Origin of the sequence: Nonomuraea terrae, from assembly GCF_004348995.1 — a bacterium.
In the GTDB taxonomy this organism is placed as follows: Bacteria; Actinomycetota; Actinomycetes; order Streptosporangiales; family Streptosporangiaceae; genus Nonomuraea; species Nonomuraea terrae.
Genome location: NZ_SMKQ01000049.1, coordinates 1 through 47,805 on the forward strand (window position 1 = coordinate 1; position 47,805 = coordinate 47,805).

At 71.6% G+C, this 47,805-nt stretch carries 48 protein-coding genes and 3 tRNA genes; 27 read left to right on the plus strand and 24 right to left on the minus strand.

The features are described 5' to 3' along the window. Positions 1–101: 101 nt before the first annotated feature. Positions 102–1,157 carry an AraC family transcriptional regulator gene (locus tag E1286_RS18155; RefSeq protein WP_223190078.1) on the minus strand — a complete coding sequence of 352 codons (1,056 nt, stop codon included), beginning with the start codon at positions 1,155–1,157 and terminating at the stop codon, positions 102–104. A gap of 41 nt (positions 1,158–1,198) precedes the next feature. On the opposite strand from E1286_RS18155, the gene E1286_RS18160 reads away from it, so the two are divergent. Continuing rightward, entirely contained in the window at positions 1,199–1,978 is a 780-nt protein-coding gene (locus E1286_RS18160; RefSeq protein WP_132614013.1) for a phytanoyl-CoA dioxygenase family protein, read from the plus strand. A gap of 73 nt (positions 1,979–2,051) precedes the next feature. Here the strand turns inward: E1286_RS18160 and dusB are convergent, their stop codons facing one another. Continuing rightward, the gene (gene dusB / locus E1286_RS18165; protein WP_246074951.1) at positions 2,052–3,161 is read right to left on the minus strand and encodes a tRNA dihydrouridine synthase DusB; all 1,110 of its coding nucleotides are present in this window, start codon (positions 3,159–3,161) and stop codon (positions 2,052–2,054) included. An 82-nt stretch (positions 3,162–3,243) separates the two neighbouring features. Between dusB and E1286_RS18170 the strand changes: the two genes are divergently transcribed. From E1286_RS18170 to E1286_RS18195, 6 genes are all read left to right on the plus strand, one after another. Next, positions 3,244–3,879, plus strand: a complete 636-nt coding sequence (locus E1286_RS18170; RefSeq protein WP_132614015.1) for an ACT domain-containing protein — start codon at positions 3,244–3,246, stop codon at positions 3,877–3,879. Positions 3,880–3,954: 75 nt separating this feature from the next. Further along, positions 3,955–4,026 (plus strand) — tRNA-Gly (locus E1286_RS18175). 18 nt (positions 4,027–4,044) lie between these two features. Further along, positions 4,045–4,118: transfer RNA gene (locus E1286_RS18180), tRNA-Cys, on the plus strand. Between the two features lies 1 nt (position 4,119). After that, a tRNA-Val gene (locus tag E1286_RS18185) sits at positions 4,120–4,194 on the plus strand. Positions 4,195–4,324: 130 nt separating this feature from the next. Next, positions 4,325–5,164, plus strand: a complete 840-nt coding sequence (locus E1286_RS18190; protein ID WP_223190080.1) for an NACHT N-terminal helical domain 7-containing protein — start codon at positions 4,325–4,327, stop codon at positions 5,162–5,164. Between the two features lie 194 nt (positions 5,165–5,358). After that, positions 5,359–8,727: a tetratricopeptide repeat protein gene (locus tag E1286_RS18195; protein WP_132614019.1), complete on the plus strand. Its 3,369-nt coding sequence runs from the start codon at positions 5,359–5,361 to the stop codon at positions 8,725–8,727. On the opposite strand, the gene E1286_RS18200 is transcribed toward E1286_RS18195, so the two are convergent. Genes E1286_RS18200 through E1286_RS18210 form a run of 3 tightly spaced genes read right to left on the minus strand, consistent with a single transcriptional unit; the run spans position 8,721 to position 11,802 of the window. Beyond that, entirely contained in the window at positions 8,721–9,554 is an 834-nt protein-coding gene (locus E1286_RS18200) for a carbohydrate ABC transporter permease (protein WP_132614021.1), read from the minus strand. The two genes, E1286_RS18195 and E1286_RS18200, sit on opposite strands and share 7 nt — an antisense overlap. Continuing rightward, a complete protein-coding gene (locus E1286_RS18205; protein WP_223190082.1) occupies positions 9,551–10,471 on the minus strand; it encodes a carbohydrate ABC transporter permease in 921 nt (306 codons plus the stop codon). The genes E1286_RS18200 and E1286_RS18205 overlap by 4 nt, the downstream gene beginning before the upstream one ends. Then, positions 10,471–11,802 carry an extracellular solute-binding protein gene (locus E1286_RS18210; RefSeq protein ID WP_132614025.1) on the minus strand — a complete coding sequence of 444 codons (1,332 nt, stop codon included), beginning with the start codon at positions 11,800–11,802 and terminating at the stop codon, positions 10,471–10,473. The genes E1286_RS18205 and E1286_RS18210 overlap by 1 nt, the downstream gene beginning before the upstream one ends. A gap of 292 nt (positions 11,803–12,094) precedes the next feature. On the opposite strand from E1286_RS18210, the gene arfA reads away from it, so the two are divergent. Beyond that, on the plus strand, positions 12,095–13,585 hold the full coding sequence (gene arfA, locus E1286_RS18215) for an arabinosylfuranosidase ArfA (RefSeq protein ID WP_132614027.1): 1,491 nt from the start codon (positions 12,095–12,097) through the stop codon (positions 13,583–13,585). A gap of 12 nt (positions 13,586–13,597) precedes the next feature. On the opposite strand, the gene E1286_RS18220 is transcribed toward arfA, so the two are convergent. Next, positions 13,598–14,608 (minus strand): LacI family DNA-binding transcriptional regulator, encoded by a 1,011-nt coding sequence (locus tag E1286_RS18220; RefSeq protein WP_425464760.1) that lies wholly within the window; start codon positions 14,606–14,608, stop codon positions 13,598–13,600. Positions 14,609–14,666: 58 nt separating this feature from the next. Beyond that, positions 14,667–15,362, minus strand: a complete 696-nt coding sequence (locus E1286_RS18225; RefSeq protein WP_132614029.1) for a DUF6348 family protein — start codon at positions 15,360–15,362, stop codon at positions 14,667–14,669. Between the two features lie 47 nt (positions 15,363–15,409). On the opposite strand from E1286_RS18225, the gene E1286_RS18230 reads away from it, so the two are divergent. The 4 genes from E1286_RS18230 (at position 15,410) to E1286_RS18245 (ending at position 19,061) form a co-directional block, all read left to right on the plus strand. After that, complete coding sequence (locus tag E1286_RS18230) at positions 15,410–15,634, plus strand: hypothetical protein (RefSeq protein ID WP_132614031.1); 225 nt, start codon at positions 15,410–15,412, stop codon at positions 15,632–15,634. Positions 15,635–15,726: 92 nt separating this feature from the next. Next, on the plus strand, positions 15,727–16,905 hold the full coding sequence (locus tag E1286_RS18235; protein WP_132614033.1) for a glycosyltransferase family 4 protein: 1,179 nt from the start codon (positions 15,727–15,729) through the stop codon (positions 16,903–16,905). 144 nt (positions 16,906–17,049) lie between these two features. Continuing rightward, on the plus strand, positions 17,050–17,943 hold the full coding sequence (locus tag E1286_RS18240; RefSeq protein ID WP_132614035.1) for a D-alanyl-D-alanine carboxypeptidase family protein: 894 nt from the start codon (positions 17,050–17,052) through the stop codon (positions 17,941–17,943). A 35-nt stretch (positions 17,944–17,978) separates the two neighbouring features. Then, positions 17,979–19,061 (plus strand): WD40/YVTN/BNR-like repeat-containing protein, encoded by a 1,083-nt coding sequence (locus tag E1286_RS18245; RefSeq protein WP_132614037.1) that lies wholly within the window; start codon positions 17,979–17,981, stop codon positions 19,059–19,061. A gap of 15 nt (positions 19,062–19,076) precedes the next feature. On the opposite strand, the gene E1286_RS18250 is transcribed toward E1286_RS18245, so the two are convergent. Then, positions 19,077–19,706, minus strand: coding sequence for an alpha-ketoglutarate-dependent dioxygenase AlkB (locus E1286_RS18250; RefSeq protein WP_132614039.1), 630 nt, complete (start codon positions 19,704–19,706; stop codon positions 19,077–19,079). Between the two features lie 22 nt (positions 19,707–19,728). Further along, complete coding sequence (locus tag E1286_RS18255) at positions 19,729–20,265, minus strand: TIGR03086 family metal-binding protein (RefSeq protein WP_132614041.1); 537 nt, start codon at positions 20,263–20,265, stop codon at positions 19,729–19,731. A gap of 181 nt (positions 20,266–20,446) precedes the next feature. On the opposite strand from E1286_RS18255, the gene E1286_RS18260 reads away from it, so the two are divergent. Both E1286_RS18260 and E1286_RS18265 read left to right on the plus strand, forming a co-directional pair. After that, on the plus strand, positions 20,447–21,715 hold the full coding sequence (locus E1286_RS18260) for an MFS transporter (protein ID WP_132614043.1): 1,269 nt from the start codon (positions 20,447–20,449) through the stop codon (positions 21,713–21,715). 140 nt (positions 21,716–21,855) lie between these two features. Then, a complete protein-coding gene (locus E1286_RS18265; protein WP_246074952.1) occupies positions 21,856–22,392 on the plus strand; it encodes a CGNR zinc finger domain-containing protein in 537 nt (178 codons plus the stop codon). 61 nt (positions 22,393–22,453) lie between these two features. Here the strand turns inward: E1286_RS18265 and E1286_RS18270 are convergent, their stop codons facing one another. The 6 genes from E1286_RS18270 to E1286_RS18295 all read right to left on the minus strand — a co-directional run bounded on the left by E1286_RS18270 (position 22,454) and on the right by E1286_RS18295 (position 25,666). Then, entirely contained in the window at positions 22,454–22,828 is a 375-nt protein-coding gene (locus tag E1286_RS18270) for an OsmC family protein (RefSeq protein ID WP_132614045.1), read from the minus strand. Between the two features lie 98 nt (positions 22,829–22,926). Continuing rightward, entirely contained in the window at positions 22,927–23,397 is a 471-nt protein-coding gene (locus E1286_RS18275; RefSeq protein WP_132614047.1) for an SRPBCC domain-containing protein, read from the minus strand. Positions 23,398–23,409: 12 nt separating this feature from the next. Next, positions 23,410–23,754, minus strand: coding sequence for an ArsR/SmtB family transcription factor (locus tag E1286_RS18280; RefSeq protein ID WP_132614049.1), 345 nt, complete (start codon positions 23,752–23,754; stop codon positions 23,410–23,412). 39 nt (positions 23,755–23,793) lie between these two features. After that, entirely contained in the window at positions 23,794–24,546 is a 753-nt protein-coding gene (locus E1286_RS18285) for an SDR family NAD(P)-dependent oxidoreductase (RefSeq protein WP_132614051.1), read from the minus strand. Positions 24,547–24,625: 79 nt separating this feature from the next. After that, a complete protein-coding gene (locus E1286_RS18290; RefSeq protein WP_132614053.1) occupies positions 24,626–24,985 on the minus strand; it encodes a DUF2203 domain-containing protein in 360 nt (119 codons plus the stop codon). A 9-nt stretch (positions 24,986–24,994) separates the two neighbouring features. Continuing rightward, positions 24,995–25,666: a GntR family transcriptional regulator gene (locus E1286_RS18295; protein ID WP_246074953.1), complete on the minus strand. Its 672-nt coding sequence runs from the start codon at positions 25,664–25,666 to the stop codon at positions 24,995–24,997. Positions 25,667–25,769: 103 nt separating this feature from the next. Here E1286_RS18295 and E1286_RS18300 point away from each other — a divergent pair, with 103 nt between their 5' ends. The 3 genes from E1286_RS18300 to E1286_RS18310 all read left to right on the plus strand — a co-directional run bounded on the left by E1286_RS18300 (position 25,770) and on the right by E1286_RS18310 (position 28,640). After that, complete coding sequence (locus E1286_RS18300; RefSeq protein WP_165969791.1) at positions 25,770–27,104, plus strand: MFS transporter; 1,335 nt, start codon at positions 25,770–25,772, stop codon at positions 27,102–27,104. A gap of 236 nt (positions 27,105–27,340) precedes the next feature. Then, a complete protein-coding gene (locus tag E1286_RS18305; RefSeq protein WP_246074954.1) occupies positions 27,341–28,048 on the plus strand; it encodes a sirohydrochlorin chelatase in 708 nt (235 codons plus the stop codon). A 43-nt stretch (positions 28,049–28,091) separates the two neighbouring features. Next, a complete protein-coding gene (locus tag E1286_RS18310) occupies positions 28,092–28,640 on the plus strand; it encodes a GNAT family N-acetyltransferase (RefSeq protein ID WP_132614055.1) in 549 nt (182 codons plus the stop codon). Here the strand turns inward: E1286_RS18310 and E1286_RS18315 are convergent. Continuing rightward, on the minus strand, positions 28,637–29,149 hold the full coding sequence (locus tag E1286_RS18315; protein ID WP_132614057.1) for a hypothetical protein: 513 nt from the start codon (positions 29,147–29,149) through the stop codon (positions 28,637–28,639). The two genes, E1286_RS18310 and E1286_RS18315, sit on opposite strands and share 4 nt — an antisense overlap. A 127-nt stretch (positions 29,150–29,276) precedes the next feature. On the opposite strand from E1286_RS18315, the gene E1286_RS18320 reads away from it, so the two are divergent. The 3 genes from E1286_RS18320 (at position 29,277) to E1286_RS18330 (ending at position 30,646) form a co-directional block, all read left to right on the plus strand. Continuing rightward, entirely contained in the window at positions 29,277–29,744 is a 468-nt protein-coding gene (locus E1286_RS18320) for a hypothetical protein (protein ID WP_132614059.1), read from the plus strand. 75 nt (positions 29,745–29,819) lie between these two features. After that, the gene (locus tag E1286_RS18325; protein WP_132614061.1) at positions 29,820–30,074 is read left to right on the plus strand and encodes a hypothetical protein; all 255 of its coding nucleotides are present in this window, start codon (positions 29,820–29,822) and stop codon (positions 30,072–30,074) included. Positions 30,075–30,241: 167 nt separating this feature from the next. Further along, positions 30,242–30,646, plus strand: a complete 405-nt coding sequence (locus tag E1286_RS18330; protein ID WP_132614063.1) for a nitroreductase family deazaflavin-dependent oxidoreductase — start codon at positions 30,242–30,244, stop codon at positions 30,644–30,646. Between the two features lie 43 nt (positions 30,647–30,689). Here E1286_RS18330 and glgA read toward each other — a convergent pair whose 3' ends face one another. Next, entirely contained in the window at positions 30,690–31,862 is a 1,173-nt protein-coding gene (gene glgA, locus E1286_RS18335) for a glycogen synthase (protein WP_132614065.1), read from the minus strand. Between the two features lie 150 nt (positions 31,863–32,012). Between glgA and glgC the strand changes: the two genes are divergently transcribed. Beyond that, on the plus strand, positions 32,013–33,248 hold the full coding sequence (gene glgC / locus E1286_RS18340) for a glucose-1-phosphate adenylyltransferase (RefSeq protein ID WP_132614067.1): 1,236 nt from the start codon (positions 32,013–32,015) through the stop codon (positions 33,246–33,248). A gap of 115 nt (positions 33,249–33,363) precedes the next feature. Here the strand turns inward: glgC and E1286_RS18345 are convergent, their stop codons facing one another. Continuing rightward, a complete protein-coding gene (locus tag E1286_RS18345) occupies positions 33,364–33,723 on the minus strand; it encodes a hypothetical protein (protein ID WP_132614069.1) in 360 nt (119 codons plus the stop codon). A 362-nt stretch (positions 33,724–34,085) separates the two neighbouring features. On the opposite strand from E1286_RS18345, the gene E1286_RS18350 reads away from it, so the two are divergent. Next, complete coding sequence (locus tag E1286_RS18350; protein ID WP_132614071.1) at positions 34,086–35,564, plus strand: Nramp family divalent metal transporter; 1,479 nt, start codon at positions 34,086–34,088, stop codon at positions 35,562–35,564. A gap of 4 nt (positions 35,565–35,568) precedes the next feature. Here E1286_RS18350 and E1286_RS18355 read toward each other — a convergent pair whose 3' ends face one another. From E1286_RS18355 to E1286_RS18365, 3 genes are all read right to left on the minus strand, one after another. Beyond that, positions 35,569–37,692, minus strand: coding sequence for an alpha/beta hydrolase-fold protein (locus E1286_RS18355; protein ID WP_132614073.1), 2,124 nt, complete (start codon positions 37,690–37,692; stop codon positions 35,569–35,571). A gap of 201 nt (positions 37,693–37,893) precedes the next feature. Continuing rightward, the gene (locus tag E1286_RS18360; protein WP_132614075.1) at positions 37,894–38,847 is read right to left on the minus strand and encodes a sporulation protein; all 954 of its coding nucleotides are present in this window, start codon (positions 38,845–38,847) and stop codon (positions 37,894–37,896) included. A 135-nt stretch (positions 38,848–38,982) separates the two neighbouring features. Then, positions 38,983–39,420, minus strand: a complete 438-nt coding sequence (locus E1286_RS18365) for a nuclear transport factor 2 family protein (RefSeq protein WP_132614077.1) — start codon at positions 39,418–39,420, stop codon at positions 38,983–38,985. Positions 39,421–39,499: 79 nt separating this feature from the next. Here E1286_RS18365 and E1286_RS18370 point away from each other — a divergent pair, with 79 nt between their 5' ends. Continuing rightward, a complete protein-coding gene (locus tag E1286_RS18370; protein ID WP_132614079.1) occupies positions 39,500–40,123 on the plus strand; it encodes a TetR family transcriptional regulator in 624 nt (207 codons plus the stop codon). Here E1286_RS18370 and E1286_RS18375 read toward each other — a convergent pair. Together E1286_RS18375 and E1286_RS18380 are read right to left on the minus strand one after the other, a co-directional pair. Continuing rightward, complete coding sequence (locus E1286_RS18375) at positions 40,104–41,483, minus strand: GH39 family glycosyl hydrolase (RefSeq protein WP_223190084.1); 1,380 nt, start codon at positions 41,481–41,483, stop codon at positions 40,104–40,106. The two genes, E1286_RS18370 and E1286_RS18375, sit on opposite strands and share 20 nt — an antisense overlap. Positions 41,484–41,599: 116 nt before the next feature. Further along, complete coding sequence (locus tag E1286_RS18380) at positions 41,600–42,754, minus strand: SGNH/GDSL hydrolase family protein (RefSeq protein ID WP_246074956.1); 1,155 nt, start codon at positions 42,752–42,754, stop codon at positions 41,600–41,602. 119 nt (positions 42,755–42,873) lie between these two features. On the opposite strand from E1286_RS18380, the gene E1286_RS49230 reads away from it, so the two are divergent. The 3 genes from E1286_RS49230 (at position 42,874) to E1286_RS18390 (ending at position 46,413) form a co-directional block, all read left to right on the plus strand. Further along, the gene (locus tag E1286_RS49230; RefSeq protein WP_223190086.1) at positions 42,874–43,275 is read left to right on the plus strand and encodes a hypothetical protein; all 402 of its coding nucleotides are present in this window, start codon (positions 42,874–42,876) and stop codon (positions 43,273–43,275) included. Beyond that, positions 43,272–44,189: a phosphotransferase gene (locus tag E1286_RS18385; RefSeq protein ID WP_223190088.1), complete on the plus strand. Its 918-nt coding sequence runs from the start codon at positions 43,272–43,274 to the stop codon at positions 44,187–44,189. Before E1286_RS49230 ends, E1286_RS18385 begins: the two co-directional genes overlap by 4 nt. A gap of 112 nt (positions 44,190–44,301) precedes the next feature. Next, positions 44,302–46,413, plus strand: a complete 2,112-nt coding sequence (locus tag E1286_RS18390) for a SpoIIE family protein phosphatase (protein WP_246074957.1) — start codon at positions 44,302–44,304, stop codon at positions 46,411–46,413. On the opposite strand, the gene E1286_RS18395 is transcribed toward E1286_RS18390, so the two are convergent. Next, positions 46,414–46,764 (minus strand): hypothetical protein, encoded by a 351-nt coding sequence (locus E1286_RS18395; protein WP_132614085.1) that lies wholly within the window; start codon positions 46,762–46,764, stop codon positions 46,414–46,416. A 127-nt stretch (positions 46,765–46,891) separates the two neighbouring features. On the opposite strand from E1286_RS18395, the gene E1286_RS18400 reads away from it, so the two are divergent. Next, positions 46,892–47,805 (plus strand): serine/threonine-protein kinase (locus E1286_RS18400; protein WP_223190090.1); only part of this gene is annotated, 914 nt, incomplete at its 3' end.

Consider the following 47,805-nt stretch of genomic DNA (forward strand, 5'->3'; position numbering starts at 1 on the left):
CCCTGGAACACCCATCGAGTGAAGCCTCTGGGCGAAAGTCACGGCACCGGGCATACGTCATCTCCGGCCATCCGGCGACGGCCCCGAGACGGGCACGCTGGTCACCGGCCGACAGGCCCGGACCGGACGCGGGCGCGGTACTCGCGGGGCGGCACGCCGTACTCCCGCCTGAAGGCGCGGCTGAAGTGGAACGGGCTGACGAAGCCGCAGGCGGCGGCTACCTGGCCGACGTCCATGTCGGTGATCTCCAGCAGGCTCGCCGCATGGCGGACGCGGGCCTGGCGTACGGCGTGCATGGGGGTCCGGCCGGTCTCCTCGGCGAAGAGGTGGGCGAACCGGGAGGGCGAGAGGGCGACCGCGCGGGCGAGGGAGGCGACCGAGTGCGGCGCGGCCGGGTCGGCGGCGATGAGGGCGAGCACGCGGCGGATCCGTTCATCCCCCTCCTCGGGCGTGCCGGTGCGGGGCCGCGCCGAGGCCGTGGCCAGCACCACCACCTCCTCCACGGCCCCGAGCACCAGCTCGCGTGCGGCCCCGCCGCCGACCACGACCGGCACCCGTCCCCCACCCGCGTACGGCGCGCCACCCGAAGCCACCGCGCCGGCCGAGTCCAGGGAGCCCCGCGGGACCGACAAGCCGCCCGGCTCCCACGCGTCGGCCGGCTCTCGCTGGACGGGGACGCCCTCGGAGGAGTTGGGCCGCACGGACCGTGTGCCGGGCAGTGCACCGGGCGGGACGGAGGGCGTGGCCGGGGTCCAGTGGGCGTCGTGGTGGGCGCGGACGAAGGCCGCGGCGATCCGTTCGCGTACCGCCCGTGGTACACCGCTCACCAGGTGACAGCCGCCCTCGCGAGCGTACGGCGCGAGCCAGGCCGTCCAGCTCGCCCGGGGCTGGAAGTGCACCCACCAGAACCGCCACCGCCGCGCCCCCGGCGCCACCCGGTAGTGCTGGGCCGCCCCCGACGCCAGCACCGCCAGATCACCCGGCCCCACCTCGAACGACGTCCCACCCTGCGTGATCCGCCCGGCCCCGGCCTCGGTCCACATCAGCAGCCAGCTGGGCGACCCGTACGACCGGCGCGTGGCATAGCCGGCCGGCTTGTCGTAGTGGCCGAGAATCATCACCTCGGCAGCAGGAACAGACAGGTCCTCAGCGGTCACAGGCATACCGTCGCACGGACCGGCTGCCTAGCGTGAGAGTCATGAGGCTCGACGACTTCCACGATCAGGGGTACGCGCTGGTGCCCGGTCTGCTCAACCCCGGGGAGGTGGCCGGGCTGCGCGACACGTTCATGGCGATCCACGCTGCAGGCCCGATCCCCGGCCACTTCACGCCGCAGCCGCAGGAACCCGGCCGGCCATACGACGTGCTGCGCGAGTATCCGCGCATCATGCACCCCCACCAGGTCAGCGACGTGGCCCTGCGCCACCTGCTGGACGCCCGGATCGCCGCGATCCTGCGCGACCTGCTGGGCGAGGAGCCGATAGCAGCCCAGAGCATGTTCTACTTCAAGCCGCCTGGCGCCAGGGGCCAGGCGCTGCACCAGGACAACTTCTACCTCCGCGTCGAGCCGGGCACGTGTGTGGCCGCCTGGGTGGCTCTCGACCGGGTCGACCGCGCCAACGGCGGACTGGAGGTCGTGCCCGGCACCCACCTGATGGACCTGTTCTGCCCCGAGGAGGCCGACCAGGACGCCTCGTTCACCCGCGAGTACGTGCCGCCGCCGCCCGGTCTCGACCGCGTCCCCGTGGACATGGACCCCGGCGACGTGCTGTTCTTCAACGGCAGCCTGGTGCACGGCTCCGAGCCGAACACCACGGCCGACCGCTTCCGCCGCAGCTTCATCTGCCACTACGCGGGCCGCTCGGCCGAGCGCATCGCGGAGTACTACCCGACCCTCACGATGACCGGCGAGCCCGTACGGCTGGAGCCGGCGATCGGCGGCGGACCCTGCGGCACGGAGATCACCGGCCCGCACTAGGTGGCCGGCCGGCGACGCCGAGCCCGCTCCTACCACGGCAAAACCGAATCAGCCCGTACCGCGACGAAGTCGGTCAGCCGCCGGAGACGTCCGACTCCGCGTCCTGGGGCACCCCGCAGTCCCACGGGTCGTCCAGCCACCCGTCGGGCAGGTGCACCTTGGCGCGTTCGCCCGACTTGCCGCGCGGGGTGTCGGTGTTCGGCGGCCACGGCTCGTCGCGCTCCAGCTTGTCCAGGCCCGCCCGCAGCCCGTCGAGCGAGTCGGCCGTGGCCAGCTCACGCCGCAGCTCGCTCCCGACCGTGAACCCCTTCAAGTACCACCCGACGTGCTTGCGGAAGTCGGAGATGGCCGACTTCTCCGCGTCGAAGCACCCGGTCAGCCCCTCGGCGTGCCGGAACATCACGGCGGCGACCTCGCCGAGCGTCGGCCGGGCCCGCTCGGAGCTGCCGTTGAACGCGTTCTCCAGGTCGCGGAACAACCACGGCCGCCCCAGGCACCCGCGCCCGACCACGACCCCGTCGCACCCGGTCTGCCGCACCATCCGGAGGGCGTCGTCGGCGCACCAGATGTCGCCGTTGCCCAGCACCGGGATCTCCTGCACGGTCTCCTTCAGCCGGGCGATGGCCTCCCAGTCGGCGACGCCGCCGTAGTGCTGCCGCGCCGTGCGCGCGTGCAGCGCGACGGCGGCGACGCCCTCCTCTGCCGCGATCCGCCCGGCGTCGAGGTAGGTCAGGTGGTCGTCGTCGATGCCCTTGCGCATCTTGATCGTCACGGGCAGCGGCCCCGCGTTCGCCACCGCCGCCCGCAGGATGCGCCGCAGCAGATTCCGCTTGTACGGCAGCGCCGAGCCGCCCCCGCGGCGCGTCACCTTGGGCACGGGGCAGCCGAAGTTGAGGTCGATGTGGTCGGCGAGGTCCTCCTCGACGATCATCCGGACCGCGCGGCCCACGACGTCGGGGTCGACGCCGTACAGCTGGATGCTCCGGGGCCGCTCGGACTCGGCGAACCGGATCATCCGCATCGTCTTGACGTTGCGCTCGACGAGTGCCCGTGTAGTGATCATCTCGCAGACGAACAACCCCGCGCCCTGCTCCCGGCACAGCACCCGGAACGGCGCGTTCGTGATGCCCGCCATGGGCGCGAGCACCACGGGCGGCCATACCTCGATCGGCCCAATCTTCACACGCTCAGTTGTAGCGCAGGTCAGCCGGGAACTGGTATTTCGCGGATAGGCTGGGAAGCGGCATCTTCACAGGAGGGGATGGATGCTTCTTCGCGTTCGCGTGGCACTGCCCGACAGGCCGGGATCGCTGGCGCAGGTCACCAAGGTCCTGGGGGCGGCGGGAGCCGACATCACCCAGGTGACCGTCCTCGACCGGGGCGACGGCAGGGCGATGGACGACATCACGGTCTTCTGCCCGGAGAGCACCCCGCGCGAGGCCCTCGTCAAGAGCCTGCAGAGCGTCGACGAGGTCACGATCGAAGGCATCTGGACCACCCGCGAGGCCCCCGGCACCTACCCGGAGCTGGAGATACTCAAATACATCACCACGGCCGGCGACCGGGCGCTGACCACGCTGGTCGACTCGCTGCCGGTCCTGTTCAGCGCCGACTGGGCCGCCACCACCGCGGGCTCCCGCCTCGTGTACGCCAGCTGGCGCGCGCCGCGGGAGATCTCCGTCCCCGACGAGGTGCCGTCCCGCCCGGTCGCGACGACGCTCGACGACGGCCTCCACCTGATCCACGCGCCGCTGCCGCCGCTGGCCCTGTCGCTGTTCCTGGCCCGTTCGGAGGGCCCGGCGTTCCACCGCATCGAGGTCCACCGCCTCACCCGCATCCTCGAGATCTTCCTGAGCCTCCCGGCGACCGAGCGCAGCGTGGCCCGTCAGCTGCGCAAGTAGGCGTCTCGTCACCCTCGCGTGGCCGTGCGGTAAGCATCTGGTCGAAAAACCCGCTAGAGTGGGGCACGCAACAGCGCGGAAGTGGCTCAGGGGTAGAGCATCACCTTGCCAAGGTGAGGGTCGCGGGTTCGAATCCCGTCTTCCGCTCGGAGTGGGAAATGACTCGGTGGCGTGGCCGAGAGGCGAGGCAGCGGCCTGCAAAGCCGTCCACACGGGTTCAAATCCCGTCGCCACCTCCAAGGACGATTAGCTCAGCGGGAGAGCGCTTCCCTGACACGGAAGAGGTCACTGGTTCAATCCCAGTATCGTCCACCACTCGAAAGCCCCAGCCCCACGGCTGGGGCTTCGTGTTGTCCCCGTGGATCGTGGCCGCCGGCGACCCGGCGTGCAGCAGATTGCGGAACCCCTCGCACCTCTGTTACGCAGATGACCGAGACCATCCGGCATGCGGGAGCCCGATGTGCGTAAGGCGATCAGCTACTCCGACGCGGTCCGCCTCCTGGGCGGCGAAAGCAAGGTCACCAAGCTGCTGACCGGTGCGGTGCTGGAAGCCACGCCCGTCGGGGGTGTGTTGTCGCTGTTCGATCTGAAGGACGAAGCCGTCCGGTTGGCGAACGACTCCGTCAACCGCCTGCACGACCAGCTGTCCGGCCTCGGCCGCCATGACCGGACCACCCGCTTGGAGGCGGCGCACGCCGTCATCGTGATCGCCGCGTTCTTCCAGGCCCTGGACGACGTGCCCCTGCCATGGAAGCCCCAGGAACTGCGCCTCACCAGGGACGAGCAGATGGGCCTGGCGGGCGCGACGCACCAGGGCGGCGACTTCGTGGCCAAGCTGCTCGACGCACAGCCCGCCGGCCTGCGCGCGCACCGTTCGCTGAAGGACACGCTCGACTCGCTCGGCGACTACTACGGTGACCTCGCCGAGGCGCTGGCCAAGTTCGCCACCGGGCTCGCGGTACACGACCGTTACAACACCACCGAATGGGAGCGGGCCACGGCCGCGCTGACCGGAACCCTGCCCGGTCTGGCCGTCCGCGCGTACGAGGAGCTGTACCGGCAACTCGCCCTCGACATCCCCGAGTTCAGGCTGTGGCTGGACACGATCGAAAGCGTGTCCGTGGCCACCGGCCTGGCGGACCTGGAGCGGGTGCTCGCCGACGTGGCCGCCAGGACCGGGCCGCCTCAGCACGCCGCGGCCCTGATGCTGCGCAACCGTAAGATCCTGGAACGCCCGATCGCCGAGACGGGGGACGCCCCTGCCGGCATGCGGCTGCCTCGCTGAGGGACGCGTACGTCAATCCGGGTTTCCGCGTCGCGGAGGTCACCGGCTCTTCGAACGTCAGCGCCGAGTCGTGGTGGGAGGACGTCGAGCCCCGCTCCGACATCGTCACCTTTCTGAGCCGCTACCTCACCTCGCCGGAGGCCCACACCACGCCTCTCGTCCTGCTCGGCCAGCCGGGTGCCGGGAAGTCCGTGTTGACCAAGATCCTCGCCGGCCGGCTGTTCGCCGGAAACTTCCTCCCGGTACGCGTTCCACTGCGGGAGGTACCCGCCGACGGCACCCTCCGCGAGCAGATCGAAGCCGCGATCCACCAGGCCACCGGAGAGCGCCTGAGCTGGCCTGAGCTGGTGCGTACGGCCGGCGGCGCCCTTCCGGTGATCATGCTCGACGGCCTGGACGAGCTGCTGCAGGCGACCGGCGTCCATCGCTCCGACTACCTGCGGCAGATCGTCGAGTTCCAGCAGGGCGAGACCGACCTGGGCCGCTCCGCCGCGGTCCTCGTCACGACGCGGACCGCGGTCGCCGACAGGATGCGCTTCCCCGAGGGGTGCCTCGCCGTCCGTCTCGAACCGTTCGACGACGAGCAGGTCGCCCAGTGGCTGGAGGTGTGGAACCGTGCCAACCAGGCGTACTTCGCCGAGTGCGGCCGCCGGCCGTTCTCTCCCGAGGCCGCCCTGCGCCACCCCGGCCTCGCCGCCCAGCCGCTGCTGCTCCTCATGCTCGCGCTGTACGACGCCGCCGCCAACGCGCTCCAGCACGGCGACGAGGGCCTCAGCCACGCCGACCTGTACGAACGTCTCCTGCTGCTGTTCGCCGAGCGGGAGGTACGCAAGCACGTGCCCGGCCTGGACGAGGAGAGGCTGAGCCAGGAGATCGAGATCGAGCTCTACCGGCTCGCGGTGGCGGCGTTCGGCATGTTCAGCAGGGGCCGCCAGCGCATCTCCGCGGCCGAGCTCAACGACGACCTCGCGAACCTCACGGTGACGCCGGCGGCGCAGACGAGCAGTTTCCAGAGCCCGCTGTCCGGCGCCGACCGGGTGATCGGCCGGTTCTTCTTCGTACACCGCTCCGACGCCGTGCAGGACGGCGTGACGCTGCAGACGTACGAGTTCCTGCATGCGACGTTCGGCGAGTATCTGGTGGCGCGGCTCCTGCGTGACGAGCTCGGCCGGGTGGTGGGCCGCTGGACGGCGGCTTCGGCGGGTCCCTACTTCGCCCGCCCGGGGATCGAGGACGGCCTGCTCTACGCGCTGCTGTCCTTCGCGCTGCTCACCGAACGCACCGCCATCCTCGACTTCCTCGCCGAGCTGATCTCCTCCCTCGACACCGCGCAGGTGAAGGACCTGCTGATCAGGCTGTTGCAGGGAGCGGAGTCCCGTACGGACCAGAGCTATTCCGGCTATCTGAGCGGCCAGTCCACGTTCATCACGCGGCACGCGTACTACACCGCGAACCTCGTGATCCTGGCCGCCCTCGCCGGAGGGGGCGTGCTCGGCAGCGAGCTGTTCCCCGGTGGCGGGCATCCCCGGATCCCGTGGCGGTCTCTCACCGCCCTGTGGGAGTCACGGATCAGCGGGGACGCGCTGGCCGGCCTGACCGACAAGGTCCAGGCGGACCGGATCTGGAACGACGGCAACGCACCCGATCTGAGGATCCACCTGACGGACGCGGCCGCGCCCACGCGGGTCGGCGGCTTCGACTTCGCGTGGCTGAGCACCCACCAGGACCGGCAGTGGCACCTGGGCGAGAGGTCGCTGCGGGTCGCGCACTTCCTCTGCGGCCCCACGACGGACGCCCTCGCCCATGCCGCCGAACCGGCGATCGACACGTTCGAGGAGTCCTTCGACGCCTGGTCGTACTTGACCGGCACGGATCGCTCCCGGCTGTCGCCAGGGCGGATCATGCTGGAGATCCTCATGGACCGCTACACGGCTCAGGAGGATCCGACGGGCCTGTACGAGCGGGCGTTCAGGATGCTGGGACCGGCGAACGACCTCATCCCCATGGCCACGCGGCTGCGCTGTCTTTCCGCCGTGCTGGATCTGATCGACACCGATGTCGCCGGTGCCGATCGGACCCGGCCGGTTCCCGAGTGGACGCCGGTTCTCGCGAACAGCCTGCGCGAACTCCACGACGACCTCGCCGAGGACGGGCACGACGCGCATGCCCGCACCGCCGTCGAGAAGGCGGTGTCCCTCTACCGGAGAGTGAACGGGGCCGATCCGGCGGCCTGCCGTCCGGAACTGGCCGAGGCCTTGCTGGCCCTGTCACGCGAGTACGTGGACCAGGGAGAACAGCGGAGTGCGCTGCGTACCGTCGAGGAGGCCGTCATCCTCCACCAGACCTTGGCGGCCGGCGACGCCACGGCGCTGCCGCGGCTGGCGGAGGCACTCCACGCGCTCGCCACTCGCCATCTGGCGGTGAAGAACCGCGCCGAGGCGGTGCGCGCCGCCCGCGAGGCCGTCGCCGTGGCCAGAGGCTTGACGCGCGCCGATCCCGTCACCCGGCAACGGGTTCTGGCGATCTGCCTCAAGACCCTGGCCGAAGCCCTGAACCACCAGGAAGAGGCGATCGCAGCCGAACAGGAATCCGTCGACCTGTACAGAGGGCTGGCGGCGGACGACGCGGACGGGTGGCGGCCGTCCCTCAAGGACGCGCTCGACAACCTGTCGTACAGCCTGTCGTATCGGGGCGAGCTCCAAGGGGCGCTGGCCGCGAGCCAGGAGTCGTTGTCCATCGTCCGGGCGCTGGAACAGCAGGACACGGACCGATGGCGGCGTGACCTGATCTGGTCACTGGACAATGTCGCCTTCGACCTCAGCAGGCTAGGGCTCCATGAGGAGGCCGAGGTCGCGTCTCAGGAAGCCATCGCACGGTGCCGCAAGGATCCGGACATCCCCACGAACCGTTTGGGCGACTGCGTGGCCACCTTGGCAGAGATCCGCTACCTGGCCGGGCAGCCGGAGCGGGCCCTGCCCGCCGCCGAGGAGAGCGTCGCCCTCCACCGTGCGCTGTATGATGCCCAGCCCGCACAGTGGCGCACCCAGCTGGCCAGGGCGCTCAACGCCCTGTGCAACGTCCTCGTCGGGCTACGCGACCTCGACCGGGCGATGGCGGCCGCCGGCGAATCCATCGACCTGCTGCGCGCGGAGAACGGAGATCACTCCGGCAGGAACCTCACGCAGGCGCTGCTCTCGCTCATGGAGACGCTCGTGGTTCAGGGGCGGCACGAGGAGGCGAGCGCGGTGGCCGAGGAGGCACTCGCCTGTTGCGAGGACCTGCGGACCCGCACGGAGGCGATCGTCTCATGGTGGGAAGTGGACGCGCTGATCACGGCGGGCCGCCTCGTCGCGACGGAGGGCCGGCCCCGGGACGCCGTACGCCTCCTGGTCAAGGCGATCGAGTACGCCGAGGACCGCGAGACGCTCGTGATCGCCGCGTGCGACGCCCTGCGGCCGGCGTGGCTGCGCCGGCCGGAGCCGGTGGAGGCGGCGTACCGGGAGGCGACGGGTGGCGGGCTTCCGGATCGCGTCACTGCTGGAGGCCCGCCCGCCGATCACTGACCGGCGAGGCCCGTGTGGGCGACGCCGCGGATGATCTGCCGCTGGAAGAGCACGAACACCACCAGCAGCGGTAGGCCGGCCAGCACCACCGAGGCCATGATCTGCGCGTAACGCAGGCCGAAGGTGCCCTGCACGACGTTGGCCAGGCCCACCGGCAGGGTCATCGTGTTCGGGTCGGTGGAGACGAGGAACGGCCACAGGAAGTTGTTCCACGTGCTGATGAACGTGAAGATCGACACCGCCCCCAGCACCGGCCGCGACAGCGGCAGCACGATCTGGAAGAACACCCGCCAGCGGCCGGCGCCGTCCACGAACGCCGCCTGCTCCAGCTCGGCAGGCACGTCCTGGAAGAACTTGAACAGGATGTAGACGATCAGCGGCGCGGCCACCTGCGGCAGGATGATCGCCCACCAGGTGTCCACCAGGCCGAACGACACCATCTCGGCGAACAGCGGCGCGATCAGCACCTGCGGCGGCACCATGATCCCGGCCAGGACGAGCCCGAGCAGCACCCGCTGGCCCTTGAACTGCGTGCGCGCGAACCCGTACGCGGCCATCGCCGAGAACAGCACGGTCATGAACGTCACCACGAGAGCCGTGACGGTCGAGTTGATCGCCCACTTGACGATGCCACCGGTGCCGAGGACCAGCGCGTACGCGTCGAAGGTGATCTCGCTGCCGATCCACTCCAGCGGGAGCTTCGTGGTCTCCGACTCGGGCTTGAGCGACGTCGCCACCGCCCAGGCGAGCGGCGCCAGCCACAGGACCGCCAGTGCCAGCGTCACCACGAGCAGGACGAGCTGGCTGAAGCTGAACCGCTTGGTCACGACGCGACCTCCTCGCGCTTGCGGAACAGCCGGAGCTGCGCCAGGGAGACGATGACGATGATGACGAACAGGATGTACGACACGGCCGAGGCGTAGCCGACGCGGTAGCCGGTGAAGCCGACGTCGTAGGCGTACTCGATGATCGGGCGGGTGGCGTCCTCGGGGCCGCCGCCGGTCATCAGGTAGATCTGGTCGAAGACCTTCAGCGAGGCGACGAGCTGCAGCACCACGATGAGCGCGGTGGTGCGGCGCAGCAGCGGCAGGGTGATCGAGCGGAGTTTGTCCCAGGCGGTGGCGCCGTCGATGGCGGCGGCCTCGTACAGGTGCTGGGGGATGGACTGCAGGGCGGCGAGGTAGAGCAGGAAGTTGAAGCCGACCGTCCACCAGACCGTGGTCAGCACCACCGACCACATGGCCACCGAGGGATCGCCGAGCCACAGGACGTCGGTGCCGAGCGTGCCGTTCAGCAGGCCGAAGTCGGGCGGGTAGATCATCTGCAGCCACAGCAGCGACACCACGGCCGACGGCAGCAGGAACGGCCCGAAGAACGACAGCCGCCACAGCCACTGCATGAAGCGCAGGTTGTGCACCAGCAGCGCGAACACCAGGCCGAGGAAGACCAGCGGGATGGTGCTCAGCACGGTGAAGACCAGCGTGTTCCACAACGAGCGCCACATGCGCGGGTCGGAGAAGGCTTCCGCGTAGTTGTCGAACCCCACGAAACGGTCGTTGCCGCCGGCGATGTTGACGCTGGAGAAGCTCATCTGCAGGCCGAGCAGGGTCGGCCAGATCAGGAAGAGCGCGTAGACGATGAGGAAGGGGGCCACGAACAGCAGCCCGTGCTGGGTCCAGCCGCGCCGCACCTTGGCCTTGGCGACGGGGGCGGCGGTCGCGGGGGCCGCGACGGTGGTGGTCATCATCGCTCCTCGTCGGGGAAGGGGTTCGGGGCCGACAGCAGCCGGGTCAGCGACGCCTTGGCGGCGGCCAGTCCCTCTTCCGGCGTGCGCTCGCCGGAGATCACCGGGGAGAACGCCTCGCCGAACTCGATCCACATGCGCGAGGCCGACCCGGCGAACCACACTTGCGGGTCGAGCGCGACCTCGGTGATGACCGTGCGGTACTCCGACTGCGGCTGCAGCGCCAGGTACTCCGGCCGCTCCAGCGCCGGCAGGTACGCGGGCACGTGCCCGGCCACGGCCCAGTCGGCGCTGTTCTTCACGATGTGGGCGATGAACCGGTAGGTGGCCCGCTCCACCTCGGGGTCACGGTCGCGCTGGTGCGGCAGCACGAACGCGTGGCAGTCGGCCTGCGCCTGGTGGCCGCCGAAGACGCTGGGGAAGCGCGTCATGCTGAACGGCGTTCCGCGTTCCTTCAGGCCGGCGATCTCCCAGTCGCCGTTCCACAGGAAGGCCGCCTGGCCGTTGGTGAAGTTGGCGACGGAGGCGCCGTAGTCGGTGCGCCAGTCGCACAGCCCCTCCTGCCCGAGCCGGGCCATGAGCCGCAGCGCCTCCAGCGCCTTGGCGTCGTCGATGGTGATCCGGGTGCCGTCCTCCGACAGCAGGGTGCCGCCGCTCTGCGGGTAGAGCGACCACCACACGCGCCAGGGGCCGACGGTGCCGAGGCCGAGCGCGTCGAAGGCGAGCGGCGGGCGGCCGCCCATGACCTTCTTGGCCTCGGTGAGCATGGCGATCAGTTCGTCGACGCCGGTCGTGGGGCGCAGCTTGCCGTCCGCCCCCAGCAGCCCGGCCCTGCCGCAGATGTCGGTGTTGTAGTACTGCACCATCGGGTGGGCGTCGAACGGGATCGCGTACAGGACGCCGTCGATGTGGGCGCGCTCCCAGATGGGCGGGCTGAAGTCGGCGCCCCGCAGCCCGGCCTCCTCCATGAGCGTGACGTCGATCGGGTCGAGGATCTGGCCGGCGCCGATCCCGGCGAGCCGGGCCAGGTGGAAGGTGGCCAGGTCGGGCGAGCGCCCGCCGGAGCCGGCCATCGCGATCTTCGTGTAGTACGGCTCGCCCCAGGCGAGCACGTTCTCCTCGACGAAGACGTCGGGGTTGTCGCGGGCGAACGCTCCGACCATCTCCTTCATGACGAGGCCGTCGCTCGCACCGAGGAAATGCCAGTACTGGACGTGGGTCCTTGAGGAGCCGAGACCGACGGGGAGGGCGCAGCCCGTGGCAGCGGCGCCGAGCAGAGCGAGGCTGCCGCCGAGGAGATGCCGGCGGGATATGTCGGGGGGACCGTGCACGGGGGCCTCTTCCTTTACCGAGCTATCGCTTGGTCATTTCTCGCTAACGTCAGAGGGATCTCAGGGCAGGTGTGAATGGGGCCTGTCGCTGCGGCGCGACGGCCGACATGGCGAACGTCCGGGTCACGGACGCGCCGCTCGGAGGCCCGGTGTTTCGCCGGGGTTACCCGAGTGTTAGCGGTAACACCCGCCCTGTCAAGAGTCCGTGGTTCCGCGAGCGCACACCCCTTGACCGGTCCGGGTGATAACGCTAACAATCTGGTTCACGCCCCCGCAGACCAGGAGTCGCCTCGTGCACCAGGCCAAGCTCACGCTCGATCCCGCGTTCACGATCGCACCGGTACGCCGGCGGACCTTCGGCACGTTCGTCGAGCACCTCGGACGATGCGTCTACACCGGCATCTACGAGCCGGGCCACCCGGCGGCCGACGAGGACGGCTTCCGCCGTGACGTGCTCGACCTCACCAGGGAGCTCGGCGTGTCCGTCGTCCGCTACCCGGGCGGCAACTTCGTCTCCGGCTACCGGTGGGAGGACGGCATCGGCCCGGTCTCCCAGCGGCCCCGCCGGCTCGACCTCGCCTGGCACAGCACCGAGACGAACGAGGTCGGCGTCGACGAGTTCGTCCGCTGGTGCCGCAAGGCCGGCGTCGAGCCCATGATGGCCGTCAATCTCGGCACGCGCGGCATCGCCGAGGCCCTCGACCTGCTCGAATACTGCAACCACCCGTCCGGCACCGCGCTGTCCGACCTGCGCGTCGCGGGCGGCTCGAAGGAGCCGCACGGCATCCGCATGTGGTGCCTGGGCAACGAGCTGGACGGCCCCTGGCAGACCGGCCACAAGACCGCCCACGAGTACGGCCGGCTGGCCGCCGAGACCGCTCGCGCCATGCGCACGATCGACCCCGCGCTGGAGCTGGTCGCCTGCGGCAGCTCCGGCTCCGGCATGCCGACCTTCGGCGCGTGGGAGGCCACGGTGCTGGAGGAGACGTACGACGTGGTCGACTACATCTCCTGCCACGCCTACTACCAGGAGCACGACGGCGACCTCGGCAGCTTCCTGGCCTGCTCGACCGACATGGAGTACTTCATCCGTTCCGTCGTGGCCACCGCCGACTCCGTCGGGGCCCGGCTGAAGTCGCGCAAGCGGATCGACGTCTCCTTCGACGAGTGGAACATCTGGTACCAGACGCGCAACCGCGACGCCGAGCCGCTGACGGACTGGCCGGTCGCGCCGCGGCTGCTGGAGGACCAGTACCACCTGGCCGACGCGGTGGCGTTCGGCGGCCTGCTGATCACGCTGCTGCGCAACAGCGACCGGGTGACCGCCGCGTGCCTGGCCCAGCTGGTGAACGTGATCGCGCCGATCATGACGGAGCCGGGCGGGCGGGTGTGGCGGCAGAGCACGTTCCACCCGTTCGCGCAGGCGTCCCGGCACGCGTCCGGCGACGTGCTGCGGGTCGAGCCGGTCACGCCGTCGTACGAGACGAAGGCGTACGGCGAGGTGCCGGTGATGGACGCGGTGGCCACGCACGGCGAGGACGGCACGACGGTGTTCGCGGTGAACCGCTCGGCGGACCGGCCGGTGTCGCTGGAGATCGACGCGCGGGCGCTCGGCGGCGTGCGCGTGGTCGAGGCCACCACACTGACCGACCCGGACGTCTACGCCCGCAACACCGCCGACGAGCCCGACCGGATCACGCCGCGGGCGAACCCCGACGTCGAGGCCGACCCGCTGCGCGTCCTGCTGCCCCCGGTCTCCTGGAACGTGATCAGACTCGCGTGACGGTGCCGCTGGTCAGGCCCGCCTGATGGTGCTCTCGCGGACGACGAGCTCCGGCTGGACCAGGACGCGGGCCTGCGGCCCGGCGCCCGCCATCCGGTCCAGCAGCAGCCGGAAGGCGTGCCGGCCGACCTCGCGGAAGTCCTGCCGGACGGTGGTGAGCGGCGGCCAGAAGTAGGCGGACTCGGGGATGTCGTCGAACCCGGCCACGCTGACGTCCTCGGGCACCCGCCGACCGGCCTCGCGCAGCGCGCGCAGCACGCCGAGTGCCATCTGGTCGTTGGCCGCGAACACGGCGGTGACCCCGGCGTCCTCGGCCAGGCGGCGGCCCAGCTCGTAGCCCGAGCGCGAGCTCCAGTCGCCGCGCAGCACCTCGGGCACCGGCCGGCCGGCGGACTCCAGGACGTCGCGCCAGCCGTCGATGCGGCCGTTGGCGTCGAGCCAGTCGGCCGGTCCCGCGACGTGCAGGACGCTCTCGTGGCCGAGGTCGAGCAGGTGGCGGGTGACGAGGGCGGCGCCCGCGCGCTGGTCGACCTTGGCCACCGGCACCGGGATGTCGTCGCCGGCGTCGACGGCGACGACCGGCATCTCGGACGGCAGGTGGCGCAGCCCGTCGGCGGCCGATTCGTGCGGGGCGACGATGATCACACCGTCGACCGACTGGGTGCGCAGCCGCCCCACGCCCTCCTCCATCGAACGGCGGGTGAGCGAGCCGAGGCTGACGATGCTGACGTTGTAGCCCGCCTGCCGGGCGGCCTGCTCGATGCAGTAGAGCATGGTCGCCGGGCCGTAGAGCGTGGTGTCGATGCTGACCACGCCGAGCACGCCGGAGCGGCCGGTGACGAGCTGGCGGGCGGCCTGGTTGGGCCGGTAGTCGAGCTCGCGCACGGCGGCCAGCACCCGGGCCCTTGTCTCGGCGCGTACGAGGTCGGGCGCGTTGAGCACCCGGGAGACGGTCATGGTGGAGACGCCGGCGCGGGCGGCGACGTCCATGAGCACCGCAGGCCGACTGGCTTTCGGTTTCACCGCGAGCTCACCCCCTCAGCGGAAACGCTAACAGGAGCTGGGACCAACCGCTCGGGCATTAACCGCCGTCGCCCGGGTGGACCAGGAGGACGAACGTGCGGGCGTAGGAGACGCCCGCGGCGGGGCGTGGCCAGTCGAGGGCGGCCAGCGCGCGGGCGGCGGCCTCGTGGCAGGCGCCGCCGACCCGGACCTCGGCCGTCTCGGCGCCCTCCCCGCCGCCGAAGAACACCTTGACGCCGATCAGGTGCTCGCGGTCGAACGCGCCCTGCAGCGCCGGGGCGAGACGCGGCAGCAGCACGTGCTGGACGGCCCAGCGCTGCACCGCGTCGTGGTGGTCGCCGGTGCCCCAGCCGGTGATGCCGCCGTGGATCGCGTGCCATCCAGGGAGGCCGTCGGGGTCGCCGGGAGCGAAGTGGGCGGCGTGCGTGCCGTCCTGGACGAGGAGTTCGAGCAGCGCGCTGCCGGTGGTGTCCAGCCATGAGCGGACGGCCCGGCCGACGGCCTCCTCGACGGTGGCGCCGTACCCGGAGGTGCAGTCGCTGATCGTGGTCTCGGCGGGGCGTTCGGCGTTGAGCACGAAGTCGAGGTCGAGGTGGGCCGGGTGGCCGGTGTGGTCGGCGCCGAGCAGCACCGCGAGCGTGCCCGGTCCCTTGGCCATGCCGTCGCGGACCTCCCAGGGCTTGCCCATGGCCGCGCTGAGGCGTTCGGCGACCATGCCGAGCACCACGTCGTCCGCGAGCCGCTGACCGTCCATGCTCCCACTCCTTGATCGGGTCCCGCCGTCGGCCAGACTATCCGACCTTGATCATCGCGACGGCGATCCTGGAGGGCGACGCCCGGGAGCGCCGGGTGACCCGCCTCGGCATGAACGAGCAGCGGAAGGTGACCAACGCGCTGGTCCACGCCGCCGTCTTCCTCATGTCGCCGGTGGGCTCCGGCTCGACCGCGCCGCGTCACGTGAAGGCCGTCGAGTGGTCCGGCCTGACCGTACGGTACGAGGGGCTCAGCGCCGAGCCGGAGCGGTGACCCGCGAGAGCTGCTGGTCTCTCGGCCTGGAGGGGGAGCCGCGGATGCTCCGGTACGGTGAGCAGTCCGTCCCGCGCCTGGGGGTACCTCACGTGAAGATCCGTTACATGCTGCTGCACGCGTACGGGACGGGCGGCACGATCCGCACCGTGATCGACCAGGCCAACGCGATGGCCGCCGCCGGGCACGACGTCGAGCTGGTCAGCGTGGTGCGGCGGCGCGACGCGCCCCAGTTCGCGCCCGACCCCGGCGTCACGCTGACCACGCTGGTGGACGAGCGCGGCGGCCGGCGGCCCGACTCCGTCGCCCGCCGGGTGTGGCGCAGGATGCGCGGGAAGGTCGTGCCGAAGGGCGAGTTCGCGGCCGGCTACTTCACCGAGCGGGTGGAGCGGGCCACGATGCGCTACGTCTCGGGGCTGCGCGACGGCATCCTGGTGACCACCCGGCCGGCGCTGAACCTGATCTCCGCCCGGCGTGCGCCGGCGTCGGTGATCCGGGTCGCCCAGGAGCACATGAACCTGTCGGCCTACCCGGTGACCATCCGCAGGGAGATCGCCCGTCACTACGGCAGGTTCGACGCGGTCACGGTGCTGACGCGCGGCAACCGGGCGGAGTACGAGCGGTTGCTGCCCGGCACGCCGATCGTGCACATTCCGAACGCCGTCCCGAGGACCCGCGGAACGCGCTCACAGCAGGTGAACCCCGTGGTCGTCGCGGCCGGGCGGCTGGTGCCGCAGAAGGGGTTCGACCTGCTCATCAAGGCGTTCGCGCAGGTGGTGGCCGAGCATCCGGAGTGGCGGCTGCGTGTCTTCGGCACCGGCCCGCGCCGGGGCGAGTTGGCCGGGCTGGTCCAGCGGCACGGGCTCGGGCGGAACGTGTCGCTGCCCGGCCGCACCCGGCGGCTGGAGCAGGAGATGGCCGGGGCGTCGGTGTACGCGCTGAGCTCGCGCTTCGAGGGGCTGCCGATGGTGATGATCGAGGCGATGGCGCACGCGCTGCCCGTGGTGGCGTTCGACTGTCCGACGGGGCCCGGTGACGTGCTGACCGACGGCGTGGACGGGGTGCTCGTGCCGCCCGGGGACGTGGACGGGCTGGCGGCGGCGCTCAACCGGGTCATCGCGGACCGGGAGCTGCGGATGCGCCTGGGGGCGGCGGCGGCCGAGACGGCGAAGCTCTACGCCGCGGAACGGGTGATGCCGCTGTGGGAGCAGTTGTTTATCGATATGTCACGTGATCGTCGTGTTTGGCGTGACTTGTGGCACTCAGGGTGATTACTAACCAGATTTGCGCATATTTCGCTAAAAGATTTACCTTTTTCTGTTTTGCCTGGTCTGTCAGGGTTTTTGGGGTGGCGAGTCAGGATATTTCGGACATTTCGCCAACATCTCCCCAAGATGCGCGGCACTCTGAACCGCATGCGTAACCGGAAAGCTTTCACGACAGCCGCGGCAGGCGCCCTTGCTCTGGTCACGGGGCTCACGGGACCCGCGTATGCACAGGCGACCACCGCCACCACCTTTGCCGCCGCTCCCCTGTCGGCGACCGACTCCCCCGCCGTGTACGGCAAGGCCGCGTACCTGATGGACGCCGCGTCGGGCGACGTGTTGTTCGAGAAGGCCGGCACCGAGCGGATGCCGATCGCGAGCCTGACCAAGACCATGACGGCGTACGTCGTGCTGAAGACCGCCAAGCCGACCGACGTGGTGCGGATCGAGCGGGAGGACGTGAAGTACGCCGTGGACGGCGGCGGCACCACCGCGAACCTGCGCCCCGGCGACCGCATCACGGTCGGCCAGCTCCTGTACGGCCTCCTGCTCCCCTCCGGCGCCGACGCCGCCCACGCCCTCGCCCGCACGTACGGCCCCGGCGTGCCCGGGTTCGTGGCCAAGATGAACGCCACGGCCCGCGAACTCGGCATGAACGACACCCAGTACGTCAACGCCGACGGCCTGCCCATGCCGGGCAGCGACGGCTACTCCACCGCCAGGGACCAGGCGGTGCTGGCCGCCAAGGCGCTGCAGGTGCCGCTGATCAAGGAGGTCGCCGGCACCCGGTTCCACCGCCTGCCGGCCGGTGACGGGCACCGTTCGTACAGCTGGCGCAACACCAACCGGCTGCTCGGCACGTCCGGCGCGGTGGGGCTGAAGACGGGCTTCACCAGGGCGGCGGGCTACTGCCTGGCGTTCGCGGGCGAGTCGCGCGGGCGGCTGCTGGTCGGCGTGCTGCTCGACGAGTCGGTCTCCAGCCGGCGCTTCTCGACGGCCGAGAACCTGCTGTCGTGGGGTGCTTCCGTCCGCCAGGACCTCTAGCGCCCGTGTGATCGTTCGGACTATTTTGTCCTGACATGAGGCTTCGCATCGCGTGGGGCGCGCTGTCAGCGGCGCTCGTCCTCGCCGCTCCGCTGCCCGCACATGCCGGGCCGCAGCCCAAGCTCGGCTGGGAGGCCCAGCACACCGGGGCGAGCGCGCGCCTGCGCGGCCTCGCCCCCGTCAGCCGGGACGTCGTGTGGGCCTCCGGCTCCGGAGGCACCGTCCTGCGCACCGAGGACGGCGGATGGAACTGGCAGGACGTCTCCCCGCCCGGCGCGTCCGCCCTGGACTTCCGCGACATCGAGGCGTTCGACGCGGACAACGCCGTCGCGTTGTCCATCGGCGCGGGCCCCGACTCGCGCGTCTACCGGACGGACGACGGCGGGCGCAGCTGGGCGGAGGTGTTCAGGAACGACGAGCCGCAGGCGTTCTACGACTGCGTGGCGTTCTTCGACCGGCGGCACGGGCTGGCGATGAGCGACCCTGTGGACGGCAGGTTCCGCATCCTGGCCACCGACGACGCGGGCTGGACGTGGCGGGTGCTGCCCGCCACCGGGATGCCGCCGGCACTGCAGGGCGAGGCCGGGTTCGCGGCCGGCGGGCAGTGTCTGGCGACGGCCGGCGGGCGGGACGCGTGGCTGGCCACCGGAGGGGCGGAGCGCTCGCGGGTGTTCCACTCCTCCGACCGGGGCCGTACGTGGACGGTGTCCGACACGCCGATCCCGGCCGACGACCCGGCGCGCGGCGTCTTCGGGCTCGCCTTCCGCGACCCGCGCCGCGGCCTCGCGGTCGGCGGCGACTTCCGCGCCGACCAGCCTTCGCCCACAGCGGCGGCGGTGACCGGGGACGGCGGAGCCACCTGGCAGCCGGCCGACGCGCCTCCCGCCGCGTACCGCTCGGGCGTCGCCTGGCTGCCCCACCTGCCTTCGGCCGCCGTCGCCGTCGGGCCCTCGGGAAGCGACGTGACCTACACGGGCGGGCGGAGCTGGCAGACGTTCGACACCGGGTCGTACGACACGGTGTCGTGCGCGCGCGACGGATCCTGCTGGGCCTCCGGCGAACAGGGCCGACTCGCCCGCCTCACCATCACCCCGACCGCAGCCGTCCCCCGCGCCTGACCGTCGGCGCGCGCGTCAGCGCACGCCGCGTGGGCGGAACTGGATGCTGATCCGGGGGCCGGACGGGCGGGTCGTCTTCGGGACGGCGTGCTCCCACGTGCGCTGGCAGCTGCCGCCCATCACGATGAGGTCGCCGTGGCCGAGGTCGCGCCGGATCGAGGGGCCGCCGCCGCGCGGCCGGAGCAGCAGCGGGCGGGGGCTGCCGACCGAGATGATCGCGACCATGGTGTCCTCGGCGCTGCCCCGCCCGATGGTGTCGCCGTGCCAGGCCACGCTGTCGCGGCCGTCGCGGTAGAAACAGAGCCCGGCCGTACGGAACGGCTCGCCCAGCTCCTGGCCGTAGTGGGTGTCGAGCGCCCGCCTGGCGTCGTCGAGCACCGGATCGGGCAGGGTCTCGCCCTCGTCGTAGAACTTCAGCAGCCGGGGCACGTCGACGACCCTGTCGTACATCCGCCGCCGCTCGGCCCGCCACGGCACGGTCTCGGCCAGCCGTTCGAACAGGATGTCGGCGCCCGTCAGCCAGCCCGGCCGCAGGTCGATCCAGGCGCCCCGGCCGAGGTGGGTGCGCCGGACGGTGCCGCCGAGCGGCCCGAGCCGTGACTCCTCGTCAGGATCGAGCAAAGATGCTTGGAACGCGGCTGTCATGATGCAGAGTGTACGCCTGTCTTCAAACATTCATTCGAGTGCGTCTCCTCAGGAGACGGAACGCCCCAGGTGCGGCCAGCCGGTCGGCGTGGGTCGCGCCGGGCGGCGGCTCCTGCTCCGGGGCGAACGAGCCGCCCGGCGTACGCGGCAGGTCATCGTAGAGAGTGCGCAGCGCGGGCTCCATGGCCTCGGCCAGCTGAGGGGCCAGGTCGGTGGACGCGCCGATCGCCCCGGCCAGGTCCCAGCCGTGCACGAGCGTCTCGACGACGACCTGCTCGACGAGCCGCCACCCCGGGGCGGGCCCGTACCGCTCCTCCAGCATCCCGGGCCGCCGGAACTCGGCGAGCGTCGCCGCGGCGGCCGCCTGGAACGCGCCCACGTGGTCGGAGCCGAGGTGGTCGGCGTCGTGGTCGGTGCGTGGAGCGCCCCTGGCCAGGCCAGCCCACATGAGGGTCTCGTAGGTCAGGTGGTCGAGCAGGGCGCGGACGTTCCAGCCGGCGCACGGGGCGGGGTCGTCCAGCCGGGCAGGGGTGACGCTCCGGACGAGCGCGCCGGCGATCCCGCTCCCCGATGCTCAGCAGCGGTTCATCGTCGTGCACCGGCTCAGTCTCCGGTCTCCGGTCTCCCATGGTGGGAGAGTCAACCCGCCGCGGGCCGGCGGAGGCGTCGTCTTCCACTCACGGGCGCCATGGTCTGCCGCCTCCCACTCGTGTAACGTCTTTCTCGTGTTACGCCGTTACATGACAGGCGCAGTGGCCGCCCGCACCGGGGACGAGATGTCGGGACCGGCGCTGCTCGTCACGGGGCTGGCCATCACGGGGTCGCCCCTGCTCGCGTCGTGGCTGCTGTCCGGGCTGACCGTGTCGGCCGCCGTCGGAGGGCCGCTTCTCGGTGTCCTGATCGACCGATCGCGCCGTCCGGGCCGGCTGCTGGCGTACTGCCTGGCCGGGTACGCGGCGGGTCTCCTGCTGTTGCTGGTCGGGTTCGGCCGGGTGCCGGACGCGGCCCTCATCGCCCTGGCGGTCGCCACCGGCCTGCTGGGCCCGGCGCTCACGGGCGGCTGGACGGCGCAACTCCCCCTGGTCGCCGGACCGGAGCGGCTCGGCCGGGCCACGGCCCTGGACTCCATGAGCTACAACGCGGCCGGCCTGGCCGGACCCGCCCTGGTGGGGGTGGTCGCCGCGGTGGGCGGCAACGCGGCGGTCCTCCCGATGTGCGCCGTTTTCCTGCTCGCCGCATCACCCGTCGCCTGGACCCTCCCTTTCCGCGCGCAGAGCGCCGAAGGCATGACCCGTAACCCCGTGCGGGACGTCGCGCCGGATGACCGAGGAGCCGGTCACGAGGAGCTCCGCGACGGTGAAGGCGCGGTGCGGGGGCTTGTGCGGGAAGTGCGGGAGGGGTTCACGGTCATCGTCAGGAACGGTGCGCTTCGACGGGCGACGGTCGGGTCCATGGTGTCGTGTGCCGGGCTGCCCATGCTGGTCGTCGCAGCGCCGGTGCTGGGGATCAGGCTCGCCGGGGAAAGCGGTTACGGCACGCTGCTGCTGGCCGTGGCCTCGGCGTGCGGGCTTGCGGTCAACGCCGTACTGGCCGCTCACCAGCGGCGGGTGCGGTGCTGGGACGTGGTGCAGGCGGGCGGGACTGCGGTGCTCGGCGTCGGGATGGCGCTGGCGGCGGTGGCGGACACGTTCTGGATCGCCGTGGTCGCCGCCGCCGTCGTGGGCGCCGGCGAGGGGCCCCAGCTGACGGCGTTGTTCGCCGTACGCCACCGTGAGGCGCCCGCCCGGCTGCGCGGCCAGGTGTTCACCACGGGTGCCAGCCTCAAGATCACCTCGTTCGCGCTCGGCGCGGCGCTGGCCGGGCCGCTGGCGGCGTACTCGACGGGAGCCGCCCTTGCCGCCGGCGCGGCCCTGCAGGCTGCGGCCGTCGCCGCACTCCTCTCCCGACGCACGTCCTCCCCGCACGGTGACCGCCCGAACGAGAAGGAAGCACCACAGCGCAGACCATGAGGGATCGGCCGCTGGACAGATGCAGGACGTGTGGCACAGCCTGGGCAGCCCGGGCCCCCGTCGCCACGGAGGTTGCCGGAGTGATGCGGGGAATGAAGGGGTGACCGGCGGGACCCGGCGTCCCGGCATACGCTTCTTGCGTGAAGGTTCACTCGACCAAGGCGATGGCCGAACGAGCCGTCGACCTGTGCGTAGCGTTGCTGCACGAGGAGCCGTCGATCGAGTCGGTGACGCGCATCCTGCGCGAGCACGGCGAGAGCGGAGACTTCGGTCTGGGCGAGGACGACGTGACGCAGATGCGCGAGGCGGCGGCCCGCCTGCGCGAGGTGCTGGCCGCACCCGACGCCGACCAGGCGGCGGCGCTGCTGAACGAGCTGCTCGCCAGAGCCGCTCGCGCGCCCCGGCTGACCAGCCACGGGGGCACGACCACCTGGCATCTGCACGTCGACAGCCGCGACGAAGCGCCGTGGGCGGAGTGGTTCCTCGCCTCGTCGGCGATGGCACTGGCGGTGCTGCTGGCCGACTACCAGCGGGTGCCCGGCGGGCTGTGCGCGTCGGCCGGCTGCCGCCGGCCGTACATGGACTTCGGGGGCGGCAGTCCGCGCCGCTACTGCAGCGCCCGCTGCGCCACCCGTGAACGCGTCGCCGCCCACCGCTCCCGCACCACCACCCACTGAGGGCCCGGGACCACACCCGCCGTCAACCGCCTCCGGCTCCAGGATCCGGCCAGGTGAGCTGTCAGGCAGGCTCGAACTCCAGTGCCCTGCCCAACGTCCGGCGCACCGGAGACTGCCTCACCCGTTCGGCCACCGCTTGGTACTGGGCCTCTTCCACCGGCGGCTCCAGTACGAGCTCGTAACGGAAGCGCGTGACCGCCTCCTGGCGGTCCAACGTCACCACGACGCTCACCCCGGTGTCGGTCAGTCCCATGTCCACCAGCGCCATCCGGGCCGAGATGGTCATGCACGTGGCCAGTGCTGCCTCCAGCAGTTCGTGAGGTCGCGGACCCGACGAGCCACCCACCCCGTTCTTGACGGTGTCCGCCGACCCCGTGTTCCGCCCCGCGCGGAACCTGACCTGATACGGCGTTGTCAGCGCCCGTGCTTCCACCATGGCCGGTTCCTCCCGATCGGTCGACTCGTAGAACCTACCTGACCTGTCCAGAAAATGAGAAGGCAGTCTGATTATTCGGACGTCACCCTCGAACGGCCTCAGAGTTCGGCGAGGAGGGTGGCCAGGCGGTTCATGGAGTCTCGGCCGCCCCTTGCCCCGTTCGCGCGGACGATGGCGTCGCGGGCCTCCACCGACTGGTGCACCGACTGGGCGACGTACCGGGTGGCGCCGTCCACCGGGGTCAGGGTGACCGTTTCCAGGGCGACGTCCCCGGGCGTGCCCTCGTACTCCCACGTGCGCACGAACCGCTCCGGCGGCACGACGGCGTGGTAGACGCCGCCGAAGGCGTACTCCCGGCCGCCGGCGTCGATGTTGACGAAGCGCCAGCGACCGCCGGGCCGGACCTCCATGAGGTCGACGCGGGTGGCCAGGAAGGTCGGGCCCCACCAGCGCGGGATCAGCTGCGGGTCGGTGACCACCCGGAACACGACGTCGGGCGGCGCCTCGAAGAGGCGGATCATGATGATGTCCTGCCGCCCCGGTTCGATGACGAACTCGGTCTCAGCCATGCTCGTGCCTGCTCATGCCTGCTCCTGTCCTTCCTCGTGCTGAACGCGCCGGATCTCCCGCTCCAGGCGGTCGAAGCGGTCACTCCAGTGCGCGCAGTAGCGGTCGATCCACGCGGAGGCCGTCTCCAGCGGGGCGGTCTCCAGACGGCAGGGACGCCACTGCGCGTCGCGGCCCCGGGTGATCAGCCCCGCGCGTTCCAGCACCTTGAGGTGTTTGGAGACCGCCTGGAGGCTCATGTCGAACGGCTCGGCCAGCTCGTTGACCGTCGCCTCGCCCTCGGCCAGCCGCGCGAGGATGGCCCGCCGCGTCGGGTCGGCCAGAGCGGCGAAGGTGCGGCTGAGCTCGTCGTCGGACATCCGGGAGATCTTCCTGTCGGGGTACGCGCGATCACTTCATCAGTGATCCACGATCGCACCGCAGGAGATGTTGACCGTCGCCGAGGTCATGCTCCTGGCCAGGTCGGAGGCGGCGAACGCGGCGACGTCGCCCACGTCCTGGAGTGTGGCGGCGCGCTTGAGGAGGGCCGACTCGGCGATCGAGGCCGCGATCGCCTCCTTGACCGGCTCGGTGGCGGGGATGCTCTCGGGCACACCGCCGGTCACCAGGGTGACGACGCGCACGCCGTACGGGCCGGCCTCGCACGCCCACTGGCGGCGCATGCTCTCCATGGCGTCCAGCGCGACCTTGAACCCGCCGAGGCCGGGCACCGTCTGCGGCCCGCCCCCGCCGAACAGCAGGATCACGCCCGAACGGCGCGGGATCATGTGCCGTACGGCCGCCTTGGTGGTGAGGAACTGCGTGCGCGTGGCGAGCTCGATCGGCCGCAGGAACTCGGCGAGCGAGATCTCGGTGAGCGGCTTCTGCACGTCCTGGACGCCGATCACGTTGAAGGAGACGTCGATGCCCCCCGCCCGCGACGCCACCGCGCCGGTGAACGCGTTGACCGCTGTCTCGTCGAGCGCGTCCACCACTGCGGCCTCGGCCGTGCCGCCGGCCGCGCGGATGTCGTGGGCGACCTCGTCGAGCGTCTTCTGGGTGCGGCCGGCGAGGAAGACCCGGGCGCCCTCGCGGGCGAACGCGCGGGCCGCCGCGCCGCCGATCGCGCCGCCGGCGCCGTACACGACCGCGACCTTGTTCTCGAGGAGCATCGTATTCAACCTCTCGGTTTATCAACAGATAAGTTGAATACACCACAGCGCGGCTCCCGCGTCAAGGAGCGTCAGAGCGTCAGAGCGGGCGGCGGCCGGCGAACCCGAGCTCGCTGCGGTGGTACCAGCCGAGCTCCCGCTCCCCCTCGATCCAGCACAGCCGTACGGACACCCCATCGAGCACGGACGGGAAGTCGACGAGCACCGGCGCGATGCCCTTCACTTCGATGCCCTGCTCGCTCCACCCGCCGAGGATCTCCTCGATGCGGGCCTGCAGCCCCTTGATCTCGGCCAGCCCGCCCAGCTCGGACCGCACGCCGGAACGCCGTGCGAACTCGAGCTCGGCCAGGTCGGCGCGGGCGGCGATCAGCTCGCGGGCGTCCTCGATGACGGCGGGCAGCAGCGCACGAGCCTCGTCCACGGTGAAGATCCGGTCCATGCGCTCACGTTAGCGGCTGGGGTCGTAGGCCTGGACGAGCAGGCGTTCGGCATGGTCGAGGTAGTCGTCGAGATAGGCGACGGCCTTCCCCGGCTCCTCCGCCTCGATCAGGGCGAGCAGGGTGCGGTTGCGGTCGACGAACGGCTCGTGGAAGGCCCGCGGATTCTCCATGACGTGGAAGACGAGCCGCAGCTCGGCCAGGAGCTGGCGCATGACCTCGTCGAGCCTGCGGCTGTCGTTGAGCGAGACGAGCGCCTGGTGGTAGCGGATGTTGGCGGTGCCGACGCCCTGCCAGTCGTCCTCGGCGGCGGCGCGTTCGGCGTCGCGCACGGCCTCCTTGATCAGGGTCAGCGCCTCCTCGGACGGGGCGCGCCGCACGGCCGCCCCTTCGAGCACGCGACGCACCTGGTAGAGGTCGCGGACGTCCTCGACGGAGGGGAGCCGGACGAAGACGCCCCGGTTGAGCCGGTGATCGAGCAGCCGCTCGTGGCCGAGCAGCCGGAACGCCTCGCGCAGCGTGTTGCGGGAGACGCCGAGCGCCTCGGAGATGGACTCCTCCGACAGGCGCTGGCCGGGCGGGAAGAAGCCCTCGCTGATGCGGTCGCGCAGGATGTCGGCCACCCGTTCCGCCGTGCTGCTGCGTCCCAGGCGGGGGCGGTCCTGAGAGAGATCAGCAACCACGTTATCCACAATTGGCAGACAATCATGGAGCAAACCTCTTGTCGAATTGTTCAACGATCCTTACGTTGATAACCATCCCCCCTTCGATCCAAGGAGCAATCGGATGGCAGGCTCCACGCAACAGACCCGGCGGGTGATCCTCGCCAGCCTGATCGGCACGTCGCTGGAGTGGTACGACTTCTTCCTCTACACCACCGCCGCGACCCTGGTCTTCCCCCAGCTCTTCTTCCCCTCGCTCGACCCGTTCACCGGCACGCTCGCCTCGCTCACCACCAACGCCGTGGCGTTCGTCGCCCGGCCGCTCGGCGGCATCGTGTTCGGCCACTTCGGCGACCGGGTGGGCCGCAAGACCGTGCTGGTGGTGACGCTGCTGGTCATGGGCGTCTCGACGTTCCTCATCGGCGTCCTGCCCGGCTACGCGAGCATCGGCGTCGTGGCGCCGATCCTGCTGGCGCTGTTCAGGTTCGTGCAGGGCCTGGGGCTGGGCGGCGAGTGGGGCGGCGCGGTGATCATGTCGCTGGAGCACGGCGACAGCCGCCGCCGCGGCTTCAACGCGAGCTGGCCGCAGGTCGGCGTGCCCGCGGGGTATGTGCTGGCCACGGGCCTGCTGACGATCCTGTCGTTCACGCTGTCGGACGCGGCGTTCCTGTCGTGGGGCTGGCGGGTGCCGTTCCTGCTGTCGGGCGTCCTGGTCCTCGTGGGCCTGTGGGTACGCCTGAAGGTCTCGGAGTCGCCGTTGTTCGCCGAGGTCGAGCAGAAGGGCGCCAAGGCCAAGATGCCGCTGGTCGAGGTGCTGCGCACGCACCCGCGCGCCCTGCTGTCGGCCTTCACCGCGCGGATCGGGGTGGACGTGGCGTTCTACACGTTCACCTCGTACATCATCGTGTACATCACCCAGCAGCTGGAGCTGCCGCGGTCGTACGCGCTGAACGCCGTGCTCATCGGGTCGGCGCTGCAGCTCGTGCTGATCCCGATCGCCGGCGCGATGTCCGACCGGTACGGCCGGCGCCCGGTCTACCTCGCCGGCGTGATCGCGGCGGCGGTGTGGGTGTTCGCGTTCTTCCCGCTGCTGGACACCAGATCGTTCCCGCTCATCGCGCTGGCCGCGGTCGTGGCGCTGATCACCCACGCCGCGATGTACGGGCCGCAGGCGGCGTTCATCGCCGAGCTGTTCAGCACGCGGCTGCGCTACAGCGGGGCCTCCATGGGCTACCAGGTCGCCGGCATCGTGGGCGGCGCGCTGGCGCCGATCATCGCGCTCCAGCTCTTCGAGGCGTTCCGGTCCACGGTGGCGGTGTCGATCTACGTGGTCGCCTCGCTGGCCGTCACCGCCGTGGGCCTGGCCATCGCCCCGGAGACCCGCGACCTCGACCTCGCCACCGCCTCGGCCGACGACCCCAAGACGTCGCTGCCCGGCCAGGTGGGCCCCTTCGCGTGAACGCCTGAGACGCCGCGAAAGGCGCGGGCGGCGGCTGCCACCGCCGCCCGCCTTGTAGCGATAAGTCCGCGCTTATCCGCATTGCGCGGTGATCTCAGTCACACCCGTACCGTTGTAACGCAATCGCCACCGATTCACAGAACAACCGTCGCCTAATAGGCATAAACTGCCCGCCTGTGAGCCTGCCTGTACGAGAACGTTCCCGCCGGCCGGGCGGTGGCCGTCACCGCCGCCCCGTGCCCACGTCCTTGCCGCCAGACGCGCCCGTGCTCGTGCTCGCCACCCCGGGCGACACCGCCGGGGTCGCCGAGGAGATCGCGTCCGTCGTGCGCGTCGACAACCCGCAGATCGAGGTGCGCCTGACGAGCGTGGCCGGCCTGGCGGACTCCCTGCCCTCCGGCCGCGAGGCCATCGTCGTGCCGCTGCTCACCTGGGACGACCCCGTCGTCCTGGCGGAGATCGGCAAGACCGTCGCCGCCCGCGGCGAGGGCGTCGTCGTGACCGAGGCGCTCGGGCCCCACCCCCTGCTGGCCGAGGCCCTGCACATCAGGCTGGCCGAGCGCGGCCTGGCCCGCGCCGACCGCGTACGCCTGCTGAACGTCTCCAGCCCCGTCGACGCCGTCATCCTCGCGACCGTGGGCGGAGAGCGCGCGGTGCACGCCGTTCAGGCGACCGCCGTGCTGCTGGCCTCCAGACTCACGCTGCCCGTGGTGGCCGCCTCGCTCGACAGCGAGCCCGGCGTGGCCGTCGCGGCCGAGCGGCTGCGCGCCGCCGGCGCCGACCGGCTGGCCGTCTCCCCTTGCCTGATCGGCTACGAGGCGCCGCGCGATCTCGTCGAGCGGGCCGCCGCGTCGATCAACGCCGGGCACGCGGAACCGCTCGGCTCGCACAGCGCCGTCGCCGAACTCGTCGCCCGCGCTTACGGAAGTCAACTCGCCACTTGACCCAGGCTTGTTGAGATCACGGGACTCGCGTTACCGTCGGCGCATGCGTCCCGTGGTGCACAACGGCGAGCGGCTCGGCCTTCGTGACGTCACGGAGGCCGACGTGCCCGCGCTCCACGCCGTCTACGGCGATCCCACCGCCACCCAGCATCTGCCCTTCCCGCCGCGCAGCCTGGACGAGGTCGCCCAGCTGGTGGAGGAGGCCACCGAGGCGGCCGCGGCCGAGCCGCACCTGCTGTACGTGCTGGCCGTCGTCGACCGCGGGCGCCGCGACGTCATCGGGGTGGCCCGCCTGCGCGTCGAGGCCGACAACCCGCACAGCGCGGAGATCGGGTTCGGGCTCCATCCTCACCAGTGGGGCCGCGGCATCGGCACCGACCTCGTCCGCCTGCTGCTGTCGTTCGGGTTCAAACAGCTCGGGCTGCACCGCGTCTGGGCTGCCCGCTCCCCCGCCAACCTGCCGGCCCAGCTCGCGATGCTGACCGCCGGCATGGTCGAGGAGGGCCGCATCCGCCACCACCTGCGCACTCCGGACGGCTGGCGCGACTCGATCGTCCACTCGGCCCTCGAGGACGAGTGGAGCGACCGCTAAGGGCGCCATCCGTCGAGCACGCGTGCGGCCACCCGCGCCCTGGCGCCCGTGCCGTCCACGGTGTAGTCAGCGACCTGCGCCACGTCCAGGATGGCCGACAATTCCCCCGCCCTCGCGAGGTGCCAGTCAAGCCCGCCGGGATCGTCGGCGTGCCGCGCCGCCAGCCGCCGGCGTACTTCCGGGAGCGCCACGCGGACGCGGCAGACCGTGAGCGGCACCGCGAGGGCCTCCTCGTGGCGCAGGCGCTCGTCGCGGCTCTCGATCACGCCGGCCAGCACGAGCCGTTCCGCGCCCGCCGCCAGGAAGTTGACCGCCACCGCACGCAGGTTGCGCAGGGTCAGGGCGCCGTGGAAGGGGTCGTCTGGAGGCGCCGGCCAGGCACGGCGCAGCCAGTCGAGGTCGATGACGGCGTTCGGCACGCCCGCGCCGGCGAGCAGGTCTCCGGCGGCGTCGGCCGCGGACGTCTTCCCCACGCCGACGGTTCCGGTGATCAGGAGGGCGGACGGCATTCACGGGATGCTACCCGGAGCCCCTGCCGCGCGGGCGAATCAGGACGCAACGGAGCAGGTCAGCGGCCGAGGCGGCGATTGTCGGTCGGGCACCCTACGATGAGCCTCCTCACGGAGGGATACTCACATGCTCGACTCGCTCATCGTGCCCTTGTTCGTCACCACGGACCTGCCGCCCGAGGCGGAGCTGGCCGAGTTCGGGGAGCTGCTCGCCGGGACGACGCGCGTGCTCGGTGACGAGCTCGGTGACAAGGGCGCCGGCTATGCCGCGTTCCTGGCGGGCCGGGTGTTCTGGCTCGACCGTCCTGTGCTGCCGAAGCAGCGTCCGGCGGCGCGCGTCGAGCTGCGCTTCGCCGGCATGCTCGGCCATCTCGCCGCCTCCGGCCCCGGCCACACCGCGCGCGAGGTGGTCGCCGACGCGCGCCGGGCGATCGGGCGGGCCGTGACCGCGCGCTACGGCGACGTCGGCGTCCCTCCGGCCGTGTTCGCGATCCGCGACCAGGACGTCCGCGAGCGCACGCCCGACTCCGCCCTCTACGTCGACACGGCCGGCGCCGCCGCCGAGCTGGTGAGCGCGGCCAGGTCCTACCTCTAGCCGCCCCCTAGCCAGCGGGGCGTGCCCGTGCCATGGTCGTACGGCGATCTGTCGAACGGCTTTGGAGGTTCCCGCATGGCGGTGCTCGGCGCGATCTGTTTCGGGCTGGTGGTCGGCTGGATCACGTACGGAGCACTGCGGCGGCGGCAGTCCTCTCCGGGCCTGAGCGACCTGGCGGCGGTGCTCGCGGCGGTGGGCGGCGGCCTGGTGACGACGCTGCTGGGCGAGCCGGTGGTGTTCGGCGGTTACGCCGTGGGCCTGGCCGTCGGCTTCTTCGGCTACCTCGTGCTCATCACGCTCATGCCCGACTCGAAGTGGACGGCCGGCTGACCTGCCCTCTCACCGGCCGCCTCAGTGGTACGGCTCGGCCGCCGGCGAGGTGGAGCCGGTGCCGTGTCTTCACGACGGGCCTGGAGTGCGTCCTCGACGGCCTGGGCTCCCCACCGGGCAGGCGAGGCCGTCGTTCATGACCCCGTCGTAGGGGCATGATGGGTGACATGCTCTACGGCAAGGAACATGTCCAGCGATATCAGGAAACCGATGGCGCAGAGGGACACGAGTGGAACAACACCGTAACCCTCCTTCTGACCACAAAAGGCCGTAAATCCGGTAAGTCGTACACGACGCCGCTGATCTACCAGCGCTTCGGTGACGACTACCTCGTCGTGGCCTCCAAGGGGGGCGACCCCGACCACCCGGGGTGGTACAAGAACCTGGTGGTTAATCCCGACGTCGAGGTGCAGGTCAAGGGCGACCGGTTCAAAGCCCGGGCCCGCACGGCGGGCGAGGCGGAGAAGCCCGAGATGTGGCGGGTCATGACCGCCACCTGGCCCGCCTACGACGAGTACCAGAAGAAGACGCAGCGGCCGATCCCTGTGGTCGTCCTCGAACGCGCCGAATGACGCCGTCCGCCCCACCGGAAGACACCCGGCGAGGGCGGACCGGCTAAAGGCGCAGGCTCGCGTACAGGTCGGCCGTGCGGCGGGCGACGCGCTCCCAGGAGAAGTGCTCGACGGCCCGCGCCCGTCCCGCCTCGCCCATCGCCCGCGCCCTGGCCGGGTCGCCCAGCAGGGCGTTGACGCGCTCGGCCAGGTCCGCGGCGAAGCGACCGGGATCGTGCGGCGTGCCGTCGGGCCCCTGGTCGATGGGCACCAGCAGGCCGGTCTCGCCGTCGGCCACCACCTCGGGGATGCCGCCGGTCGCCGTGGCCACCACGGCCGTCTCGCAGGCCATCGCCTCCAGGTTGACGATCCCCATCGGCTCGTAGACCGACGGGCAGACGAACACCGCGGCGTGCGTCAGGAGCTGGATGACCTCGGGCTTGGGCAGCATCTCCCGGATCCAGAACACCCCGTCGCGGCCGAGACCGCGCACCAGCTCGGTCACCTCCGCGGCGATCTCGGGGGTGTCGGGCGCGCCCGCGCAGAGCACGAGTTGGGCGCCCGGGTCGATGGAGCGGGCCGCGTGCAGCAGGTGGACCAGGCCCTTCTGCCGGGTGATGCGGCCGACGAAGACGACGTACGGCCTGCGGGGGTCGACGCCGTGCTTCTCCAGCACGTGGGTGGCCGGGTCGGGGGCGTACTCGGCGGTGTCGATGCCGTTGTGGATCACGCTGACCCGCTCGGGCGCGATCTCCGGGTAGGCGGCCAGGACGTCGCGCCGCATGCCCTCCGACACCGCGATCACCGCGTCGGCGGCGAGCAGGGCGGTGCGCTCGGCCCACGACGAGATCGCGTAACCGCCGCCGAGCTGCTCGGCCTTCCACGGGCGCAGCGGCTCCAGGCTGTGCGTGGTGATCACGTGCGGGACGCCGTGAAGGAGCTTGGCGACGTGGCCGGCGAAGTTCGCGTACCAGGTGTGGGAGTGGACGACGTCGGCACCCTCGCAGGCGGCGGCCATCTCCAGGTCGACGCCGAGCACCTGCAGCGCGGCGTTGGCGCCCGCCAGGCCGTCCTGCACCCGGTAGGCCGAGACGCCCGGCTCTGCGCGCTCGGCCCCGAAGCAGCGCACCCGTACGTCGGCCAGCTTCCGCAGCTCCCTGGCGAGGTACTCCATGTGGACGCCGGCCCCGCCGTACACCTCGGGCGGATACTCCCTGCTGAGCAGATCAACGCGCATGACACGACCTTATGGCGGGGCCGTGCGGTGGACCACCATCGACCCGGGTGTCGCCCGCCAACCCCTTGTACGCACAAAACCGGACACGCAGGGAGGTGACGGTGCAGGGTTTCGTCGATAGAACGGCCATTTGGGGGTAGCGTCCAGGGCATGAGGTCCCGGAGGGTGCTTGCGGTCGTGCTGGCAGGTGGAGAGGGTAAGAGGCTCATGCCGCTCACGGCGGATCGGGCCAAACCGGCGGTGCCGTTCGGGGGGATGTATCGGCTCGTCGACTTCGTGCTGTCCAATCTCGCGAACGGCGGGTTCCTGAAGATCGTCGTGCTGACGCAGTACAAGAACCACAGCCTCGACCGGCACGTCTCGCGGACCTGGCGGCTGTCGGCGATGCTCGGCAACTACGTCACCCCCGTGCCCGCGCAGCAGCGGCTCGGGCCGCGCTGGTTCTCCGGTTCCGCGGACGCCCTGTTCCAGAACCTGAACCTGATCTACGACGAGATGCCCGAGCACGTGATCGTGTTCGGGGCCGACCACATCTACCGGATGGATCCGCGGCAGATGGTCGAGCAGCACGAGGAGTCGGGCGCCGACGTGACGGTGGCGGCGATCCGGCAGCCGCTGTCGCTGGCCGACCAGTTCGGCGTGATCGAGACCGACCCGCAGGGCCGCCGGATCGTGGCGTTCAGGGAGAAGCCGAAGGACGCGGTCGGGCTCGCCGACTCTCCCGACGAGGTGTTCGCCTCGATGGGCAACTACGTGTTCAAGACGCAGTCGATGATCGACGCCCTGCGTGAGGACGCGCTCGACCCGACCAGCAAGCACGACCTGGGCGGCAACATCATCCCGATGCTGGTCAAGTCGGGCGGCGCCGACGTCTACGACTTCGCCCACAACATCGTGCCCGGCTCCAGCGACCGCGACCGCGGCTACTGGCGTGATGTCGGAACGCTGGACGCCTACTACGAGGCCCACATGGACCTCATCTCGGCGCACCCCGTGTTCAACCTCTACAACGACAAGTGGCCGATCTTCACCGGCCACGACCCGCTGCCGCCCGCCAAGTTCGTGCACAACGACGGCGACCGGGTGGGGCGGGCGATCGACTCGCTGGTCTCCCCCGGCGTGATCGTCTCCGGCGGCACGGCGATCAGGTCGATCCTGTCGCCCAGGGTCGTCCTCCACTCCCACTCGCTGGTGGAGGACTCCGTGCTGATGGAGAACGTCAAGGTGGGCCGGGGCGCGGTCATCCGCAAGGCGATCATCGACAAGAACGTCGTGATCCCCGACGGGGCCCGGATCGGCTTCGACCTCGAATACGACCGCACCCGCTTCGCGCTGACGCGCGGTGGCGTCGTGGTCATCGGCAAGAACGAGATCGTCGACCGGTAGGCGCGCCGACCGGCAGGCAGGCCCCCAGGCATGAAAAGGGTCCCGGGGCCTCGCGTGGAGGCCCCGGGACCGGTGCGGCCGGCGTGCTACGGGCGGCCGAGTCTATGGAGAGCCGTTACTGGGCCAGCCAGTCCCAGGCCATGCGGTAGGCGCCGGGCGCCTCCCACTCGCCGTGCTCGTCCTCGTGGTGCATGTCCTCGTGGCGCATGTCGTCGTGGCGCATGTCGTCGTGGTGCATGTCGTCGTGGTGCATGTCGTCGTGGTGCCGGGCGTGGCTCGGGAACATGTCCTCGAGCTTGCAGGCCTTGGCGTCGCGCTTGCCCGCGGAGACGCCGTGGCGGTCGATGCGCAGAGTGTGGGTGACGTCGGACAGGTTCAGCTCGCAGGCGCGGTCGGCGTGGGCCGGAGCGGCCATGACGACCAGCGAGGCTGCGCCGGCGAACACACAGCTCGCCGCTATGCGGGTGACTTTCATGATCTCCCCCAGTAAGGACGTTCTGACAACGCTTCATCACTCTAAGTAGTGGATGTGCGAAGTTCCGGCACGCCACGCCTGGCGCGCCCCGATCAGAGCCATAGCCGTCGGTTATGACCCCAGGTCTTGGACTGTGTACGCCGCCGCCCCCGCATCATCGTCGCCATGGACGCCGACCCCCGTCCCTCCGCCCTGCAGGCGACCAGGTGATCAGCGGGACGCTGCCGGTCGTCTCGGTCGACCTCACGATCGGCGACGACCGCATCGTCCGAGCCGACCTCCGGTACGCCTGATCCCGGCGCGCAATTGGGCCTTGTAGCGGCCCCCCTCCGGGATCACGCTGATGGTCAGGAGGCAGTGACATGTCGCACCCACTCGGAGTCAGCCGTCCGGATCTCGAAGTCACCGACCTGCCCACGCCTGAGGAGGTCTTCAAGGTCTCCAAGATCGGCCCCAAGGAGCTTTTCAAACACGCGGTGGGCCCCAGTCTGATCGCCCTCGGTATCTCGATCGGCAGCGGAGAATGGCTGCTCGGCCCGCTCAGCGTGGGCCAGTACGGGTTCGTCGGCGTCGGCTGGGTCATCCTGGTTTCGGCGCTGCTGCAGACGTTCTACAACGTCGAGTGCTCCAGGTACGTCATCGCGACCGGTGAGACGCCAGTGGTGGGCTGGGGGCGGGTGCCGCCCGGGTGGCCGCTCTGGGTGCCGCTGTCCGTCCTCATCGTGATCTTCGCGTTCATCGCCGGGGGCTGGGCCGCCTCAGCGGGACAGGGCGTGTACGCGCTGGTCCACGGCGTGCCGCCGGCCGCCGACGCCGCCGAGCCGCGCTGGTGGGCGGTCGGCCTGCTGGTGCTGGTGTTCGTCATCACCGCGAGTGCCCGGCGCATCAGCCGCGCGCTGGAGCTCGCCAACTGGGTGATGGTCAGCACGATCCTGCTCGCGTTGCTGGTCACCTGCCTGCTGGTGGTGCCGTTCAGCCAGTGGTGGGAGGGCATCCGCGGATTCGTCACCCCTGCGGCGCCGCCGGAAGGGATCACGGCGACGCAGCTCGGCGGGCTGGCCGGCTTCACCGCGCTCGCGTCCGGCCTGAACTGGTACGTCATGGGCCACTACCGCGACAAGGGCTACGGCATGGGCCACCGCGTCGGCTACATCTCCGGCCTGCGCGGCGACCGGACCACGGTCCTGGCCAGCGGCGTCACCTTCCCGGACGACGAGCGTAACCGCGGCCTGTGGCGACGCTGGTACCGGCTGCTGATGGTCGACATGTGGGGCGTGTTCTTCGTCGGCGCCATCCTCGGCATGCTGCTGCCCACGATCCTCATGTCGCACGCCGTCCAGATGGTCGGCGAGCAACCGACCAGGGCGAACGTGCCGACGTTCGTGGCGAGCGCGCTCGGCGCGGAGTACGGCCCCGTGGTGTTCTACATCGGGCTGGTGCTGGGAGTGCTGGTGCTGTTCTCGACGCAGCTCGGCATCTTCGAGGCGATGGTGCGGGTGACGACCGACGCGGCCAACGCCACGAGCCCGCGCCTGCGCCGGCTGATCGCGGGCGACCCACGGCGCTTCTACTACCCGTTCATGATCGTGCTGCTGGTGATCATCTCGATCATCATCTTCCAGTCGCTGCCGGTGGGCCTGGTCGAGTGGTCGGCGAACATGTCCAACCTCGGGGCGCTGATCTATCCGTTCATGCTCATGTACCTGAACAGCAAGCTGCCGCGTCCCGCCCGGCCCAGGCCCTGGCACTACGTCATCCTCGTCCTCAATTTCCTGTTCTTCGGGTTCTTCTTCGTCAACTTCATCGCGGACTTCATCGGCGACCCGCTGGTGACGTTCTAGAAGGTCAGCCGGGCAGGCCGGTGGCGGGGTCCACGGTGGCCAGGAAGACATCGCCGTTGCCGGGAGCGTCCCCGACGGCGCCGTAGGTCAGGCCCGTGACGGCCACCTGGCCGGACGGCGTGGCCATGGCGTACAGGTTGGCCTCGGCGAACGGGTCGACGGCGTCGTCCCTGGCGGTGCCGAACTGGGCGGCGGCGAGTTGCCCGCCCCGGGCGTCCAGGCGCAGGGTGAGCACGTCGGCGCCGCCCGCCTGGACCCCGGCAAGGCCCCGCGTGTAGCCCACGACCTCGACCTCGCCGCCCGGCAGCGCGGCCACGGCGGCGCCCTCGTCGGCGGACGGGGTGGCGAGCGTGTGCGTCCAGCGCTGCTTGCCCCGGCCGGTGTAGGCGACGGTGAGCGCGTCGCCGTCCGAGGCGCCGGTCGCGACGGCGAGGCCGGTGGTGGTGACGGCGACCGCGGTGAACCGGTCGTCGCCGGCGCCGCCCGCCGTGGCGGCCCACGTCCTGGCACCGTCGGCGGTGTACGCGGCGATCCAGGCGTCCAGGCCGCCCAGCGGGGTCGTGCCGGGCATGGCCGCGGTGGCGCTGCCGGTCACGTGGAGGGCGGAGCCGGAGACGGCCACGCCGTACGCCTTGTCCTCGCCGGGGCCGCCGTACTGGCGGACCCAGGACAGCTCGCCGGCCGGCGTGAGCCGGGCGAGGATCGCGTCCTTGTCGCCCTGGTTCGGGCCGTCCAGCGCGCCTCTGGTGTAGCCCGTCACGTACGCGCCACCGTCAGGGGCGGCCGTCAGGCCGTACAGGCGGTCGGCGGCGTCCGGGGCGCCGAACTGGGTGATCCACCGGATGTCGCCCGCCGCGTCGAGCCGGGCCACGAACGCGTCGTCGGCCGCGTTGCCCGCGTGTTTCCCGTCGAGGTCGCCCTTGGTGTAGCCGGCCGCCAGCACGCCGCCGTCGGGCAGCGCCGCGACGCCGTACAGCCGTTCGTCGGCCTCCGTGCCGAACTGCCTGGTCCAGCCGCCGGCACGGGTGACCACGGCGTCGAGTCGGCCCTGGTGCTCCTGGCCGTTCACGGGGCCGCCGGCCGCGTACCCGATGGTGAGGGAGCCGTCGGCGTGGGCCGCGACGCCGCCCGCCCAGTCGGTGCCCTCCGTGCCGTGCAACGGAGCGGGCAGCCCGGCCGGCGGGGTGACGCTCAACCCGGGGCCGAGGTCGGCCATGGCCTGCTCGAAGGCGGGCGTCCACACCGTCCAGTCGTGGCCGCCGTCGAGGACGCGCAGTTGCGCGGAGATCGCGGGCGAGCGGCGGGCGGCGTTGTACAGGGCGGCGGACTCGAAGTCGAGGTCGTGGCGGGCGTCGGCCGGGTCGCGGTTGGCGTACTCGTCGTCGCCGACCGCCACGAACAGCCGCACCGGCAGGTCGGGGTCGAGCTCGGGCAGCAGCGCCGGATAGTTGAGATCGCGGTAGACCCCGTCCGCGAACGTGTCCTCGCCGTCGCCGAACGCACCGTGGTCGCGGGCCGAGGAGTCGGACGGTGGCAGCGGCGTGTAGACGGCGGGGCTGAGCACCGCGGCGGCGCCGAAGAGGTCCTGGTGCGCGAGCGCGAACCGCAGCGCCCCCGCGCCGCCCATCGAGTACCCGCCGACCAGCCTGGCCTGCCTGATGGGCGCCGTCCGGTACGTCGCGTCCACGTGCGCCACCAGGTCGCGGGTCAGCGCCGTCTCGACCGGGCGTCCCGGCGAGCCGTCGCCGGTGTAGCGGGAGTCGACGTACCAGCTGCCGCGCTCGCTCCAGGGAGCGTCCGGCATGACGGCGATGACGGGCGGGATGCGCTTGGCGGCGATCATGTCGTCGAGCACCGTCTTGACCCGCGTCCAGGCCTGCATGGTGTCGCCGCGGCCGTGCAGCAGGTAGAGCACGGGGTGGCGGTCGGCGCCCCGCTCGTAGCCGGCCGGCACGTAGACGTTGTAGGCGATCTCCTCCCCCAGCGCGGGCGACGGCGCGGAGCCGGTGGTGATCGTGCCCTCCGCCCGCACCTCCGTCTCGGCGGGCCCGGTGAGCGGCCCGCTCAGCAGGGACAGTGACACCAGCACGGCCGGCGCGCCGACGGCGATCCATCGAGGTAAGGGCATCTGCCACTCCTGTAAACGTTTACCGTACGCGCCTTACGCGCCTGTTGTTCCGGCAGAGTTTGTGGGGGTTCGCGGGGTGGTGTCAACCCGTGCGCATCCGGCCTTCGGCAGAGGTCACGCGGGGGCGGCGTCACGCCGCCGCCCGGGAGCGGCGCCCGGCCGCGCGCCGCAGCGTCGCGGCCGGGCGGAATCAGCGGTGGCTCACCACTCGCCGCCGTCCTCCTCGTCTCCCTCGAAGATCTCCTCGACGATCTCGCCCGCCACGAGCCCTCCGACCACGCCCGCGGCGACACCGGCGGCCATCGCCCCCATGCCGGCGCCGTGGTGCCCCCCGTGGTGGCCGCCGTGGTGCCCCCCGTGCCCGCTGTAGTGGGCGCCCGGGTGGGAGTACTGGGACAGGTTGTCGAGCCAGCGGCCGAGCTCGGCGGACCAGTCGGTGCGCAGGGCGTCGTCGTGGCTGACCTGGAAGCGGCCGATGGCGTCGCTGGAGGAGTAGCGGCCGGTGCGCTTGTCGGCCTCCAGGACCACCGTGAGCCCGTTCGGGTCGGCCACGAAGGTGACCTCGACCTCGCCCACCTGGCCGGCGTACCGGCCGGTCGGGTGGAACTCGATCTCCTGGTAGAACGGCAGCGACTGGTCGACGCCGTAGAGCCGGCCCGCCTCGAGGTCGGCCGACCTGAAGCCGAACCCGAGCGCGAGGAGCGCCTCCAGGATGCGCAGCTGCGACGGCAGCGGCTGCACCGCGACCATGTCGAGGTCGCCCTTGTCGACGGCCTTGGCGATGGCCAGCTCGGTGCGGACGCCCACCGCCATGCCGCGCAGCGGCTGCCCGCCGATCTCGCTGATCGGAGCCTCCCACGGCACGGGGATGCGGAAGGTGAGGACGCGCTCCTCGCCCTTGCGCAGCGTGAAGGGGCCGGAGACCTGGGCACGGGAGAACTCGCTGACTCCGGCGTGCTCGCCGTCGCCGTGCTCGACCTCCACCCGGGCTACGAGGCCGAGCGTGACGTGCTCGATCTCGGCGTCGAAGTCGCCGCCCTTGAGGCGCACCTCTCCTTCCAGCGTGCCGCCCGGCTGGGTCCGCGGCGTGGACAGCACGGTGTCCACCGAGGGCGCGCCGACACCGAACGCGCCCAGCATCCGTTTGAAGACCACGGCTCTGTTCTCCCTGTCGAAGATCGATGGTGTGACGACCGCCTCAACGATCAGCTCCTGAGCGGAGTTCCGGCGTGAGGCGCCGATCCAGCTTGGCAGTCGCGGGCGCCGGTCGTCCCGCTCATCGCCAGGTGTTCACCCGGACTCGGACGGCGCGAAGGTCGCGCTGAACGTGACCGGGTTGCCGTACTCGGCCCCGTCGACCGTGCGGCCGCCGCGCCACTCGAAGCTGTAGACGTACACGTTGCGGTACGGCCGGCCGTCGGCGGTGGTGAAGTCGCCGTCGGCGCGGACGAACGACGTGCGCCCGCCGTCCGCCACGCTGATCCGGACGTTCGCGAACCGGATCCTGCCCGTGATCGTGAACGCGTTGCGGGCATAGCCGAGCACCTCCTCCCGGCCGGTGAAGCGGGCGGCGTCCTCCGTCCTGCCGGAGAACGACAGCGGCAGCGTCAGCGTGCTGTCGTCGGCGAGCAGCGCCGAGACTACGGCGAGGTCCTTGCGCTCGAACGCGCCGATCAACGCCCGCGTGCGCCGCTCCGTCTCGGCGACGCCGTTCAGCAGGGTTTCCATGAGCCATCCTTAGATGCTGGATATCAAATGAGATCCAGTATCAATCAGTGGCGACGGGAAACTCAATACACTCGGGGGCATGGATCGGCGCGAGGCACCCGAGGGCTCACTCCGCGAACGCAAGCAGCGGCTCGCCCGAGAGGCGATCACCGAAGCGGCGCTCGCGCTGTTCGACGAGCGCGGGTTCGAGAAGGTGACGGTCACCGACATCGCCGAGCGGGCCCAGATCGGCCGGGCGACGTTCTTCCGCTACTTCGGCGACAAGCAGGAGGTCGTCTTCGCCGACGGCGGCGCGTTCGACGAGGTGCTGGCCGAGGCGGGCGGGCCGCGGGCGGACGACCCGATCGGCGACTCGCTGCCGGCCGCGCTGGCGTTCAGCCGGGCGGTCGCGGTGTCCTACATCACGCGGGTGACCGCCGACGCCGCGGCCTACAACCGGCACGAACGCCTCGTGGAGAGCCACCCGGAGCTGCGGGCGCGCAGCCTGATCAAGCAACGCGGGCACGCCGAGGTGCTACGACGGCTGCTGGAGAGCAAGGGGGCCGGTAGCGAGATCGCCGCCCTGGCCGCGGAGGTGGCGCTCGCCGCCTTTCACGCGGCCAGGACGATCACGGGTGACCGGCCGGAAGAGCTGCCGGCGGCCGTCGAGGCGGCCTTCGACCGGCTGGCGGGCATCGACGGGATCAGCGGCCGCTCCACCTGATCTCGTACGGCTGCAGGGCGAACTCCTGGCCGTCCACGGTGGTCGTGACGGCGCCGTCGGTGGTGTTGACCAGCAGCAGCTGCTCCGGCTGCGCCAGCACCCGCACCTTCGGGTCGGAGGACGTCACCGGGTCGAGGCGCGCCCCGGCGGGGAACCACTTCGTGAACTCGGCGACCAGCCGCCCGGTCGGCATCTCGGCCCCCGTCCGCGGGTCCCACAGGCAGCCCTGGCAGGGGCCGTCCTTGGACTGCGGGTTCCAGTAGAGCGCGGTGGCGGCGCCGCTGCGGGCGAACTCCATCATCGAGGCGGCCTGCACGGCCAGGCGCTTGGGTTCGGCCCACTCGGTGCCGTCCTCGGGCTGGAAGTACCACTCCGACCACCAGATCGGCAGGTCGCCGGTCTTCTTGCGCAACCACTCGGTGACGTCGGCGAACTTGCTCAGCGCGCCGAACTCGTCCGGCTCCAGCTCGTGGGCGTCGGTGGGCGAGGCGCCGTCGACGACGATGAAGTCGGCGCCCTTCTTGTGCTCGTACCAGTAGTCGAAGGCGTCGAGGACGTTCTGGTTGACGACCCCCCAGTCGCCGCGCAGCTCCGTGTTCCCGTCGCGGTTGCTGTCGAACCCGAGGTACGGGCCGCCGACCTGGGCGTCCGGCCGGACCTGCTTCACCGCGTCGTACACCTTGTTGTACATCTCGGTGTAGCCCTTGTAGTCGGCCGGCTTGGCGTGGTCGGGCCAGAAGCCCTTGAACTCGTTCCACACCATGAAGTACTTGACGTCGCCGTAGCGCTTGGCGACCTCCGCCGCCAGCCGGGCGAAGTCGTCGAAGTGCTTCGGGTAGGGCGCGTCCTCCAGGTGCTCGTCCCAGGCGGAGTCCTCCGTGGGGCCCTGGGGGCCGCCCTTCATCCAGTCGGGTGCGCAGCACAGCGTGATGACCGGCGTGGCGCCCGACTGCTTCATGAGGTTGAGCCGGCTGTCGAGGTCCTCCCAGTAGAACCGCCCCGGGTACGGCTCGGGGTTGAGCGCGCCGAAGCCCATGATGTGCTGGTTCTGCAGCATCGGCGTACGGGCCAGCGAGCCCGCCACGGCCTGCTCGAACTCAGGGGTGACGTTGTTGGCGCTGACGCCCGTGTGGGTGAACCCCCAGCGCGGCCACCCGGCCTCCACCTTGGGTGGCGCGGCCATCGGGCTTCCCTGCTCCCCCCGCGCCGTGGAGGTCTCCTGCGGCGGTGGAGCCTGCCGCGCGGCCTGCTCGGCGGGGCCGCAGCTCGCCACGGTCAGCGCCGTGACGGTGATCCCCGCCACTGTGGCGGTCAGCCGGCCGAGCCGCCGCCACATCGATCCCCCGATCCTCGATGACACCCGATTCTCCCCCTTGTTGTGTCGACGCCGCACCGTAGCGTTCCATGGGTAAACGAACGCGGGCACATCGGCGGCCTGGTTTCACAGCCAATCGTTATCGTTGTGCGCGTCGCCGCCTATCGGAACAGCTCCAGCGGGACGGCCTCGGCCAGTGCCCGATAGCCCGCCGGGCTCAGGTGCAGGTGATCGCCCTCGTCGTAGGCGGGCAGCAGCCGCCGCGGGTCCGCCGGGTCGCGTACGGCGCGGTCGAAGTCGATCACGGCGTCGAACCGGCCGGCGGTGCGGATCCAGTCGTTGACCTGCTGCCGGGCGGCCTCGCGGCAGCCCTCGGGGTCGTCGTAGTCGTGGCCGCCGAAGGGGGTGAGGGTGGCGCCGTACACGAGCAGGTCACGGGCCTGGGCGCGGACGACGATCTGCTCGTAGGCGGCGACGAGGTCGGCGGCGACCCGCGACCGGGCGTCCGGCTCCGCAGTGCCGAGATCGTTGACGCCCTCGAAGACCACGAGCCGGCGCACGCCGCTCTGCGCGAGCACGTCGCGGTCGAGCCGGGCGAGCGCGCTGGGGCCGAGGCCGTCGGCGAGCACCCGGTTGCCGCCTATGCCCTGGTTGGCGACGGCGACGCCGGGCGGGAGCCGGTCGAAGAGCTGGTCCGGCCAGCGGTCGTTGCCGTTCGTCGTGGACCCTCTGCCGTCGGTCAGGGAGTCGCCCAGCACGGCGATCGCGGCCGTGCCGGGCCCGGCCGCCACCTCGACGCCGCTGAGCAGGTACCAGTGGTCGACGGCGGTCGCGCCGGGTAAGCCGGCGGCCTCGACCAGGTCGCCGGCGGCCAGGTACGAGGTGGTCCTGGAGCCGGGGTGCGAGGTGAGGTCGCACGAGGCCGTCCCCTCGGCGAGGTGGACGCTCACGGTCAGCACCGAGCCCGGGGCCACCTCGAAGTCCAGCGGATCGCACACGACGTGCGCCCCCTTGGGCACGACCGCCGACCCCCGCCCGGAGAACGTCACCGGCCGCGAGGTCTCCGGCAGGATCCCGCTCACGCCCGCCGCCCCGCCCCGCGGCAGCGCCACGGCCGCGCGGGTGACGGGCAGCGGCGCGCCGCCGAACGCGTTCGACAGCCGCAGCCTGATCCTGGGCCCGCCGGCCGTGATCCGCAGGGTCTGGCGCAGTGTGGCGCCGGCCAGGACCCGGCCCTGCCCGGCGTACGGCGGGGGCGGCATGTTTCCGGGTTCGGTGAGCTGAGGAGCCGCGGTCCAGGTGGTGACCCAACCCATGGATCCTCCCAACATCGCAGATCACCGGCACCGTATCGGATGAATCACTACAAACCGCCATCGGGCGGGGCTTTTACCGGTCGTACGTCTGCCGGTTTCTCGCGCCTGAGGCCGCAATCATGGGATCTCCGGAAGACGCCGCCAGGGAGTCGATGCTGCGGGCGGCGACCAGGCTCTTCTCCGCAGTCAGCCGGCATCCGGAGGTGCCCGCGCCCGGGATGCGCCGCCGGCCCGCGGACGCCAGTGACATCCAGGAAGTAGAGTCATGCCACATGCAGCCGCTGATCGACGAGACCGCCGGCGACCTCGCCGCGCCGGCGCCCCCGGCGGGCGCCGACCCGCTGTACGCCAAGTACACGATGGTCTGGTGCGTGCCCGGGTTCACCGCGGGCGGGGTGCTGGTGGACGGACGTCGGCGCGGCGTGGCCGCCCCCGAGCAGCTGCGGCGTTCCCGCGCGCACCCGCACCTGTTCTTCGACCGCGCGCCCGGCCTGTCCGGCGTCCGGGCGGAGGCCCTGTGACCGGGTCCGAGCGGGCGCGGCGGGCCGTGCGGCTGGCGGTGACCGCCGGGCGGCGGCTCGGGCTGCGCGCCACCGAGCCGCGCGTCCTGCACGACGTGTTCAACGTGCTCGTGCATCTCGCGCCCGACCCGGTGGTGGCGCGCGTGCCGAGCCTGACCATCGACTCGGCCGAGGAGCAGGCCGAACGGCAACGCCGCGAGCTCGCCGTGGTGAGCTGGCTGGCCGGGCGCGGCGCTCCCGTCGTGCCGCCCAGCCCGCTGGTGCCGCCCAAGCCCGTCACGTGCGAGGACACCTCGCTGACCTTGTGGCAGTACGTCGACGAGCGCGACCCCGTCGCCGCGGCTCCCCCGGAGTCGCTGGAGGCGCGCCTCACCGAGCAGGCCGGCTGGGTGCCCGGGCTGCATCAGGCGATGGCCGGCTATCCCGGCGAGCTGACGCCGCTGGCCCCGGTGGTGCCGGCCGCGCGGCGGGCCCTGGCCGAGCTGCGCCTGCGACCGGGGCCACTCACCCCGTCCGACCTGGACCGGATGGAACACGAGTGCGCCGTGGCCGAGGCCGTGGCCGCCGACCTGCCGGGCGCCTTCCCCGGAGCCCGCGTCCAGGCCGTGCACGGTGACGCGCCGCACTACAACGTGCTGCGGATCGAGCGGGGGTACCTGTTCTCCGACTTCGAGGACGTGACACTCGCCCCCGTGGAGTGGGACCTCGCCGGAGCGGGCCCGCAGGCGATCGAGACGTACGTACGAGCCGGCGGGCGGCGGCCGGACCCCGCGCTGCTGGACTTCATGGAAGGGGCCAGGCTGCTCCAGGTGGTGGCCGCCCTGGCGGTCACGCCACGGATGCCGGAGCTGGCCCGGATGCTCGAACCGATGCTCCCCCAGTGGCGGGCCCGGCCCCCGCTGGCCGCCCCCTGACCATTCGATTACTCTTCGTAAACGATCCGTTTCACTTGTACGTGTATTCTGCCCGTATGACAGGCGATGGGTGGTTTGCCCCTCCCCCTTCTGTGAACGGGACGTCCTGACCGTGTGGCAGGAGGGCGTCCCGGCCCCCGGTGCGGCGAACGGCTCGTCTCGCCTCGACAAACTGCTGATCGGCGCCGTGACCGACGCGGGAGCGCACATAGGCGCCACCTACCTGGTCGACGAGGGCGGAGACGTGCTCCGGATGGAGAGCGCGTACGGCATGCCGGCCCCCATCGCCAACGCCTGGGCCCTGGTCAGGACGAAGGACCCCGTGCCGATCGCCACGGCGGTACGCGAACAGCGGCTCGTCTGGATCGCCGACCGGGAGCATCTGGCGCGCTCCTTCCCGGGGGCGGCGATAGCGGTGCCCTACCACTTCTCCATCGCCCTGGCCCCCGTCTGCGTCGGCGAATTGGCCTGGGGCGGGTTCATGCTCGTGTGGCCGGCCGGGCGTTTCACCGAGCCCACCCCGCGCCAGCTCGACGTCCTCAGCAAGACCTGCGCCGAGATCGGCGAGGTGCTGCGGTGCGCGGCCGAGCGCGGGCAGCCGATCAACCCCGCGCCGCGGCCCCGCATCCTCGTCCCGCCGTCCGCGAGCGGGAACCCGAGCGCCGACATGGTGGCCCTGGACAACCTCAACCGCCTGCCGGAGGGCTACTGCTCGCTCGACACCGAAGGCCGCGTGACCCTGATCAGCGCGCCGGCCGCCGACCTGCTCGGCCACCCGCGCGACCTCGTCGGCCGGCGGCTGTGGGAGGCGCTCCTGTGGCTGTCCGACCCCGCGTACGAGGACCGCTACCGGGCCGCGATCGTCGGCGGCCAGGTCACCCACTTCATCGCCCGCAACCCGGCGGGCCGGCAGCTGTCGTTCTGGATGTATCCGGGGCTGTCGGGCATCACCCTGCGCGTCACCTCCGGCACGATGTCACGCGAGCCCCGCTCCTGCCCGACCGCCCGCCAGAGCCGGCCGCTGCGGCTGATCGCGGTGCACGAGACGCTGCAGCTGGCCACCACGCTCGCCCGCGCGGTCACCGCCCAGGACGTCGTCGACCTGGTCGCCGACCATGTCATACCCGTGTACGACGCGCAGGCCCTGGCCCTCATCACCGTCGAGGGCGGCCGGCTGCGCGTGAGCGGCTCGCGCGGCTACAGCCGCGAGGTCATCGACGAGCTTGAAGGCCGTGTCCCGGCCGCGCCCGTCTCGGCGGACCTGATCCGCCGCGGCAGGACGGGGTTCTTCTCCACCTGGGAGGAGATGCGGCAGGCGTACCCCGACGCGGTGCGCGGCAGCATGCAGGCGTGGGCGTTCCTGCCGCTGGTCACCTCGGGGCGGCCCATCGGCACGTGCGTGCTCGGCTACGACCACCCGCACACGTTCGGCGCGGAGGAGCGGGCCTCGCTCACCGCGCTCGCCGGGCTGATCGCCCAGGCGTTCGAGCGCGCCCGGCTCTACGACACCAAGCACCAGCTCGCCAAATGCCTCCAGTCGAGCCTGCTGCCGCACACCCTGCCCCGCGTGCCCGGCCTGGACGTGGCCGCGCGGTACGTGCCCGCCACCCCCGGGATGGACATCGGCGGCGACTTCTACGATCTGATCCGGCTCAACGACAGCATGGTGGCGGCGGTCATCGGCGACGTACAGGGCCATGACATGACGGCCGCCGCCCTCATGGGACAGGTGCGCACCGCCGTCCGCGCGCACGCCGCCGCCGGGGCCAGCCCGGGCAAGGTGCTCGCGCACACCAACCGGCTGCTCACCGAGCTCGCCCCCGACCGCTTCACCAGCTGTCTGTACGTCAGCCTGGACCTGCGCCGGCGCGTCGCGTGCCTGGCCAGCGCCGGGCACCTGCCGCCGGTGCTCGGCATGCCGGGCGGGCCGGCCCGCGTCATCGAGACCTCACCCGGGCTGCTGCTGGGTGTCGACGCCGACGCGGAGTACGCCACCACGAACATGCGGCTGCCGCCCGGGTCCGTCCTCGCCCTCTACACCGACGGGCTCATCGAGGAGCCGGGGCTGCCGCTGGACGAGGCCATCGACCGCCTGGCCCGCCGGTTCAACCCCTCCTGCGGGCTGCCCCTGCTCGAGCTGGCCGACTCGCTGATCGAGCCGGCCACCCTGGACAAACGCTCGGACGACATCGCGGTGCTCCTCCTGCGCGAGGCCCTCACCTGATCAGCGTTTGGGCGTCAGGACGACCACCGCCTTGCTCGCCGACAGCGACTCCACCCGTACGCCGATGCCGTTGACCGACCCGGACGCGCCCTTGCCGATCTGCGTCTGCGACGTCACGCGGGTGCCGGTGCCGGTGACCCGCACGATGTCGGCGGTGAAGTCGACGGTCAGCCGGGTGATGCCGAACCGGGGATCGACCGGGAACGTCGCCGACCTGGTGAGCGTGAGCCTGCACCGCCCGTCGTGACACGCCTTGACGGCCGCGGGCTCAGCGACGGCCGGCGGGGCGGCGACGGTGATGACGGCGACGGACGCGGCCAGCGCGAGGGCGGTGGCGATGGTGCGGGGCATGGTCCTCCCTGCTTTCGCGACTCGTGGACTTCGTGGTGGTGGCCGCCGCCCAGTCTGCGTACGCGGCCCGGGGACCGGTCCCGCGGAAACGCTGCGTGACCGATCTGTCACTGGATACATTCGGGTGGTGCGCTTCCTGCAACTGCGTTCCGACCCACAGGTGAAGGGAGTGACGGTACGCCCGGGCATGACCGTGGACGGGCGTTACCGGCTGGTGAGCAGCCTCGCGAGGGGCTGGTCGGGGGAGGTGTGGCTGGCGCGTGACGTGGAGCTCGACCGTGAGGTCGTGCTCAAGCGGCCCGTCCTTCGTGACGCGGCCGACTCCGAGCGGGCGTGGGCGGAGGCCCGGGCCCTGGCCCGGTTCAGCCATCCCCACGTGGTCACGCTCTACCACGCCGTACGCGCGAGCCGGCCGCGTGGCGGCCTGTCGTGGCTGGTCATGGAGCATGCGCCGGGCGGGAGCCTGGAGGGGTGCCCGGCGATGTCCCCCGTGGTGGCGGCCCGGATCGGAGCCCAGATCGCGGGCGCGCTGGCCGCCCTGCACGCCGAGGGCATCGTCCACTGCGACGTCAAGCCGGGCAACGTCGTCCTCACCGGCGACGGCACGGCGAAGCTGACCGACTTCGGGGCCGCGTACCGCGTGGGCGGCTCCGACACGCTCACCCCGAACGGCGCCGTCAGTTACACCCCCGACTACGCCGCCCCCGAGGTCGTACGCGGCCGGCCTGAACCGAAGTCCGACGTCTTCTCCCTGGGCGCGACCCTCCACACCGTCCTCATCGGCCACCCAAGCGACACCCCGCACCTTCCCACCGCCGGCGACGCTGACGCCCGGCCCAGCCGCACCCTCGACGCCGGCGACGCTGACGCCCGGCCCAGCCGCACCCTCGACGCCGACGGCGGCCCGCTGCGTGAGGTCCTGGCCGCCATGCTGCGGCGGAATCCCGCCGACCGCCCAGACGCGACAGAGATCCGACGCCTCCTCGAGGCAGCGGTGACAAAGCCGGCACCCCGCCCGCCCTCGATCCCGTGGACCATCCC

Bases quoted from the DNA above. Each gene is read 5' to 3' on its own strand.
- E1286_RS18190 (WP_223190080.1), top strand. From the start codon at position 4,325: ATGCGGGAGCCCGATGTGCGTAAGGCGATCAGCTACTCCGACGCGGTC.
- E1286_RS18325 (WP_132614061.1), top strand. From the start codon at position 29,820: ATGGCGGTGCTCGGCGCGATCTGTTTCGGGCTGGTGGTCGGCTGGATC.
- glgA (WP_132614065.1), bottom strand. From the start codon at position 31,862: ATGCGCGTTGATCTGCTCAGCAGGGAGTATCCGCCCGAGGTGTACGGC.
- E1286_RS18250 (WP_132614039.1), bottom strand. From the start codon at position 19,706: ATGACAGCCGCGTTCCAAGCATCTTTGCTCGATCCTGACGAGGAGTCA.
- E1286_RS18380 (WP_246074956.1), bottom strand. From the start codon at position 42,754: ATGGGTTGGGTCACCACCTGGACCGCGGCTCCTCAGCTCACCGAACCC.
- E1286_RS18170 (WP_132614015.1), top strand. From the start codon at position 3,244: ATGCTTCTTCGCGTTCGCGTGGCACTGCCCGACAGGCCGGGATCGCTG.
- E1286_RS18330 (WP_132614063.1), top strand. From the start codon at position 30,242: ATGCTCTACGGCAAGGAACATGTCCAGCGATATCAGGAAACCGATGGC.
- E1286_RS18345 (WP_132614069.1), bottom strand. From the start codon at position 33,723: ATGAAAGTCACCCGCATAGCGGCGAGCTGTGTGTTCGCCGGCGCAGCC.
- E1286_RS18290 (WP_132614053.1), bottom strand. From the start codon at position 24,985: ATGGACCGGATCTTCACCGTGGACGAGGCTCGTGCGCTGCTGCCCGCC.
- E1286_RS18315 (WP_132614057.1), bottom strand. From the start codon at position 29,149: ATGCCGTCCGCCCTCCTGATCACCGGAACCGTCGGCGTGGGGAAGACG.
- E1286_RS18225 (WP_132614029.1), bottom strand. From the start codon at position 15,362: ATGGACGGTCAGCGGCTCGCGGACGACGTGGTGCTCGGCATGGTCGCC.
- E1286_RS18260 (WP_132614043.1), top strand. From the start codon at position 20,447: ATGACAGGCGCAGTGGCCGCCCGCACCGGGGACGAGATGTCGGGACCG.
- E1286_RS18205 (WP_223190082.1), bottom strand. From the start codon at position 10,471: ATGACCACCACCGTCGCGGCCCCCGCGACCGCCGCCCCCGTCGCCAAG.
- E1286_RS18395 (WP_132614085.1), bottom strand. From the start codon at position 46,764: ATGCCCCGCACCATCGCCACCGCCCTCGCGCTGGCCGCGTCCGTCGCC.
- E1286_RS18320 (WP_132614059.1), top strand. From the start codon at position 29,277: ATGCTCGACTCGCTCATCGTGCCCTTGTTCGTCACCACGGACCTGCCG.
- E1286_RS18310 (WP_132614055.1), top strand. From the start codon at position 28,092: ATGCGTCCCGTGGTGCACAACGGCGAGCGGCTCGGCCTTCGTGACGTC.
- E1286_RS18300 (WP_165969791.1), top strand. From the start codon at position 25,770: ATGGCAGGCTCCACGCAACAGACCCGGCGGGTGATCCTCGCCAGCCTG.
- E1286_RS49230 (WP_223190086.1), top strand. From the start codon at position 42,874: ATGGGATCTCCGGAAGACGCCGCCAGGGAGTCGATGCTGCGGGCGGCG.
- E1286_RS18350 (WP_132614071.1), top strand. From the start codon at position 34,086: ATGTCGCACCCACTCGGAGTCAGCCGTCCGGATCTCGAAGTCACCGAC.
- E1286_RS18240 (WP_132614035.1), top strand. From the start codon at position 17,050: ATGCGTAACCGGAAAGCTTTCACGACAGCCGCGGCAGGCGCCCTTGCT.
- E1286_RS18270 (WP_132614045.1), bottom strand. From the start codon at position 22,828: ATGGTGGAAGCACGGGCGCTGACAACGCCGTATCAGGTCAGGTTCCGC.
- E1286_RS18365 (WP_132614077.1), bottom strand. From the start codon at position 39,420: ATGGAAACCCTGCTGAACGGCGTCGCCGAGACGGAGCGGCGCACGCGG.
- E1286_RS18275 (WP_132614047.1), bottom strand. From the start codon at position 23,397: ATGGCTGAGACCGAGTTCGTCATCGAACCGGGGCGGCAGGACATCATC.
- E1286_RS18355 (WP_132614073.1), bottom strand. From the start codon at position 37,692: ATGCCCTTACCTCGATGGATCGCCGTCGGCGCGCCGGCCGTGCTGGTG.
- E1286_RS18285 (WP_132614051.1), bottom strand. From the start codon at position 24,546: ATGCTCCTCGAGAACAAGGTCGCGGTCGTGTACGGCGCCGGCGGCGCG.
- glgC (WP_132614067.1), top strand. From the start codon at position 32,013: ATGAGGTCCCGGAGGGTGCTTGCGGTCGTGCTGGCAGGTGGAGAGGGT.
- E1286_RS18280 (WP_132614049.1), bottom strand. From the start codon at position 23,754: ATGTCCGACGACGAGCTCAGCCGCACCTTCGCCGCTCTGGCCGACCCG.
- E1286_RS18370 (WP_132614079.1), top strand. From the start codon at position 39,500: ATGGATCGGCGCGAGGCACCCGAGGGCTCACTCCGCGAACGCAAGCAG.
- E1286_RS18245 (WP_132614037.1), top strand. From the start codon at position 17,979: ATGAGGCTTCGCATCGCGTGGGGCGCGCTGTCAGCGGCGCTCGTCCTC.
- E1286_RS18160 (WP_132614013.1), top strand. From the start codon at position 1,199: ATGAGGCTCGACGACTTCCACGATCAGGGGTACGCGCTGGTGCCCGGT.